We start from the raw sequence: 57671 nt of genomic DNA, 5'->3' as shown, positions 1-57671 counted from the left end.
ATTCTAAAAAGACAAATCAAATTTAATGTATAGAATGAATTAAAAATTATTAAGAGTATAAAACTAATTTAAAGATGATAATCAATGAGAGGATGATTTTATGTTTAGAGCATTAACTATAGCAGGTTCAGATACTTGTGGAGGTGCTGGAATTCAAGCAGATTTAAAGTCTTTTTCTGCAAATGGAGTTTATGGAATGAGTGTTATTACAGCTGTAACGGTTCAAAATACAATGGGAGTGTTTGGAATTCAAGACATAAATCCAGAAATAATTGAAGGTCAGATAGATGCTATTTTTGAAGATATTAGAGTTGATGCAGTTAAAATAGGAATGGTTTCTCAAATTCCATCAATTAAAGCAATATCAAAGGCTTTAAGAAAAGTTAAGAACCTTCCCAAAATAGTTCTAGATCCAGTTATGATTTCGAAAAGTGGATTTAATTTACTATCAAAGGATGCAAAAGATACATTAGTTAAAGAATTATTTCCCTTAGCAACATTAATCACTCCTAATTTACCTGAAGCAGAAGAAATCTTGGGAAATGAAATTAAAAATTTAGAAGATATGAAAGCAGCAGCCCTAAAACTTTTAGAACTTGGACCAAAGGCTGTTTTAGTTAAAGGCGGTCACTTAGATGGGGAAGCTACAGATTTATTGTACGATGGTAAGGAATTTATAGTGTTACCACAAGAAAGAATTAATACAACTCACACTCATGGAACAGGATGTACTTTATCATCAGCCATAGCAGCTAATCTTGCTAAAAATATGACTATGGAGGAAGCTGTGAGAGAAGGGAAAAGGTATATAACGATTGCTATTGAACATGGTTTTGATCTTGGAAAAGGGGTTGGACCTACTAATCATTTTTATGAGCTTTACAAGAAGGCTGGAATGGAAATTGATTAATAATTCATGAGTAAATGCAGAGGGATATAAAGAGTGCGAAATACAATAAGAAAATATATACCCATAGAAAAAGAATGGGGTAGCGCGGCTAGGAAATTTAATAAATATTAAGTTAAAAAATAAAATGTGGGGAGAGAGCAAAAAATGAATTATAAAACACAAATGGAAGCAGCTAAAAGAGGTATAGTTACTGAACAAATGAAGATAGTAGCTAAGAAAGAAAATATTTCAGAAGAAAAATTAATGAAGCTAGTAGCAGAAGGTAAGGTTGCTATTCCAGCTAATATTAATCATAAATCTCTTAGTCCAGAAGGGATTGGTGACGGATTAAAAACAAAGATAAATGTTAATTTAGGGATTTCAGGTGACTCTGTTGATTATTGCAGAGAAATGGAAAAAGTAAAAATGGCAATTGAATTTGGTGCTGAGGCTATAATGGATTTAAGTAATTATGGTAAAACTCAAGAATTCAGAGAAAAATTAATTGAATATTCACCAGCTATGATAGGAACAGTTCCTATGTATGATGCAATAGGATATCTTGAAAAAGATCTTTTAAATATAAAGGCAGAGGATTTCTTAGAGGTAGTTAGAGCTCATGCTAAAGCAGGTGTTGACTTTGTTACTATTCATGCTGGAATAAACAAGAGAACAATTTCAGTATTCAAAGAAGATAAAAGAAAGCTAAATATTGTATCTAGAGGAGGATCTCTATTATTTGCTTGGATGGAGATGACAGGTAATGAAAATCCATTTTATGAATATTATGATGAATTATTAGAAATCCTAAGAGAATATGATGTGACAATAAGTCTTGGAGATGCAATGAGGCCAGGCTGTATTGATGATGCAACAGATGCAGGTCAAATTACAGAACTTATAGAATTAGGATTACTTACAAAAAGAGCTTGGGAAAAAGATGTTCAAGTTATGATTGAAGGACCAGGACATATGGCTATGAACGAAATTGCAGCTAACATGCAGATTGAAAAAAGATTATGTCATGGTGCACCATTCTATGTACTAGGACCACTAGTTACTGATATTGCACCAGGATATGATCACATTACTTCAGCTATAGGTGGAGCAATTGCAGCAACTCATGGAGCAAACTTCCTTTGTTATGTAACACCTGCTGAACATTTAAGACTTCCAGATTTATCAGATGTTAAGGAAGGAATCATAGCATCAAAGATTGCAGCGCATGCAGCAGACATTGCTAATGGCCTTCCAGGTGCAAGAGATAGGGATAATGCTATGGCAGAGGCTCGTCAAAAGCTAGATTGGGAAGCAATGTTTAAGGTTGCTATTGATGGTAAGAAAGCTAGAGAATACTTTGAAAGTATACCACCAGAAGATCAACATAGCTGCTCTATGTGCGGAAAAATGTGCGCAGTAAGAACAACTAATAGAATTTTAAATGGTGAAAAAGTTGAATTATTGGAGCAAGAAGCTTAATACGGTTAATATTGAACGATGAATGGTGAATGATTAAGGAAGAAAAGTCTGTGGCTTTTTAAAAATAATTGAAAAATATTCGATTTTTAACCTTAATTATTCATTATTCACAATTCATCATTAACTAAATGTGTCATAGCCACTTTGGTCTAGATGTATGTGATTAAAAGAAAGGATGAATATAATTATGGAAAATGAAATGGTTATAAAAATAGGCAATTTATTAAATGAAGTTAGAAATAAAAAGCCACTTGTACATAATATAACTAATTATGTTACAGTTAATGATTGTGCAAATATATTACTTGCAATAGGGGCTTCACCAATCATGGCAGATGATATAAGGGAAGCAGCAGACATTACCAAGATTTCATCTGCACTTGTAATTAATATTGGAACTTTAAATGAAAGAACAATTGAATCTATGATAGCATCAGGTAAAAAGGCTAATGAGTTAAATATTCCAGTTATATTTGATCCAGTAGGCGCTGGGGCATCTGAATTTAGAAATGAAACTACAAAAAGAATATTGGATGAAGTTAAAGTAAGCGTATTGCGTGGAAATATGTCTGAAATTAAATTTATTAGTGGGTTAGAAGCTTCAACTAAAGGTGTTGATGCATCTGAAAGTGATCTTAAAAGCGGAAATACTGAAGGCATTAATGTAGCGAAAACTTTAGCTGAGAAGCTAAAGTGTACTGTTGCAATTACAGGTGCAACTGATATTGTATCTGACGGAAACAGGTTGGCTATACTTGAAAATGGAACTAAGCTGCTTGCAAATGTTACAGGAACAGGCTGTATGACAACTGCACTTGTAGGAGCATTTTGTGGTGCAGGAACAGATTATTTTATAGGAGCAGTTTCAGGAATCACTGCTATGGGTATTTCCGGGGAAATAGCACTCGAAAAAGCAGGGAAAATAGGAACAGGAAGTTTTCATATAGCAATTATAGATGCTATAAGTAATTTAAATTCTGAAATAATTGAAAATATGGCTAAGATCAAAGAAGTGTAATATAATTTTTATTAAGGCATATGGAAAATCATATCTGGTACAGGGGTATTTTCAGTATGCCTTGTAATATATGTGATTTGAGGAGGGAAATTCAATGAAGCCTAAAATAGATTATAGTATCTATCTAGTTACAGATAGAGATTTAATGAGTACAGAAACCTTAGAAGAAGCTGTAGAACAAGCAATAATTGGTGGCTGTACTTTAATACAATTAAGAGAAAAAGATTGCTCATCACTTGATTTTTACAATACAGCAGTAAAGGTGAAAGAAATAACTGATAAATATAATGTACCTTTATTAATAAATGATAGATTAGATATTGCACTTGCTGTTGATGCAGCAGGAGTTCATGTAGGCCAAAGTGATCTTCCTGTTTCAGTAGTTAGAAAAATCATTGGAGAAGAGAAGATCATTGGAATTTCAGCAGGAACTCTTGAAGAAGCAATTCAAGGGCAAAAGGATGGTGCTGATTATTTAGGAGTAGGGGCAATGTATGCAACTGGAACTAAAAAGGATGCAAATCCAACTTCAATGGAGGAATTAAAGAAAATAAGAGAAAATGTATCTTTACCTATAGTTGTAATAGGTGGAATTAATAAAGAAAGAGTTGAAGATTTTAAGGGTACTGGGATTGATGGACTTGCAATAGTATCTGCTATTATTGCTCAAAAGGATATTTCAGGAGCTGCAAGGGAATTAAAAAAAATATTTAAAGAAAATTATTAATATTTATGTCTAAAGCTATTGTATAGCTAAAAGTAAGTTATGCAGTAGCTTTCTTTGTTTATGCTAATATTTTTATTATTAGTAAGCTAATTATAGTGTTAACTATAATAGCGTAAAAATATTTGAATTATAATTTGTATTTTTTAAGCCTAAAAAGGAGTGTGCCTAACTAGATATAACATTACCACTAAAAGATATAAACATTCCAGCTGATTCAACATCAAGACAATCCTTTTTAAATGATCTTGGAATATATATTGAACACAGCGATGGAACAAAGGAATTTGTAAAGGGTGAAATAGTAGAATACGAAACTGGTGTTTATGGAATAAAATTCTCAATAAATAAATTCAGTAATTTTACAATAGTAAAATTAAATCAACAAACAGCAGGAAGTTGGCAAAATAGTGTACAAGGTTGGAAATACATTATTAATGGACAACCTGCTACTGGTTGGAAACAAATAAATGGAACTTGGTACTTAATGGACTCAACTGGAATTATGCAAACTGGTTGGAAGCAAGATAATGGTACTTGGTATCTATTAAGAGATAATGGATCAATGGCAACAGGATGGTTACAATCAAATGGGTTATGGTACTTCTTAGAAAATAGTGGTGCTATGAAAACAGGTTGGAAACAAGATGGTGGAAAATGGTACTATCTATATTCTAATGGATCTATGGCAAGTAACACTGTAATTGATGGGTATACTTTAGATGCAAGTGGAGCTTGGATTTAGTAAAGGACTGTAATAAAGAATATAAAATAAGGACGCCAAGTATTTTGAGAAAATGCTTAGCGTCCTTTATATTCATTTTGTTATTTAATATAAATGTATAAGAATGTTTGTTTGTATAATAATTATAATTAAGTCAATAATCTTAAAATAAGGTAAATATAATTGATAAAATTTATAAATGAGTATAATATAATTAGAAGAATATTATGCATAAAAAGCTTTAGTGAATATAAATTGAAGCTTTTTTATGCTTTATTTATAATTGATTGCTTATAAAAAATTAAGTAAAGTAAAACAGGAGGATGAAAAGAATTATGTGGAAATCATTTCTTTTATTGATATTTCAAGGTATTTCAGGTGGTGTCGCTGGATATATTACAAATAAATATGCTGTAAATATGCTTTTTAAAGAATATACTCCTTTAAAATTAGGTGGTGTAATTAAAAAGAAAAAGGAAAAATTTATAGATGAAATAAGTGATTTAGTTGAACGCGACATAATTAATTCAGAAACTTTAAAAGCTGAAATTGTTAATAAGAATTTTGATAATTATATTGAACAAATTGCTGAAAACTTTTTTGAAAAAGGTTTAGCAGAAAGCTTGGGAAAAACTAAATTAAAAGAAATAGCCGATTTTTCTATTAGTGCTGAAAAAAGTGAAAGTTTTGTAAAAGAAAATTTAAATACAGTTGTTCCAGAATTATTAGAAAGTATCTTTATAAATGTTAAATTAGAAGATATATTAACTGAAAATCAAATTTCTAAAATTGTAAATTCAGGCTATGATTTATTAGTTGAAGAACTTGAAAATGATAAATCATTAGATATGCTTCTTTTTAATTTTTATGAAGAAAATTCTAATATAACTCTTGCAGAAATTTTGTCAGAGGAAGTTAGAGAAAAGTTTATAAATAATATTACTGAACGTATAAGTGAAATAGTTAGAGAAGAAATTTTAGCAGATCAAGAAGGTTTAAGGATATTTTTAGATAAAATACTTTCAGTAATAAATGTAGATGTAACTCTTGTTAAATTACAAGGATTAATTGGAGATTATGAAATTAATCAATTCATTACAAGTTCAGAGAAGGAAGAATTTACTTTAAAGTTATTTGATAAAGTTAATGAGTTTATTAATTCTGAAAGAGGAAAAGAACTAGTAATAAAGCTTTCTGAAGAGATTTTATTGATTGGAAAGGATATTGATTTTACAATTTATGAAATTCTTCCACCAGAAATGGAAAAGTCACTTACTAATTTTATAGAAACAGTAATTCCTAAGGTTATGCCATATGTATCAGAATGGATTTCTGGAAATAAAGATAATTTTGATGAAATGATCGAAGCTTCTATTGATGAGGCTATTTCAGATATGGATGATAATATTAAAAAGCTTGTAATTTCTAAAGTTAGAAGTGCACTTATGGGGGATATTTCTTCCAAGAATAATGTTGTTAATAAGATTATTACATATATGAATGATAGTTTTGATGAAGATTCATATGCTAAGTTAGCTGATTCAATTATAGAATATTTAAAGAGTAAAAAAATAAAGGATATAATTGAATTACTTGAAAATAAGAATTTATTTAATTCAAATAAGTTAGCAGAATTAATTATTAAAGAATTTAGAGCGCATGGAAAAGAACTTTTAGCAACCATTTTAAAAATTCAATTTTCTAAAAAAATACATAAAGTGTTTGATTTTGATTTAGTTAAGTTATTTAATAATAAACTTAAGCCAATATTATATAATAAAATTTTTGATAATAAAGATAAAATGGAAGAAAGAATGAACTATCTTATTAAAGATTTTATTAGTTTAAAAGGTAAGGAAGTTTTCAATAATAAATTATCTGAGTTATTTGTAAAAGAACAAGTTCATAGCTTTTCTAATATGTTCGCAAAATTTGCTAATAAATTTTTAGCTTCAAATTCATCTTTATATAAACCTGCAATAAAGGAGCTTTTATCTAAGCAAATTAAAAGTATAAATTTATCAAATACTTTAGAAAAATATAAAGTGAATATTTCAGAGTATATTGTTAATAATTCTGTGATTGTTTTTAAAGATACTGTGGATAAATATAAAGAATATGAGGTAAAGGAAGTAGCTAGCACGCATATTACCAAGGACACTTTAGCAAAACTTCTTATAGATAAAGGATATCCTAAATTAGTAGAAAAACTTCCTAGTATTCTTGATGGAAATATTAAAAAATTTGCTAGAAATAATTTAAGAAAATATAATGAAGATGAAATTTGTGACATAGTTCAAGACTTTATGGGAGATCAACTAAAACCTCTTTCTGTTTTTGGGGCTATTCTTGGAGTAGTGGTTGGTGTAGGATATCAACTTATATATCCAAATTCTGTTGGTGCTTATGGATTTCCAGGTGGTTTGTTAGATACAATAATGTCTTGTGGAGTTATGGCTTTTATTGGTTATATAACAAATGTAGTAGCCTTATGGATGATTTTTCATCCATATAAGGAAAATAAGGTTGTAGCTAAAATACCATTTTTTAAGAAATTTGCATTAGGATATATTCCAGCTCATAAAAATCAATTTGCAAGTGGTATGGCTAAGTTAATTGATGATGAGTTATTAAATAAAGAAGAAATTAACAGAGTATTTAAAGTAAGAAATAACAATATGAAATCAGTTTTGATGATGTTAGTTACAAATAATGACTATCAGATATTAGTTGATCTTTTAAGAGATAAAAAACAAACAGCAGCAAAGTATGTCTATGAAAGAATTTTAAAATATTGTAATAAGGATTCTTATTTATCTAAAAGAATTTCAAATTCAATTTTAAATAACAAGTTTGATCAATTTATTAAAAAAGATAACTTTTTAAAGGTAGTGCAAAACTTAATAGGAAAAGTGAATAGCATTAAAAATAATTTGGTTGAGTATATAAATAAGAAGCTTTCAGATACTAATAAGGTTCATGATATTTTACCAGTAGGGGTATATGATGGAATTGAAAAATATATTGATATTCAAACTAGTACATTATTAGATGAAAAATATGAAAAAATAAAAAATATAGATTTTATAAGTAAAATTGTTAAAGAGTATTATGGAGAATATGATTTGATAATTAATAAATCAGCAAAAGAAATCTTTAGTGAAGAAACATTAACTGATACTAAAAATAACATTGAAATTAAGATTGAAGCATACTTTTCAAATAACTTAAAAACAGATATAAGTACATTTGTAAAACGATTTTTAGAAAGCGGATTAGATGAAAATAATACTATAGGCTCCATGTTTGATGGAAAAATAAAAAGAATCATAGATGAAAATTTATATTTGTTAACTACCAAGATTGCAAATAAACTGATTATTTATGTTCAACAAAATGAATATGAAATAGCCTTAAGCGTTCAGGAAGCAATTCAAAATGAACTTAATTTCTTTGAGAAAATAGCATATGGCGCATTTGGAGGAGATGAAATTGCAAGCAGAGCAGTATCAATCATGTTAAAGGAGAAATTGCCTGTAATGATTAAAGCTGAATCTGATAAACTTGTTCAAGTAGCGCAAAATACATTAAATAACAGCATTTATGAAATGAAAACTAGCACTTTAAAAATTAAAGCAGATGAAATTAATACAGCTATGTTATTTGATAATGCATTTGATAAATTTAGTGGCAATTCTTTAATAAGAGAACATATTAGCAAGGCAGGAGATTTTATTTTAACTTCTTTATTTGCAGTTCCAATTGTTGAATATCTTGAATTGTGTAATTTAAACAATTTAGAATTGGTGTATAAAAAATTCTATAATGAAATCAATATTATAAAAGAAGATATTTACAGTAATATTAAAGCAAATAAAGACAATTTAAGTGAAACTCTAAGTGGGTTTGTAAATGAAAAAATAACAAAAGCATTATTTGAATCATATAATTCAAAAATATTTGAAGGAATTACATCAGCAGATGTAGAGTATTCTTTAAATAATATTTCTAATATAATTAGTTCAAGTCAAGTTGTTGAAAATTATATAAGCATGTTTTTGGAAAAAGTATATGATAATAAACTTTCAAATATGGAATTTAAAGAAATTCTTGATGAAAATATCCTAATTAATGATTTTGAAAAAATAATTAAAGTATTATTTGAAAATGAGTCAATTAATGAGAAAAATATAATATTAATTGAAGGTATAATACAAAATTCTGTTGATAGAAATTTTGATTTCTTGGAACAAGATACAAAAGACTATTTAACAGATAAAACTATACAAGCAGGATTATATTCAATTAGTGATTATATTATCCCTATATTGCAAGAAGTCAACTTAAAGAACATTACTAATAAACAAATTGAATTGCTTAATCCAAAGGAAATTGATATATTATTTAAATCTTTTGCAGGAGATTTCTTCAAAAAGCTTGAGATTTATGGAGTGTGGGGATTTGTGTTTGGAATTAATGCAGGATTATCACTTGTTTTATGGGCTCTTGATTATAGGTATGGAAAGATTTCAGCGAAGAAAGAGTTAAGGGCATCAGAAGAAGTATAAAATAATAATTAAAATCAATTGTGAAGGTTATTGAATTAGAATGTGAATTTTTAAATTCACATTCTAATTACCATAGCTAATTGGCAGTAATAAGAATATTCCCATTGAAGATTAATTATGTTAGAATAGGGATAGCAAACAGGAAGTATAGCAAAATGTTTATACTTCTTTTATTTTGGCATGTTTCAAAAAATCGTATCAGATAAAAAAATTAACACAAAAGAGTGTTTAAGGAGGAAATATATAAATGAAGAAAATTTCAGATGATATCTTATTTAAGGTTGAGAAACCAAGTAGATATACTGGTGGGGAATTAAATGAAATAGTTAAGAACCCAAGTGAAGTTGACATAAGATTTGCATTTTGTTTTCCAGATGTTTATGAAGTTGGAATGTCTCATCTAGGAAGCAGAATACTTTACCATACTATAAATCAAAGAACAGATACATATTGTGAAAGATCCTTTGCTCCATGGCCAGACATGGAAGAACAGCTTAGAAAGAATAATATTCCATTATTTACATTAGAAACTAAAGATTCTTTAAAGGATTTTGATATTTTAGGTTTTACACTTCAATATGAAATGAGTTATACAAATATTTTAAATATGCTTGATATGGCTGGGATTACTATAAGAGCCTCAGAAAGAGGAGATGATGAACCGATAGTAATGGCTGGAGGACCTTGTGCATATAATCCAGAACCTTTATACGACATTGTTGATTTCTTTGAAATTGGTGAAGGCGAAGAAATGATGAATGATGTTTTAGATGTATATAAAAAATATAAAGGTAAGGGAAAAAAGAATGAATTTTTAAGAGAAATATCTAAAATTCAAGGTATTTATGTGCCTTCATTATATGATGTTGTTTATAATGAAGACAACACAATAAAAGAGTTTAAACCTAAGTATGAAGACGTACCTAAGACTGTAAGAAAGAGAATAATAAATAATTATACTAAGGTAGATTTTCCAACAGAAATAATAGTTCCTTATTCAGAAATAGTTCATGATAGAATTGTTTTAGAGTTATTTAGAGGATGTACAAATGGTTGTAGATTCTGTCAAGCAGGTATGATCTACAGACCTGTTAGAGAAAAGACAAAGGAAGATTTAAAAGATTTAGCTAGAAAATTAATTAAGAGCACTGGGTATGAAGAAATTTCTCTTTCATCATTAAGTACTTGTGATTATTCTGACATTAAAGGGCTAATTAATGATTTAATTACAGAACACGAAGAGGAAAGAGTTGGAATAGCACTTCCATCAATCAGAGTAGATGCTTTTTCGGTAGATTTACTTAAGGATATTCAAAAGGTTAGAAAAACTGGATTAACTTTTGCACCAGAAGCTGGTTCTCAAAGAATGAGAGATATAATTAATAAAGGTCTTACAGAAGAAAAAATTCTAGATGCAGCTACAAGTGCTTTTGAAGCAGGTTGGAAGACTTTAAAGCTTTACTTTATGGTAGGGCTTCCTTATGAAGAATTAGAGGACTGTCAAGGTATTGGTCAATTAGCAGAAAAAATAGTATATAGATATAAGCAAGTACCTAACAAGGTTAACAATAATAAGGGATTAAGACTTACAGTAAGTACTTCAATACTTGTACCTAAGCCATTTACACCATTCCAATGGTCACCAATGGCAAAATTTGACGATGTTACTGAAAAAATAAAAGCGGTTAAATCATCAATTAAATCTAAATGTATAGTTTACAATTATCATGAACAAAAAACTTCTGTAATGGAATCTGTTTTTGCAAGAGGAGACAGAAGATTATGTGATGTATTAATAAAAGCCTTTGAAAAAGGTGCAAGATTTGATGGATGGGATCAGCATTTTAAATTCGATGTATGGATGGAAGCTATGGAAGAGTGTAATTTACCTGTAGATTTCTATGCATATAGAGAAAGAAGCTATGATGAAATATTACCTTGGGATTTCATAGATATCGGAGTTAATAGAAAATATTTGGAAATAGAAAATGAAAAAGCTAAAAAAGCAGAATTAACACAAAACTGTAGAGAAGGTTGTACAGGATGTGGATTCGATATAAACTTTAAAGATGGGAAGTGTTTTGAAGGTGCGATACTTAACTAAATTTACTAAAGAAGAAAATATTAAGTTCATATCTCATTTAGATGTACTTAAAACAATTCAAAAAAATATTAGAAGAGCAGGGCTTCCAGTAGAGTTTTCACAAGGCTTTAATCCTCATATGAACACTTCAATAGCCCAGCCGTTATCAGTAGGAGTATATTCAAGTGGAGAATATATGGATATGGTATTAGTAACTGAGATGGATGAAAAAGAAATTGTGGATAAATTAAATGCAACTGCTCCAAGTGGAATAAAATATATAAGTGCAACAGCAATTCCTTATACTGAAGGAGAGAAAAAAGTTCCTCAGGCTATGGCGTTAATTGATGCAGCAAGATACACTATAAAGGTTAAATATTCAGATTTATCGGCTTTAGAAGATGAAATGAACAAACTTTTAGAGACAAAGGAATGGATAACTATAAAGAAAAGTAAAAAAGGTGAAAAAGAAGTTAATTTAAGAACTTTTATAAAAGATTTTAGTTTTTGGATTAAGGATGAATATTTAGTACTTAACGTATTAATAAGCACAGGAAGCAGGGAACATTTAAGTGCAGATTTATTAGTAAACTACATTCAAGAAAAGACTTCAAATTCAGTTTTAGATGCTTTTGTTAATATTAAAAGAGAAGAAATGTATTTCTATAAGGGCGATAAACTTGTACCACTATACTCAGTTAAGAGTTAAAGAAGAAAATTAAAGATACTCCAAAGGAAAAGTGAGGGTATAAAAAGTGAATGTTCAAATTTTATATTTGGAAACATGAACTTTCTCTTTAGAGCTTTTATATTTGGTTCCTCGAATTTCTCCTTTGAGCTATCATCTACAACTCTTAACTTTGAACTCTAAACTCCTAACTGGAAAGGGCGGTGTGATATGAAAGAGATTTTTATAGAAAGAAGAGAGAAACTTCTAAGAATTGCTGTAAAGCATAATAATGAATTAGTAGAAAGTATTGTTGAAGAACAAAAAAATGAACCTATAATAGGAGAAATTTATAAGGGAAAAGTTAAAAATATCATTCCTGGAATTAATTCTATATTTGTTGATTTAGGTTTAGATAAAGAAGGCTATGTGTATTACAGTGATGAGTTAAAAGAAAAAGGAATAAAAAAAGGAGACGAAATATTAGTTGAAGTCATAAAAGAACCTATCAATGATAAGGGAGCTAAATTATCAACTAAAGTTTCAATTCCTGGAAGATATGTAGTTTTAAATTGTTATGGCAAAGGCATAGAGTTTTCTAAGAGAATAGAGGATGAAACAAAGAAGAAGGATATTTTAGAAAATATCACCCTTTTAGAAGATGCATCTATAACTGTTAGAACAGAAGGTGCAGAAGTCACTTTAGAAGTACTTAAGAAAGAAATAGATAAGCTTTACGAAGAATTTAAAAATATTGATAAAAAAATGAAACATTCCTTAGGGTCTAAAAAGCTTTATGGAGAAGACTTAAGTTTAACTAAGCTGTTAATTAATTCAAGTAGTGATGAAGTAACAAAAATTTATGTAGATAATGAAGCGGATTTTCAAAAAGTATCAAATTACATCAAAGATGAGAAAAGTTTCAAAGTAGAAAAATATGAAGGTTATAGAAATCTTTTTGATTTTTATGGCTTAGAAAAAGAATTATTAAAACTTAGACATAATAAAGTTAAGCTTCCATGTGGAGGCTACATAGTAATTGATAAAACAGAAGCAATGTATGTTATTGATGTAAACAGCGGAAAAAATATAAAGGAAAACAGTTTTAATAAGACTATTTTAGAAACTAACTTAGAAGCTGCCAAAGAAATCGGAAAGCAAATAAGACTTAGAAATTTAAGTGGAATTGTTGTTATAGACTTTATAGACATGAGAGATAAGAGTCAAAAAGAAACAGTTATGAAAGCACTTAAAGAAAGTTTAAGACTAGATAAAGGAAATGTAAAGATATTTCCATTTACTCAACTGGATTTAGTACAAATTGCAAGAAAAAGACAAGGAAAAAGCATATATGAGTACATGGAGGAACAATGTGATTTATGTAAGGGCAGAGGTATAATTTTAAAACTTTCATATATTGAAGGTCTTATTAAAAATGAAATAATAAGAATGGGCGAAGAAAATTCAATAAAATGTTTCCATATACAAATTGATAGTGTCTATAAAGATAAAATCAAAGAAGATATTTTTAATTTTATAAAGGAAATAGATGGTTTAGATAAAGAAATTTATTTAAATTATGTTGATGGAATTGAAGGATATAAAATAGAACCACTTATATTTCAAGGACAAAAGGATAATTTAAAGGATTATAAGGTTACTGCCATAGAAAAAATTTAACTGAAGAAATTAAAACTCAAAATTATATTTGGATAATTCCATTTATAATTTTGAGTTTTGCTATTTATAGATAAATTTATTACATTTTTTTATTATAGTATTTGTATGCTATTACATAAGTTAATAAGAATATACAAACTATCAAAGAAAGAACATTGAATAATATTGGGTAGAATATTCCTCCAATTAGTCCGATAATATATAGTGAAGCAAGCATTACATAAGCAGCTAGATTGAGTGATTTACGAGAAATTTCTACAATTCTTTCATCAGTATTGTTTAAGCGGCTTTCTTTAAGCTTTTTTTCATTCTTAAGAAGAGATTTATTTTTTATCCATAAAACTAAACCAGCTGCAAAGAGGCTTGAACCAAGACCGGTATATATTCCTAATACTTTATCACTAACAGGTGTCTTTAAATAAAATTCTCCTAAAATACTAGCTAAAGCTGTTATAATACCAATAACCATAAGTATCACCATAATTTTCATACGATTTTTTATTATATTCTTATATTCTTCATTAGTTTTTGCTGTAGTTGTACAAAAAATATTTTTCATAGATTTTCCTCCTCTAAATCAAAAAGAAATACTTCTTCAATAGTTGTATTAAAGAACTGTGCAATTTTATGTGCTAATATCAAAGATGCATTATATTTCCCGTTTTCGAGAGAAATAATTGTCTGCCTTGTAACATCAACAGCATCTGCAAGTTCGCTTTGAGTTATTTTTTTTGCCTTACGCAAATCTTGAATTTTATTTTGCAAATTTTCACGACCTTTCAATAAGTACAGTTTGCTTTACATTTTTAGTATAGTACACTTTGCATTTGATGTCAAGCACACTATACATTTTTCGTTTCAAAATAAAAAATATATGATTTCACATTATTATTTGCAGCTGTTTTTCCAAAATAGAAGTGGATAGCATAAAATAAAAAAATAAGTTTTATTGCGGATAAATGAAGAATATGCTTTACAAACCATAAAAAATATGATAAACTGGCTTTTGTAAACCGCGCACGTAAGGTTTTCTAAAACAAAGTTAAATCTTTGTACCAAAAGTGGCGAGACCGTTATGAGGAGGTGTTTTAATGTACGCAGTATTAGCAACAGGTGGTAAACAATACAGAGTTCAAGAAGGAGACGTAATATACGTTGAAAAATTAAACGCTGATGTTGATTCAACAGTTGAATTAAATGAAGTTTTAGCTGTAGGAACTGAAGATGGTATCAAAGTTGGTACTCCAGTAGTTGAAGGAGCTAAAGTTGTAGCTAAGGTTGCAGCACAAGGTAAGGCAAAGAAAGTTGTAGTTTTCAAATATAAGTCTAAAAAAGACTATAGAAGAAAAAATGGACACAGACAACCTTACACTAAGCTAGTAATCGAAAAGATCGAAGCTTAATATTATGATTAAAGTAAAAATCAAACAACATAATGAAAATATTGTTGGATTTGTAATGAATGGTCATGCTATGGGTGGAGACAGGGATTTTTCAAATGAGCCTGCTTTAATAGGAGAAGCATTTGATTTAATCTGTAATTCTGTTTCGGTACTATCTCAAAGTGTAATCATTGGATTGGATGAAGTGTTAAAGCTTAATTCAACTTACGAAATCAATGATGGCTACTTAAAATTGGATCTTCAAGATTTTACTCAAGAGGAACTAAACCAAGCTCAGGTTTTATTAAGAACCTTTGAAAAGAGTTTGGAAAGTGTAATTTTAGGATTTGATCAATTAGTAGGGGAAAAGAAACGTAGAGAATATATAACTTTAATAAAAGAGGAGGTGTAGTCACATGCTAATTATGAACCTTCAATTATTCGCTCATAAAAAGGGAGTAGGTAGTTCTAAAAATGGTAGAGACTCTGAATCTAAGAGATTAGGAGCTAAATCTGCTGATGGAGAATTTGTTCTTGCAGGAAATATCCTTTATAGACAAAGAGGAACTAAGATTCACCCAGGTGAAAATGTTGGAAGAGGTAAAGATGATACTTTATATGCTAAGATCGATGGAATCGTAAGATTTGAAAGACTTGGTAGAGATAAGAAGAAAGCAAGTGTTTACCCAGTAGACGTTGAAGCAATAGCTGAATAATTTATTTTAGAAATTAAGCACTCTTAAACTAAGAGTGCTTTTTTTAAATGCCTATTAGAAAGAATGTTTTAGTTGAGATTAAACATTAAATGAAATATAATAAATTAAGCTTTTTAGGGAATAATAATTATAATATTGTAGCTGAAAATTTATTTAGCTATATTTTATAAGTTAAATTAATTAAGATGAATAGATAGTGTAATATAAATCAGCTAAGAAAATATAGAAGCATAATTTGTTTACATTATCAAATAAAATAAACAAGGAAAGGTGATTATATGTTTATAGATAAAGCGAAGATCTTCGTTAAGTCTGGAAATGGTGGAAATGGTGCTATCACTTTTAGAAGAGAAAAATATGTACCACTTGGCGGACCAGATGGTGGAGATGGTGGAAAAGGTGGAAGCATTATCTTTAAAGTTGATACAGGTATAACTACACTGTTAGATTTTAAATATAAAAAGAAATTTATTGCAGAACCTGGTGGTAACGGTAGTGGTGCTAAGTGTTATGGAAAAGATGGTGAAAGCCTTGTAATAAAAGTACCTATGGGAACAATTATAAGAGAAGCAGAAAGTAATAAGATAATTGCAGATTTATCGCATAAAGATCAAGAAATTGTATTACTAAAAGGCGGAAAAGGTGGAAAAGGTAACGTAAAATTTGCTACAGCTACAAAGCAAGCACCTCACTATGCAGAACCAGGAATGCCAGGAGATGAATTAAATTTAATACTAGAATTAAAGCTTCTTGCAGACGTTGGATTATTAGGTTTCCCTAATGTAGGAAAGTCAACATTACTTTCTATGACAACAAAAGCAAAGCCAAAGATTGCAAATTATCATTTCACTACTTTAAATCCTAATTTAGGAGTTGTTGCAGTTAATGGAATAGAACCATTTGTTATGGCGGATATTCCAGGAATAATAGAAGGTGCAGCAGAAGGTGTAGGACTTGGAATTCAATTCTTAAGACATATTGAAAGAACAAGACTTTTAATTCATATAGTAGATATTTCAGGTGTTGAAGGTAGAGAACCATTTGAAGATTTTGTTAAAATAAATGAAGAATTAAAGAAGTATTCAGTTAAGCTTTGGGATAGACCACAAATCGTAGTAGCTAACAAAACTGATATGCTTTATGATGATAGTATTTTTGAAGACTTCAAGAAAAAAGTTCAAGAAATGGGCTTTGATAAAGTATTTAAAATGTCAGCAGCTACTAATGAAGGTGTTGATGCTGTAATGAAAGAAGCAGCAAGAATGCTTAAGGAAATTCCTATTAAGGAATTAGAAATTTCAGAAGATGAAATGTATATACCAGAAGATAAGAAATTTACTTATGAAATCAGTGTTGAACATAATAAAGATGAAGAAGAAGAATATGATATTTACATTGTTGAAGGTTCGTTTGTTGATAGATTATTAAGTGCTGTTAACGTAAATGATGCCGATTCTTTAAGGTATTTCCATAAAGTTCTTAGAAACAAAGGTGTATTTGATGAGCTCAGAGAAATGGGAATAAAAGATGGAGACATGGTAAGATTAAATGACTTTGAATTTGAATACGTGCTATAATCAATTAACAGTTAACAATTAACAATGAAAAGTTGAGGAAAAACTCCATAGGAGTTTAAAATATGTTTTTAAGAAATTCTAAAGGGACTTCCTCAATAATTGTCAATTGTACATTGTTAATTGAAAAACCCCCAGGGATAAATAATACAACTAACTATATGTTGAAATTTTAGGAGGAAAATAAATGTTAACAGGAAAACAAAGAGCTTATTTAAGAGGTTTAGCAAATGATCTATCGCCAATATTCCAAATAGGGAAAAATGGTGTTGAAGAAAACTTTTTAATACAAGTATCACAAGCTTTAGAAGCTAGAGAATTAATAAAAATAAAAGTTTTAGAAAACAGCGGTTTAGAGTCAAGAGAAACTTCAGATATGATATGTAAGGCTCTAAAATGTGAAGGGATTCAAGCTATTGGGAATAAGATTGTATTATATAAACAATCAAGTAATCTTAAAAAGAGAAAAATAGAACTACCTAAAAAATAGAACTTTGAATTAGTTAATTACCCTGTAGAAGCAGACACGAAGATAAGTGTGTTAATCTCCAGGGTATTTTTATGTTCAAAATAATATGTGGTGTTGATTATTAAATTTAATTTATTTTAGTAAAAATTAAGATATTAAAAATAATATTTAATACTACTTCGTGATATAATAGTAAAATAACCTTTTTACTTTGGAGGAAAGCTTATGAAACGGTATGGTATAATAGGAGGGACATTTGATCCTATTCATTATGCGCATTTATATATAGCTTATGAAGCTAAAGAACAATTAAAGTTAGATGAAGTAATATTTATGCCAGCAGGAAAGCAGCCGCTTAAGGCGGATAAAATAGTTACAGATTCTAATCTTAGATATAATATGGTGAAGCTAGCAATACAAACATATGATGGTTTTTCTGTTTCAGATTATGAAATCGAAAAAGAAGGACTTAGTTTCACATATGAAACCTTAGAAGATTTTAAAAACAATACAAATGAAGAAATAGAACTATTTTTTATAACTGGTGCAGATTGTTTATTAACTTTAGAACAGTGGAAATCAGTTGAAAAGATTTTTTCTTTGGCATCTCTTGTAGTGTTCCCTAGAGTTGGAATTAGTAAAGAAGAAATGATAGAAAGAAAAGAGTTAATTGAAGAAAAATATAATGGAAAAATTATCATCTTAAATTTAAAAGAACTTGAAATATCTTCAACCTATATAAGGGAAAGAGTAAATAAAAATCAAAGAATTGATTTCTTTGTACCATCAAAAGTAGCAGAGATAATATACAAAAATAAATTATATATCAATAAATAGAATTATAAATTATTATAAAGTAAAGCTATATAGTTAAAGTTACAATGCAGTTAAACATAATCCTTAACTGTTAATTGTTAACTGATAATTGATTAACGGGGGTATTTATGTTATCTATAGAAGAAATGAACTTATATCTAAAAGAAAATTTATTAGAAAAGCGTTATATTCACGTAACTGGTGTTGTTGAAATGGCTAAAAAGTTAGCGCAGCTAAACAATGTTTCAGAAGAAAAAGCTGAAATTGCAGCCTTGGCTCATGATGTGGCTAAAAATTTAGCTAAAGATACAATGAAGAAAATAATAGCAGAGAATAATATTATTATTTCATCAGTGGAGGAAAATAATTCTAACTTATGGCATGGTATTATTGCGCCAATAGTGGCTAAAGATAAACTTGGAATTGAAGATGAAGAAATATTGGATTCTATTAGATGGCACACTACAGGAAAAGAAAATATGTCTGTTTTAGCTAAAATAATATATATTGCAGATATGATAGAGCCAAATAGAAATTTTAACGGTGTTGAGGAGATAAGGAAAATTACATATGAAAATTTAAATGCGGGTGTGTATGAAGGGTTAACTCAAAGTATACAATTTTTATTGAGCAAAAACCTGCTTATTGATGAAAATACTATTAAAGCTAGAAATTATTTTTTATTTGATTCTGAATTTAATAAATAATTCATATAGTCTCAAAATACAAGAGGTGAGTTATGGGGAGACGGTTTGAAAAGAAAAAAAAGAAAGCTATACTTTCAAAGATTTTTAGAAGAGATAATTCTACTTCAATACTTGAAAAGGTAATTATAGGGATAATAGCATTTGTGTTAACATTTATTGTGATTTCAACAATATTTGGAGTTTCAGCATTAATGAAAATTGGAAGTAAGTCAATGCCAAGCAGTATTGATGTATCTTCAAGGGATCCTGTAAATATATTAGTACTTGGAATGGATATTGGAGATCCAAAACAGGTGGACAATCAATCTATAAAAAGAACAGATACAATAATGGTTTTGAATTATAATCCAGCTAATGATAAGCTTACAGTTGTATCGATTCCAAGAGATACCTTGATAAATATTAATGATAGAAATGTTAAGATAAATGCTGCTTATGCAATTGGTGGGTACCCTAAAATAAAAGCGGAAGCTGAAAGTTTATTAAATATAAAAATTAATTATTTAGTAAAAATCGATTATAATGCATTTAGAGAAATTATTGATGCTCTAGGTGGAATTGAAATGAAGATTGAAAGAAATATGATTTATGATGATGAAGGACAAAATCTTCATATTAATTTTAAGGCTGGAGAGACAGTTAACTTAGATGGGAAAAAAGCTGAAGAGTTTTTTAGGTGGAGAAAAAATAATGATGGAAGTGGCTTTGCTAATGGCGATTTAGATAGGATTGAAAATCAACAAAAATTCATATCTAAGGTGGTAGATAAATTTACAAGTCCTTTTATAATATTTAGGATTCCAAGTATAATGTCAGCGTTAGGTGATAACATAGAAACAAATATGTCATCATTTAAAGTTATGAGTTATGGCTTAAAGTTTATGAATTTAAAAAAAGATAAGATGTCAATGGTAATAGCAGCAGGGACGCCTAAAACTATTCATGGAGAATCTTTTTTAATATTTGATAAGAACGGAAATAAAGATGTTATAGGTTCTTTAAGTTCAGCAGCGTCAGCTAAAAATTCATCAGTAAATATATCTAAAGATGATATTAAAATTAAAGTATTAAATGGAACTAAAATTAATGGACTAGCAGCTAAAGCAATGCAACAGCTTAAAAACGCAGGATATTCCAAAATTGATACAGGAAATACTGAGGTCACTGATAAAAGCGTAATAATGTCCAATGATAATGATAAATTAAAAATAGTTAATCAGGATTTAAACATCAAAAATGATGATAAAAAAGATACAAGAACAGAATATAAAGAGTATGATGTGATAATAATCTTAGGGAAGGATTATGCATCTTTGGTTGAATAGATTGTTGATAAAGTTGTAATATTTATAGAAAATTGTGCACATATAAAAAAAGCGCATAGCGCAATCAAGAACTTATCACATATAAAAAAGCGCATAGCGCAATTAAGAACTTATTAAGTGCAACCGAGAACTTAAATAATAATAATGAATTCGAATTAAAAACTGTGGGTAAAATTTTGCTCTGTATGTTTTCAAGTAAGTTATATGAGGAGTAGATTAATTACATGAGTATTTTAGAAAAAAAGGTTACAAATATAGAAGAGGGAACTAAAATTAGAGAATATCTTAAAACAGAGCTTGGATTATCAACAAGACTTATAAGAAGTGCCTCTATTAATAAAAAAATATTTGTCAACGATCAAGTTGTAAAAATGAATAGAGTATTAACTATTGGAGAAACAATAAAAATAGACTTAGAAAAAGATGAAAGTCAGGATATAGCACCAGAAAAAATGGATATAGATATAGTCTATGAAGATGAAGATATATTAGTAGTAAATAAAAAACCTTTTATGGTGGTGCATCCAACTAAAAGCTATCAAAGTGGAACTCTTGCTAATGGAGTAATAAATTACTTTATGGAAAGTAACCAAAATTGCATTGTGAGATTAGTTTCAAGACTGGATATGAATACTTCTGGACTTATTATAATTGCTAAAAATCAATTTTCGCATGGAATGTTATCAAAGGAAATGACTGAAAACAAGGTGGAGAAAAGATATTTAGCAATAGTTCATGGAATTATGAAGGAAAAGCAGGGCACAATCGATCAACCTATATACAAACCAGAAGGTATTGAAAATGGAACTAAGAGAATTGTTGATGAAAGAGGACAAAGAAGTATAACTCATTATAAAGTTGTAGAAGAATTTAATAATGCAAGTTTAGTAGAATGTAAATTAGAAACTGGTAGAACTCACCAAATAAGAGTTCACTTAAATCATTTAGGACATCCAATCTATGGCGACACCTTATATGGTTATGGAGAAGAGGAAGAGGATTTAATAAAGAGGCAGGCACTTCATGCTTATGGACTAAATTTTAAATCTCCAAGAACAGGAGAAGAACTTGCACTTAGAGCTGAACTTCCAGAGGATATGAAGGAATTGATTAATAAGATAAAATAGAAAATAATTAATTTCTTAAATTGTAAATCACATTGTTCAAAAATGAATGATGTGATTTTTTTTGAGGACACAAAGAGTACAGATTGTAATATTAGTATGGTTATGGGAGGGGAAGAAATTGAAATATAAAGTTTTATTAGTTGAAGATGAAGAAAGAATGCAGGAAATAATTAAGGATTATTTTCAAGTAAAAGAATGTGAGGTGATTTGTGCCAGCGATGGAATAGAAGCTTTGGAAATATTAGAAAGGGAAAATGTTGATTTAGTTCTATTAGATATTATGATGCCAAAACTTGATGGTTTTTCCGTTTGTGAAAAAATACGTAAAGGTAAAGTTGAAGGTTCTATGAATGGCAGTGATATGCCTATAATTTTTATTACGGCTAAAAGTGATGAGGAGGATAATCTTCATGGATATAGCTTAGGAGCAGATGATTATATAACAAAGCCTTTTTCACTTAAAGTATTATATGCTAAATGCATTTCTGTAATTAAAAGAGCAAGGGGAATCATAGTAGACGACAAGCTTTATGCACAAGAAATTTGTGTGGACTGTAAAACGCATAAAGTTTATATAAATGATAAAGAAATTTTTCTTCCTAAACTGGAATATGATTTACTTTATTATTTTATTGTAAATAAAAACAGGATTATAGAAAGAGAGCAACTATTAATTAAGTTTTGGGGATATGATTTTGATGGAAATGACAGGGTGCTTGATACTCATATTAAAAAGTTACGTAAGGCTTTGGGAGAAGGCGCTTATCATTTACATACAATTGTTAAGGTGGGATATAAATTTGAGGTGAGGAATGATGAAAGTTAAAATTACTTTTAAAAGCATATTTTTAAGGACAGGATCTATGTTTTTTACGTTTTATTTTATTGCTGCAATTGTATTTACAGGAATATACTATAAATCTAAAGTGGATGAGAATAATGCTAAGTTTGATAATATGGGGAGCGTTTTACAAGATAGAATAACTAAAAATATATATGATATTGAATATGAAAGATTATCAGACGATAGGACAGGGTTTTGGTTAAATGACCTAAATTCTTTGAATAAGGATATAAATTATTTAACAAGTTTAAATAGTGAAATTTCAACAGCATCTTTTGATAATGAAATGTTTTCCAAAACTTATTTATATGATGAAAATTTTAAGCTGTTAGCTAAATCTGGTAATATCCTATTGAGTGCTGAAGAAGAACCTGAAAAATCAAATATAGATCATTGCAATGTAAATAGATATATTGATTTAGATAAGTATTTATCAGAAGATGAAAAAATAGAATTTTTTAAGATCTTTAATCAAAAAAGTAAATCAAAAAAATATTTAATTAAAGGACAAGGGTTTGTTAATGGAAATGAAATAATACCAGAACTATTAGAAATTTATGAAAGTATAATAGATGAAGCAGTAAATCCAAATGAAGGTATAAAAAGTGGAGAAAAAATTAAAACATATAACTTTAATGCTGAAGGCATAGGGGGATTAAGAAAAATAGAAATATCTGATAATTTTTATCCTTATTGGGAGGTTAATTATAGGAAAGATATTTATAGGGAAAATAATAGCGATTATTTATATAAAAAAATCTTTCAAAGATATAACAGTTTTACGGAATACAATAAAGATGAACTAAGAAGTCTAATGGATAATAAGGGGCATAGTATAAATAAGCTTACTACAACTAAAAATTTTTGTAAAATTGATAATGAAATTTTTTATAAAGTTAATTATGAGTATATTAATACCTTATATATAAATGGCCATCAATATTATTTATGTTTAAAGGCAGATTATTATCCATGGGAGGAAATACTACCAAAGGCGATTCCGTTATATTTGCTTTCATTTATTATGGTCCTTGCAATGACAATGATTTTATCAAAGGGCTTATATAAAACCTATGAAAAGCAGGAGGATTTAGAAAAAAACAGAAGAGAACTTACAAGTGCTATAGCTCATGAACTAAAAACTCCGCTTGGAATTATTAGAACATATGGAGAAGGTCTTAAGGAGAAAATAGCTGAAGATAAAAGAGACAAGTATTTAGAGGTAATAATAGATGAAACCTATAAGATGGATAAAATGGTGCTTGAAATGTTAGATTTATCTAAACTTGAAGCAAAAGCTTATGAATTGAAAAAAGAAAACTTCTGCATAAATGATCTTATAGAAGGAATTATGAAGAAAAATGAGAAGGTGTTTAATGATAAGAGCATTAATGTTAATTATACAAGCGATAAAGAGTATTATATTGATGCTGATTATGTACGTATTGAGCAGGTGATAAACAATTTATTATCCAATGCCATATATCACACTGAAGAAAATAAATCTATAAATATAGGATTAAATAACGAGAAATTTATTATTGAAAATGAAGGAGAGCATATTTCAAAAGATAAAATAAGTTTAATATGGAATACATTTTATAGAGGAGATAGTTCAAGAGATAGAAGTGAAAGAAGAACGGGAATAGGACTCGCAATAGTTAAAAATGTTTTGCAGCTCCATAACTTTAAATTTGGTGTGGAGAATACAACGATTGGAGTTAGGTTTTGGTTCAAGTTTTAAATATAATTTTCATAGTTTGGTTAAATGAGGATATTTGAATGGGCTAAGGAGTTTTGTATTGATTTCCTTAGCCTTATTTTTGATTGGGTTCTATTTCCATGAAGATTCATTGCTTATTTTAAATATTCCATAAACTTTCTAGATAATTTAAGAAATTCTCTAAGTGCAGGAGAAATCCATTTATCCTTATGATAAAGCACTTGGGATATTATTTGGAAATCAGGACCAGCCCAATTTAAAGGAATAAGTTTCCCATTAATTATTTCATCTTCTACAGCAACTTTGGGAAGCAGTGTTATTCCGAGACCACTCATGGTAAATTGCTTAATAGCTTGGACGCTTCCGGTTTCTAAAGTTATATTTGGTTTAACATTACAGTTGGCTAAAATATTTTCAAGTGCAGCTCGGTAGCTGCAGCCCATTTCTGTTAATACAAGAGGTTCGGTTTCAATATCCTTTGGGAATATTGCTTTTTTATTTATGAGTGGATGACCAGGATAAGCCAAAAGAACCATAGGTTCAGGAATCTCTATATCTGATATAAATTCTTTTGAATCTATTTTAACGCCTAAGGAAAATGCTACATCAATAATATTATCATTTAAAAAATACCTAAAATCAGCACAGCTTCCAAATTTTAAAGAAACTTCTACTTCAGGATATAGTTTTTTATATTCCTTAAGTATTTCTGGCAATCTTAAAACACATAATGATTCAGCAGCTCCAATTGTTAAAGTTCCACTTGGAGTTTCCTGACTAAAGACTGTGCTTTTGATATCACTTGATAGCTTTATTATTTGTTTTGCATAAGGTAAAAGCTTCTTTCCTTCATGCGTTAAAGTAACATTTTTGCCTATTCTTTCAAAAAGCTTTACTTCAAGCTCACTCTCAAGTAGTTTAATTTGAGTTGTTACACTAGATTGAGCATAACCTAAAACTTCTGCAGCTTTGGTGAAGCTTTGAAGTTTGCTTATTGTCAAAAAAGCATTTAATTGTTTAAAATCCATAAAATCATCTCCATCAAAAAAATTGATTATAATAATAGAAATTATCAATTTTACTAATATATGTATAGATGATATCATATCTATAAGCAGTAGGCAAAATATATTTTAAGGGGGATATTTAAATGAATAGTAAATTAAAAGTAGGAATAATAGGGGCAACAGGTATGGTTGGGCAAAGATTTGCATGCCTTTTAGAAAATCATCCTTGGTTTGAGGTCACTGTTCTTGCTGCAAGTAAAAATTCAGCAGGTGTAACTTATGAAGAAGCTGTGGGTAATAGGTGGAAGATGACTACACCAATACCTGATAAATATAAGAATATGATAGTTAAGGATGCTTTTGAAGTAGAGGAAATCTGCAACATGGTTGATTTTATATTTTGTGCAATCTCATTAGATAAAGAGCAGACTAGATTACTTGAAGAAGATTATGCAAAGCATGAGACTCCAGTTATATCTAATAATTCGGCGAATAGAAACGTAGATGATGTACCAGTTTTAATTCCTGAAATAAATGGAGCTCATGCACAAATCATTGAAAGTCAAAGGAAGAGATTAGGAACTAAGAGAGGTTTTATAGCAGTAAAGCCTAATTGCTCAATTCAAAGTTATGTACCACCTATAAATGCTCTTATGGAATATGAACCAGAAACAATATTAGCGTGCACTTATCAAGCTATTTCTGGGTCTGGGAAGACTTTTAATGAGTGCCCAGAGATTCTTGATAATGTTATTCCATTTATAGAAGGAGAAGAAGAAAAGAGTGAAAATGAACCACTAAAGATATGGGGGGAAATAGAGGATGGTAAAATTGTAAATGCTAAGAATCCTATTATTACAACACAATGTATAAGAGTACCTGTAACAAATGGACATTTAGCAGCAGTTTATGTTAACTTCAAGAAAAAGCCTTCTAAGGAGGAAATAATAAATTTGTGGGAAAATTTTAAAGCACAAGAAATAGTTTTAAATTTACCAAGTGCACCAAAGAATTTCCTAAAATATTTTAATGAAGATAACAGACCACAAACTAATTTAGATAGAGATTATGAAAATGGAATGGGAATATCTATGGGAAGATTAAGAGAAGACAAAGTATTCCATTATAAGTTTGTATGCCTTTCACATAATACTTTAAGAGGGGCTGCAGGAGGCGGAGTTTTATCTGCTGAGTATTTGAAGGCTTGTGGATATTTAACTGCAAAATAGAGTGAATAATTTTATATATTAATCCTAAATTTTTAGGTGAATTTATAAAAGGAGGTAAAGAAGTTTGTATTTATTGCGGTATTTGTAAAGTGTCATGTCCGGTGGAAGCAATAAAAGATAATACTTTATTGGGAGTTGAATGTGGCAAATACCAAGATAAACGAGATACTGATAGTGGCATTGATGGAAGTTATATATTTAAATGCGAAGAATGTGTGCGTGCTTGCCCTATAGGAAGTTTTCTAGAAAAAACCAGTATATCTAGATAAAAAAATAGGCTATATTTCAAGGTATTATTGAAATATAGCCTAAAAAAATGAAAACTATTAATAAAACTTAAACATCTTTTTTAGTTCTACTTTTTATATATTTTCTTAAACCAAAGCCTCCAGCTAATAGTCCGACACCAGTAGCTCCTGCATAAATTGGAAGATTAGGAGTTTGTGATAAGGCTTTAACAGAAGCGATTGGAGACTGGTAATGCCTTGAGGTTCCAGATGCTAAATCAACAGTTAAATATTCTTTCCCGTTTACATAAAGAGTTCCTTTTAGAATGTTATCACCTTCTTCAAAAGATTTTTTACTTAAATCTTTATCTTCTACCTTAAGTTCAGATGAAACTGATTTTTCATTTCCAGTAGGAACAATATAATCTATATCTTTTTTTACTTTAAGTGGTATTGTAAGATCATCGTTTATCTTAAATTCTGAAACTTGGGTATCTTTTTTATAAATATGTACTAGAGAAAAGTTATTAAAACCATAGTTAAAAACAGTCTGCATATCACGGAAATTTTGATCTTTATCTAGTGCATTTAAAAATGCAGCTACAAGTATATGGCCGTCATGTTCAGCGGCGGCTACATAAGTATGGTTTGATTTTGTTGTATATCCATTTTTTCCACAAATAGCAAATGGATAATAATATTTAGAATTTTTATTAATCATATAATTTTTATTGTTAATTATAATAGTTTTTGAAGGATCACTCTTTAAAGTTATTGTATAAAAAGGAGTCTTTGAAATTTCCATATAATCCTTATTATTAACTGCTTCTCTTAAGAACAAAGCTAAATCATGTGCAGTTGTTGTGTGTTCAGGATCAGGTAGTCCACTTGGATTTTTGAAATTTGTGTGAAGAGCGCCAAGCTCTTTTGCCTTAGCATTCATAAGCTTGGCAAATTCAGTAGTATTTCCAGAAATATGGTCAGCTAAAGCGTTAGCACAATCGTTTCCAGATTCTAAAATAAGACCTAAAAGCAAGTCTTTTACTGTTAGCACATCACCTTTTAATAAACCAATAGCAGTTCCATCTATTTTTGTGAAATCTTCTTTAACAGTAACTTGGTCATCTAGTTTACATTTATCTAAGGCTACGAGTGCAGTTACAACTTTAGTTGTTGAAGCGGGCTCTAAAACTTTTTCTTCATTTTTTCCAAATAAAACTGTTCCTGTAGAGGCATCGATTAAAGCGCACCCCTCAGCATTGATTTGAGGTCCAGCAGAATCTGCTTGAGCATTAGTATATGTAAAGCAAAATAAAAACAAAAATACTATGTTAAATATTTTAAAAATTCTTTTCATAAAATTCTCCATAATTATATATTTTGAAATATAAATTTATCCTAAAATAAAAAAAGTTTAAATTTCTTTATTTATTTTTAGTCGTGCTTATAATCTATTTTACCAAAAAAAATAGGTTTATGCTATATTAAGTTTAGAATAATTCCAATAATAGTCTAAATTGCAATAAAAATGGTAATAATATACATAGAGCAAAATGTTAGTTTTTTGGGCTTAGTAAGGAGATAAGTTAATGATACAGGAATTATTAAAAGATAAGAAAAAAATAGGTATTGGAATAGTATTGTTTATAGTGGTAATTATTTCTGGAATCACATACGTTAAATCTGGATATAAGGAGTTAAAAAAAAATGATACTGAAAGTATATTTGTAGACAATTCAGATGAAAATGAACAATTGAATGAAAATAAGAGCAAATATAAAAATACTTCAAAAAAAGCTAATGGAGATATAAGTAATAAAGGGATAAGTATTCCTGCCAAAGAAAATACTATAATTGTTGAAATTAAAGGCGAAGTAAAGAAACCAGATGTATATACCTTAAATGAAAGTGCTATTGTAAAGGAACTTATTGAAGCTGCTGGAGGACTTACAGAAAATGCAGAATTAAGCAATATAAACAGAGCTAAAAAGCTACAAAATCATGAATTAATTTATATAGCCAATAAAAATGATGTAAACAAAGAAGTCAGTAATGAAAGTTCTGGTATAAAGAGTTCTGATAATAAAGTTCAAGGGGGGAATAATAAAAGAATTAATATAAATACTGGAACCTTAGAAGAGTTAAAGACTTTAAATGGAGTTGGAGATTCAAAGGCTAAAAGTATAATTGAGTATAGAGAGCAAAATGGAGGGTTTAAATCCATAGAAGATATAAAAAATGTAACAGGAATTGGGGAAAAGATGTTTGAAAGGATAAAGAATCAAATAGAATGTTAACTATAAAATTTACATTACAAAGCAAAAAAATGGTATTCTTTTAAAGATATACACTATAATGTTTGCACGTAAGTACAAAAAAATATATAATATACATGCATGTTAAATAAAATTAAGTATAAACGTATAAATTCAAACATATAAACTAAGTATTTGTTTGCAATAAATTTGCTTATTAGGGGATAAATTAATCTAAAATTATTATAATAAAGTTAATTTTGAATTAGATAATTTATTTATAAAAAAACAAAAGTATAATGTTGACACAAAGTTGTAATACAAAAGTGATAGTATTGTATTATTAATTTGCCTTGAGTGGTTAGTCATGAAAATTAATTGCCGTATGTAAGTTCTAGTGAAATTTATACATCTAATAGTTGTTATTAAGCAATTAATATTTTGTTATTATACTTTAAAATGTGCAATAAACAAATGTTTAAGGAGAAGAAGGAGGAGTATTTCTTGTCTAAGAAAATTATAAGTGTGATAATGAGCTTAATAGTGGTGACTTCATTAGTAGGATGTCAAAATTCAGTGGGAACAGAAGAGAAAAAAACTGAAAAAACAGCAACAACAGCTGTAGATAATTCAAGTGAAGAGGATGCTAATTTAGAAGGAACATGGGCTGAAAAATATACCTTAGAAGAAACACAAAAACTCTTTAAGGAAAAGTTAGCTAAAATGGAAAGTGTAACAAAAGAATTAGGTATAAAATATAGCAAAGACGAAAAAATAAAAAAAGAAAATAAAGTATCTGTAAATGATAATTCAATATATTACGACAATGCTAAGCCAGAAACCAATAAAATTGAAAGTATGTATTTTGGTATGAAGACATATGGAGAAAATTTAGAATCTGGTGATATATCTTTAAAACTAAGTTTGAATTTTGATGGCGAAGGTGCTATAAAAAATAACAATTTTGATTTAGGGAAAACCTCGTTCAAAAAGTACATAGAAGCATTTACAGGACAGGAAAACAGAGATTATTCAGATATAAATAAGCAAATAATTGAAAAACTAAAAAATGGAGAACAAGTTGTGATAAATAACACAATAGATGGCTTAAAAGAAGAAATACGAGCTACCAAAACGTGTATTATATATAAATTATCTACTAAAAAGTACAAATTTGCAGATGCAGAAATGAGTATGAAGTAGAATATAAGGGGGAAACTTTGTTGGAAAATAACAATATAAAAGAAAACGAAACAGTAAATGAAGCAGAAGAAAATGAAGTAAAAGTTTCAGAAGAAATAATGGAGGCTAATGTAAATACTGAACTTCATAATTTAGTAAATGAAGATGTGACGGTGAAAAATGAAAAATCATCAATTAAAAGCTTTTTAGCTAACATTCTTGACCAAACTTTATTAATAGCAGCTTCAGCAATATTAATAATTTTACTAGATCAAATAATAAGATTATTTGGATATATGTTTGTGAGAGAAACAGGCGGAATAATATTAGCGGCAGGAATTATTTATTTCATTTTAAATTGTATTTATGCACCAATAATGGAAAAGACTAGAGCAAAAGCTACTATTGCAAACAAGATATTAAATATAAACTAATTTTTGATTAAAACATTAAAAGAGGATAGAATATAAAAGAATTTTTATATCCATTCTCTTTCTTAATGTCTAGATAATTAAAATTAATCATATTAGAAAAAATAATAGATATAGGGAGTAAATAATGAGAAGAGGAAGCGATTTAAGCGTTAAGATAGAAAAGTTACAATTTCCATCAACAGGTATAGGTCAAGCAGAAGGCAAAACAATATATGTAAAAAATGCTTATCCAGGCCAAACAATAACAGGAAGAGTAAAAAAGAAAAGGGAAGAGTATGCAGAACTTAAATTATTAAGTGTGGATGAAAGAGCAGATTATGAAATTGAAGGACCATGCCCTCACTTTGGTGTTTGTGGAGGATGCTCATCTCAAAGTATACCTTATGAAAAACAATTACAATTTTTAAGTGAAGAAGTTAAAGCTTTATTTGAGGAAGCTAATGTACCTACAGGGGAATATCTAGGCATTCAAGGAAGCCCAAATCAATGGGAATATAGAAATAAAATGGAGTTTACTTTTGGTGATGAAGCTAAAGGTGCACCGCTTTCTGTAGGAATGCATATGAGAGGAAAATCATTTGGAATTGTAACTGTAGATAATTGTAAGATAGTTGATGAAGATTATAGAAAAATTATCAGATTAACTGCAGATTACTTTCAAGAACAAGATTTACCATACTACAGAGTAATGAAGGCAGAAGGTTACTTAAGACACTTAGTTATAAGAAAAGCCCAAAATACAGGTGAAATCTTAGTGAATTTAGTTACAACTACTCAAATAGATTTTGATTTAAGCGATTATGTTAAGCTTTTAAGAAACGAAAGCTATAAAGGAAATTTAGTCTCAATAATACATACAGAAAATGATTCAAGATCTGATGCTGTAATACCTGAGAAAATTAATATATTATTTGGTAAAGATTATATTAGAGAAACTCTACTAGGCTTGCAATTTAATATATCACCATTTTCTTTCTTCCAAACAAATACAAAGGGAGCAGAAAGCCTTTATACAATAGTTAAAGAATTTATGGGAGACAGCAATGATAAAGTTGTATTTGACCTATACTGCGGTACAGGAACAATAGGGCAAATAGTAGCAGGGAATGCAAAAAAAGTTGTGGGTATAGAGCTTATTGAAGAAGCAGTAGAAGCTGCAAAAGAAAATGCTAAATTAAATGGATTAAATAACTGTGAGTTCTTAGCAGGTGATGTAGCGGAAATTATAAAAACAGTTAAAGATAAACCAGAAATAATAATTTTAGATCCACCAAGAAGTGGGGTGCATCCTAAAGCTTTAGATTATGTGATTAAATTCAATGCACCAGAAATAATATATGTCTCTTGTAACCCTAAGACTTTAGTGGAAGATCTTAAGGTGCTTACAGAGAAAGGGTATGAGATTGTAAAGACTAAAGTGAAGGACATGTTTCCAAATACTCCTCATGCTGAAACTGTGGTTAAACTAATCAAGCGATAGATTCATTATTGATAGCAAAATTGATATAAAGTCTTCCGACATCCGATATTCTTCCGACCGAAGATTTAGGAGGTCGGAAGATTTATTTTTACGGATAAAAATAAAAAACTATATATTTAGATCTTGAGAAATATGGTACTATCTACAAATTAAAACAGATCTTACATTCAGATTTAAAATCAAATTATTAAATAAAAGTGTAACTTTTTCTATTTTAATGAAACTAATGTAATGTAGTGTAGTGTTATAAAGGAGGTGGAAAAGTGCAAGGAGATGAAGCTATTCAAGAATTTGATGTATTATATCAAAAATATCATGATGATATTTATAAATTTTTAATGAAATTAACTATATATAATTCCTATTTAGCTGAAGAACTTACGCAAGAAACCTTCTATAGAGTTTATTTAGGAATTGGTAGCTTTAAAGGCAAGTGCCATATTAAAACTTGGATATGCCAGATCGCAAAAAATAGTTATTATTTATATATAAGAAAAAATAGAAAAACAGAAAATTTTAATGTTTTCTCTTCTATATTTGATAAGGTAGATCCCAAATCTCATATTAGTAGCACGGAAAAAACTTATGAAAATAAGGAAATGATCAATATTATGATTAGAATTATTAATTCTTTTAAAGAAATAAATCAAAATGTAATGATTTATAGAATTTTTTTCAATATGCCTTATACTGAAATTTCTAAATTATTAGGAATAAGCGAAGCTTCGGCAAAGGTAATTTATCATAGAGGAAAAATTGTAATGCAGAATAAATTGAGAGAGGAGTATGGCTATGAAATATGATTGTGAAGTCATTAGAGATTTATTACCTATTTATAAGGATGGCATTGCTAACAAAAAAAGCAATGAAGTCATTGAAGAACATTTTAAAGAGTGCAAAGCATGTGAAGAATATTATAATGACCTTAATAAAGCTGAAATTGATTTACCAGAACCTATAGTAATTGAAAATCAAAATGTTGTTAATTATGGGAAGAGAGTTAGAAAGAAAATAAAAATAGCTTTTATTTTAGTGGCAAGTATTATAGCTTTTTTACTTTTTGTCATAACTTTTATGTGGATGTTTTTTACTGGTGGATTTCCTACTAAAACATCAAATATAAAGGACTATGGTTCTTTTAAAGATTTTAAGGGATATAGTAATCTTTATATTTTTCCAAAAGAAATACCAAAATCAGCGAAAGTAGATTCCTATTACTATTACCATAGGGATACTCTTTTTGATCCTACGTGTCAGATTTATTTAGAATATTCTCTTTCAAAAACAGATTTTGATGCGGAAGTATTAAGGCTTTCTAAGATTTGTGAAAGTTATGAAAATCAAAATTATAAAGACAAGGTAAACAACATTGTCTATGACACCAAAAATTTTATGTATCCAGCTTATGTAACAATATTTAATCGAAATCATTGCTATGAGTATGCACTACTTGATAATGAAGAACATAAGATTATTTATGTATTTACTCAATTTATCGAGCTTAAGAATGTAAATTTTGATAAAAAATATTTGCCAGTAGATTTTGGAAAGGAAAAAAGTAGTAAAGGTTATAATATGTATTATTCTGGAAATGATTTTGGATATTTTGAAAGGCATAAACGATGAAATAATTATTAGGATATTTTAATTGGATAAAGTATAGATTAAGAATCATAAATATGTTCACCTCACCGTAAATAGCACAAATGGTGAGGTGAATATTTTTTATGATGAAGCGCTTAGATTATAGACAATTATTGAAAAATGAAATTATATTAATATTAATTTTATATAAGGGTTTCAATCATAATTTTTGATACATAATTATGGGAATTTTTTTCGGCTATATCTGAAATTAGATATTCTTCAAAAGAATAATCTCCTAGAGGAATTTTATTTTTTTCAGCATATGATAGCATTTGGTCATACAGCTTATAGAATTCCTCATACTTACCTTTATAATACCCACATAAATATAGTCCGGGTTTACGTATTATAGTTTTTCCTTCAACATGATTATCAGATTTTATATATAAATAAGAATAATTTAAATATTGTTTACTATTTATATTATCTACAGAAACGATTGTTCCTACGGATTCATTAATAGTTATACCTAAACTTTTACAAAACTTAATATAGTCTTCCATAAATAAAGCAAAGTCTTTATCTGAAGTATTTTCAAGATTTTGTGATCTTAGAATAATAGTTTCTGGAAGTGACTCAAGGTGTATGTTATCATTACTTTTTAATGCTTCTGTGGTTATGTCTTTTAATGTTTTAATGGTTTTTTGAATATCTTGAAGCCATTTTATTTTTTCTGAGATTTCTGTATTCTTTTCTTCTAGCAAATCTAAAAACATACTTGGGTCTCGATTTTCAAGATATTCTTTTATATCCTTCAAAGACATTCCTAAATTTTTTAAATTTAATATGACATATAAAGTGAAATACTGTTCATAAGAGTAATAACGATATCCGTTTTCTTTTATTAATTCAGGTTGAAATAGACCAATTTCATCATAATGAAATAAAACATGTTTATCTATATTACACATCTTTGCGAATTTTCCTGTAGTAAAATACTTTTTGTGCATTTATATTATCTCCTCTTGACTATAAGGTAACATTATAGTTTATCATATAACCTATTGATACTTAAATCAAGTTGATTTTAAGGAAATATTTGTTCAAAGAGGTGTTTAGAATGAGATTGATTTTACAGCATTTAAAAAAATACAAAAGATATGTATTTTTTAACATCCTAGGGGTTTTGGCTTTTGCTGTAGCAGAACTTGGGATTCCAACAATTGTATCTAAGATTATAGATAGAGGGATAGTATTAAATGATAAATACTACATATATAAATTAGGAATTGTGATTTTAATTGTAGCCATTATTGGCGGAATAGGTAATATTCTTATTGCTTATTGTAGTTCAAAGGTTAGTACTTCTATTACTAGAGATATTAGAAATGACATTTTCAAGAAGTCACAGGAATTTTCACATACAGAGTATAACAAATTTGGAGTTTCAAGCATGATAACAAGAACTACTAATGATGCATTTATTTTAATGCAGTTTATTAATGTATTATTTAGAACAGCACTACTAACTCCAGTAATGATATTTATAAGTATATTCATGGTAATAAAGACTAATATAACATTATCAATGGTAATAGCTGCGCTTATTCCAATTATTTGTGTTGCAGTATACGTTATCGCTAGAATTAGTGAACCAATAAGTTCAAACCAGCAAAATGGAATGGATAATATTAATAGAATATTAAGAGAAAATTTAACTGGAGTAAGAGTGATTCGTGCCTTTAGAAAAGATAAATACGAGATTCAGAGGTTTTCACAAGTGAATGGAGATTATTCATATAATTCTAAAAAGTTATTTAAGCTTATGGCAATTTCGCAGCCAGCATTTTTTATGCTTCTAAATATAGGACTTGTGGCTATATTTATTTTATCTAGTAAAATGATTGATAATGGTGTGCTCCAAATCGGAAGTTTAGTGGCATTTCAAGAGTATATGTTTCATGCTATGTTTTCAATTATGTTATTTTGTATTGTATTTGTAATGTATCCACGTGCTGCAATAAGTGCCAGACGTATTCAAGAATTATTAGATGAAGACCCCAATATTAAAAACCCAGAAAATCCTATAATCAATAGTGATGAAAGTGGAACCTTAGAGTTTGAAGAAGTATCTTTTAAATATACTGACAGCGAAGCTTCTGTTTTACAGGATATTAGTTTTAAAGCAAAAAGGGGAGAAGTAGTTGCTTTTATTGGAAGTACTGGTAGTGGTAAAAGCACATTAATTAATTTGATTCCAAGATTATATGATGTAAGTGGAGGAAGTATTAAAGTAGATGGAATAGACGTAAGAAAATATGATTTAAAATCCTTGAGAGAGAAAATAGGATTTATTCCACAGAAATCTATGCTTTTTTCAGGAAGTATAAATGAAAATATAAAATATGGGAAACATGATGCTATTAAAAAGGAAATAGAAGAAAGTGCTAAAATTGCTCAAGCATATGATTTTATAAAAGAGAAACCAAATCAATTTGAAGAAATGATTGAAGAAGGTGGAAGTAATTTATCGGGTGGACAAAAACAAAGATTGAGTATTTCAAGAGCAATTGTAAGAAAACCAGAGATTTATATATTTGATGATTCCTTTTCTGCCCTAGATTTAAAAACTGATGCTAAGTTAAGAAAGAATCTAAAAAAAGAAATTAAAGAAGCAATTACTTTAATTGTAGCACAAAGAGTATCTTCAATAATGGAAGCTGATAAAATTATAGTTTTAAACGAAGGAGAAATTGTTGGAATAGGAACTCATAAGCAGCTATTAAAGGATTGTCGCATTTATTATGAAATAGCTGCAAGTCAAATGTCAAAGGAGGAATTAGAACGATGAAGAGAAAAGATAATGGCATTAAATGTTTAATTCCATATTTAAAAAAATATAGAATAAAAATAATATTAGCAATTTTATTAATTGTTATAGCTGCTTCTTTAGCTGCATTTAGTCCAATTTTAGAAGGTGCCATCACTACCCAGTTATTTTCTGATTTTACTAATGGAAGATCAGTGAATTTTACGAAGATAGGGCAGATTATTATTACTTTAAGTCTTGTTTATTTACTAGGAACTATTAGCAGTTATGTTTATCAACTTTTTTTGACAGATGCAATACAAAATGCAATGGAGGACTTAAGAAAAGATGTTCAAAACAAAATCTCAAAGCTTCCAATATCATATTTTGATAAAAACTCTTTAGGGGATACTTTGAGCAGAGTTTCAAATGATGTGGAGACTATTTCTAATGCACTACAACAAAGCTTTGCACAAATTTTAAATGCAATATTAGGATTGAGCTTGGCAATATTTATGATGTTTAAGATTCAAAGTGTTTTGGCTGTTTCTTCAATAATAATTATAATTTTTTCAGTTATAATAGCTAAGGTTATTACAAAGAAGTCTCAGCCTATTTTTCAAAAGCAACAAGATGCATTAGGAAAACTCAATGGTATTGTGCAGGAGAAATATACAGGATTTAATGAAATCAAATTGTTTGGAAAGCAAGAAGCTTCCATGGAGGAATTTACTGAGATTAATGAAAAGTTGTGTAAAGAAGGTTTTAAAGCACAGTTCTTAAGTGGTTTGATGAATCCTCTTGTAGCTTTAGTCACATATATTGGAGTTGGAGCTGTAGCCATATTAGGTTCGTTTTATGTTATTTCTGGTACTATTGCTGTTGGTCAGCTACAAGCCTTTATTCGTTATATATGGCAGGTGAATCAGCCTATGTCGCAAATTACTCAGCTTGCTGGAGCAATTCAGTCTTCTATAGCAGCAATTCATAGAGTCTTTGAATTTTTAAATGAAGCTGAAGAAATAGATGATACTTTATTAGAAAAGCAAAATAATAAAAATTATGGAAATGTATCTTTTGAAAATGTAGCTTTTTCTTATACAAAGGATAAAGCGTTGCTTAACAATGTAAGTTTTCATGTAAAAAGTGGACAAATGGTTGCAATAGTAGGTCCAACAGGAGCAGGAAAGACTACATTAATCAATTTATTAATGAGATTTTATGATGTTACAGGAGGCTCTATAAAAATAGATGGAGTTGATATTCGCCATATGAAAAGAGAGAACTTAAGAGAAAACTTTGGAATGGTTTTGCAAGATACTTGGCTTTTTAAAGGGACTATTAGTGAAAATATAGGTTATGGAAAGGAAAATGCAAGTAAGGAAGAAATCATTTCAGCAGCAAAGGTGGCAAATGTGCATCATTTTATTACAACACTTCCTGAAGGCTATAATATGATATTAAATGAAGAAGCTAGCAATATTTCACAAGGAGAAAAACAGCTTTTGACAATAGCTAGAACTGTCTTATGCGATCCTCCTATTCTTATTTTAGATGAAGCAACTAGTTCTGTAGACACAAGATTAGAACAAAAGTTACAGTCTGCTATGAGAAATATAATGAAAGAAAGAACTTCTTTTGTAATTGCTCATAGACTTTCAACAATAAAAAATGCAGATTTAATATTGGTAATGAATGATGGAAGAATTGTAGAAACAGGAACACATGAAGAGCTTTTACAAAGAAAAGGATATTATGAACAATTATATAAGGCTCAATTTGGAGAAGCTGATGTGGTGTGATATTTTAAAGTTCATGATTTTAAATAGAATTCGATCATTTCATGTATACATTTTATCGAAAAAGATAATAAATTAATAAGATATTTATAATTAGAAATGGGCAATTAGTAGAAAACAAATTCTATCGATTGCTTGTTTTTTACATTCAAAAAAATATATAATAATTATCAGAAAAGGATGAAGCTAATTGTAGTTATATATTTTAATTAACAAATGAATCCTGACAATGTTTTAGTATTATTAATGAAGAGTATTTTTATAACTAAATAGGAGGCTAAAATGATTAAAATTAATTTAGAAGTTGATCAAGGCATTCCTCAATATGGTTGTAGTTCTTGTTGGAATTGCCAAAGTGATTTTGGAAAGAGTTTATGTTCGGTAAAAAATAGAGGATGTTGTTGGTATTTCCCTAAGTTTTCAATGTATGAAATTCATAAGATGGTAAAAACAGAAGAAGGCTTAGAAACCTTAAAGAAGATTATTAATCTTCCTAAAACTAAAATTCATAATTATTATATTCATGCAAAAGGATATTTTGATGAAGCAGGATATAACGAGTATATAAAAAATGAGTATAAATGCGGTACTACGGTTAAGGATAAAACTATATTTTTTAGGGCGTGTCCATTTGTAGAAGCAGGAAAAGGCTGTACATTACCTAAGAGGTATAGAAGCTTTGTATGTAATTTTTTTATATGTGATGATATATTAAATAAAGCAGAAAAATATGATGAATTCAAAAATTATATTAATGAACGTAATAGTTATGCTAGATGGATTGAATGGGAAAATGTTTCATTAGAAGCTTTATTTATGGAACAAAAATTAAATTTGGTAAATAACTATGATAAAATTATAAATATTCTTAAAGATATGCCACTGAGAGAATATGAATTTTTGAATTTAGTTCCAATAGAAATTTTAGATGAAGGAGAATACAAATGAAAGTTACTTATATAGAACATAGTTGTTTTTCAGTGGAACTCCAAAAAGTAATTTTATTATTTGATTATTTTAAAGGAGAACTTCCTGAATTTGATGAAAATAAAACAATATATGTATTTTCAAGCCATAATCACCATGACCATTTTGATATATCCATTTTTCAGCTTTTAAAAAGATATCAAAATGTTAAATATATATTTTCAAAAGATATTAAACGTAAATTTGGAAGAAAATTTTTTAATACGAATGGTGTTGAGGACGAGGTTTATGAGAATATTGAATTTATTAATATCAATCAAACTCTTCAAATATCAGATTTGACAATAGAAACATTAAGATCAACAGATGAAGGTGTAGCATTTATTATAACGGCTGAAGATAAGACAATTTATCATGCAGGAGATTTAAATCTATGGTGGTGGAATGGCAGAGATAAAAGTGATAATGAAAGAGCTAGAGAAAATTATGAAAAAGAAATAAATAAAATTAAGAAAAGACATTTTGATATTGCTTTTGTTGTTTTAGATCCAAGGCAGGGAGAAGAGTTTTATTTAGGGTTTGATTATTTTATGAAAAATACGGATACAGATAAAGTATATCCTATACATTGCTGGAATGATATTTCTGTAAGTGAAAGATTGAAGGGCATGGATTGTTCGGAAAAATATCGTGATAAAATATGTTCTTATCAATTTAATTAATACATTAAGTATCTTAAAGTAAGTTTATAATTATAAGGTCATCCTATAAAGTCAGAATAATTATAGGATGATCTTAAATCCATTAATATGAAATACAAGTAAATAGCATAAAATATTATCTGTTATTTAATTAAATAGTTTATTTCATTTTCTTTAATTTAGTGTTGTATAATATTATACAAGTGATGAAAGCACCTATGACTTTAACAATAAGGTCAGTAGCAGTGTCTTCAAGTCCTCCGTTAACCATATCTGTATTCAAGAAATAATCACACAAAAACTCAACTATTTCCCATAGAGTACCTATTGTAATTGAAAAGCAAAAAGCAAATATTGAAGAAAAGACAGCAAATCTACCTGTGCTTATACCCTTTTCTTTCTGTATAACTCCTCTAATTAAGTGGAGGGCAATGATAACGCCATAACAGCCAAAAGAACCATGTAGAAACAAGTCCCACCACCAAAACTTAGAATAAAATTTAAGATATTCCCCAAAATACAAGGCAAGTAAAACGAAAATTACTGATATAGTTTGAAAAGTTGAGGGTAAAATTAATTTAAGCTTATTTGAAACATATGTAATTATAAATGGGAATAAGATACATATCATAGCTTCAAATAACAAGGATATATTATCTTTTTGATTAGACATAAGTTTGAAAATAGCATTACCCAATAATATTATTTCAAATAATATGGTAATTGAGACAGCAATTTTAAGTTGTTTATTGAACATAAAAATCGACTCCTTATTTTTGAGTTATTATGAAAATACTAATTATATGTTTTCCATAATTACTTAAAAATATTGGTATAAATTCAAAATATGTGACATAAATATATGGTTTATAAATTTATATTTATTTGAAAAGAACATAAAAGTATGTTAAGAGAAAATCTTTAGAGTCATAATAATACTTTGTATAAAAAATAAGCTGATAGTAATGAAAAAATAAATTTTCTACTATCAACTATTTTTACTAAAAATCATTTTATTGTAGTATAAACCATGACTTTTATATAATTATGAAAAGTTTAGGTGAAATATATTAAACAGCTTTGATTTTCCAAGTAGTACTTTGATAATCTCCTTGAAGGTCAGGGATAGTAATGCCGCCATACATAAGCTCGTCCCCACCGAATATCATTCCAGAGGTTCCTTCGCCTTCAACTGAATAGTTTTTATCTGGATCTAACCCGCGTAAATATAATCTTTTTATTGGTTCATTTGGAGTGGTTAGAATCTTAAAATAGCTTACAAAAGCTTCTGCTTTATCTTCTGCTACAACCATAAAAGAAGCTTCGCTTTTTTCAAATGGATTAATAAGTCTGTACATATCTCCAAATTGAACTAATTCTCTAAGTTCTTTATAAGCTTTAACTTGTTCTTGTACAGTTTCTTTTTCTTCATCACTAAACTTAGTGAGATCAAGTTCATATCCAAAGTTACCGAGCATTGCTACATCACCTCTCATTTTTAGAGAAGTATTTCTGTGAACCTGATGATTCGGTACAGCAGATACGTGAGCTCCCATAGTACTGATTGGATAAACTATACTTGTTCCATATTGAATCTTCAATCTTTCTACAGAATCAGTATCATCACTAGTCCAAATTTGAGGCATATAGTAAAGAGTCCCTGGATCAAATCTTCCACCACCTCCAGAGCAGCCTTCAAATAATACATTTGGAAAAGCAGTCACAAGCTTTTCGTAAACTTTGTATAAACCTAACATATATCTATGTGCTGTTTCTCTTTGTCTTTCAGGAGGAAGAAGAGGAGATCCTATTTCGGTCATATTTCTGTTATAATCCCATTTTACATAGCTTATATTAACAGAGCTTAAAATAGAAGATAAAGAATCTACTATATAATCACATACATCTTCTCTTGAAAGGTCTAATACTAATTGATTTCTTCCTTGTGTACGATATCTGCCAGGTACATGAAGACACCAGTCAGGGTGAGCTCTATATAAATCGCTGTCAGGAGATACCATTTCAGGTTCAAACCATAAGCCAAATTGTAAGCCTAAATTGTTTATGCGGTTGCCTAAGTCATCTAGTCCATTAGGAAGTTTATTTCTATCAACAAACCAATCTCCTAGGGAAGAATTATCATTATCTCTTTTTCCAAACCAGCCATCATCAAGTACAAAAAGTTCTATTCCAAGTTCTTTTGCAGCTTTACCGATATTTTCGATTTTATCAGCATTAAAATCAAAATAGGTTGCTTCCCAGTTGTTTACCAAAATTGGTCTTGTTTTATCTCTATAAATACCCCTGCATAATCTTTTTCTATAAAGTCTATGATAGGTTCTTGACATCTCACCAAGACCATTTGAAGAATAAACCATTACAACTTCAGGAGTTTGAAAAGTTTCATTTGGTTTAAGGAGCCAAGAAAAATCAAATGGATTTATACCAAGAGATACTCTTGTTGTTTTGTATTGATCTACTTCAGCTTGAGCAAGGAAGCTGCCGCTATATACTAAGCTAAAACCATATACCTCGCCATTTTCTTCAGTAGCATCTTTACTAAGTAAAGCAATAAAAGGATTTTGATTATGGCTGCTTGAACCACGTCTGCTTTCTACTGATTGAGTACCAATTAATAAAGGAGTTTTTTCAATATGTCTCTCTCTTGTCCATGCACCGTGTAAATGTAGGAAATCATAGTCGGAATTATTGAAATCTATATTCATACTTAAAGCTCTTAATAATTTTAAATCTTCGCTGCCGCAATTTATAAATCTTACGCTTCTAGTTATGGCATCATAATTTTCATAAGCAGTGTAAGATAAAATAACTTTAAGTCCTATTAGTTCATCAAACATGGTTATTTCTAAAGTTTGAGCTTCGTCATCATTTTCAACATAAGTTGCAGGAAGACCTTCTAATTTAGGCTTTCCATTTATAATTTTGTGAGATTCATATCTTAAATCGGTTATAGTAGATCCGTTTTCAAGCTGAACTGAATAGGCAGGTGTACGAAAATCACTAGTTCCATAAGATGGATATTCTTGAGGAAGAGTATCAAGAGTTAGCATTCTATTATTTTGATTAGGACTTGGGGAAAAAGAACATCTTTCTCTAAGTGCTAATAAATTATTGCAGTTAAAATTTCTTAATTTTCTTCCAAAATAAATATGTGATAAATATCCATCTTCGTGAATTTGCAATATATAGCTAGTATTATTAGCTGTTAAATGAAAAGATTTTGTATTGTTATCATATATAATGCTCATATTAATTCCTCCACGTAATTTAAAATTTATTGATTAAGAATAATTCTGCTAATACAGAGTAAAAATAAATTTATTCTATTAAGACTTAGAAACTCTCTAAAAGGATCACAAGGGTTTCATTAAATATAAGTATAATGTTATTGGCGGAAAATGAAATGGAATAATATAAGATTATTATGGTATAATCTAAGAAAAATAATTTTGTTATATTTGAAAAAGAGGATTTTAAAATGAATAAAGATGTTGAAATGGCATTTTTTTCGCCAATTATTAAAGAAGGATTTCATATTACTGTATATCAATGTGGTATGGAAAAATGTAAGAAATCATATTCCTATGGTCCAGCGGTTAGAGATCATTATTTAATACACTTTATCCTTAAAGGAACAGGCACATTTTATGTGAATGGAAAGTCGTATAAGTTAAAAGAAAATCAGGGATTTTTAATTTGTCCAGATATTGTTACATATTATGAAGCAGATGAAGAAGATCCATGGATATATACTTGGATTGGATTTAAAGGAATAAAAGCAGAACTATATTTAAAATTAGCAAACTTGGATCAAGAAAATCCTATTTTTGAATGTAAAGAAGTAGAGTTTGTAAAGAAGTGTTTTGAAGATATGAGAAAAGCTGCTGAACTAAAATTTGCTAGGGAATTAAGATTACAAGGATTACTCAGTATGTTTTTATCTGAGCTTATTGAGGAGGCTGGAAAAAATTACACTATAAATAGTAATTATAAAGAATTATATATAAAAAAGAGCCTTCATTATGTTGAAACTAATTATGCTAGCAAGTTAACTATTGCTGAAATGGCTAAAAGTGTAGGGCTTAATAAAAATTATTTTAGTACATTTTTTAGAGAAAACATAGGTATGACTCCGCAGCAATACATAATAAAATTTAGAATTAATAAGGCTTGTGAACTTATGGAAAACAAAGGTTTAACAATTGGAGATATTTCTCGCTCAGTAGTATATGAAGATACCTTAGGTTTTTCTAAAATATTTAAAAAAGAAAAGGGCATGTCACCACAACAATATAGAAAAGGGGTCTGACCCTTGGGAAATATTGTAAATGCTCCTTTGAAGGAGCATTTAATAAGCTGGCTATTTTATCAGCTTTATTATTATTTTTTTGAATGGGATTTTCTTTTTTGAGGATTATTAGAAGCCATGTTATTCATATTTGAAGTGCCTTGATTTCCCATAAACATGTTTAAGAGTGAATTAATGTCGCCCATGTTAGGATTAAAACCATTCATGTTAGAACCAGCACCATTCATATTGTTAAAACCATTCATACTAGAATTATTGTTATTAAATGAAGCTCTATTATTGCCCATTCCACCCATAAGCAGGTTCATCAAAGGATTTCCATTCATGCCAGAATTCATATTTCCACCCATAGCGCCCATAAGCATATTTAATAGAGCATTACCATTTAGCATATTATTCATATTAGGCATACCATTCATTTGAGCTTGGCCATTCCCACGATTTGGGTTAGGCATAGAATTCATCATATTATTTCCTAAGCCCCCACCCATGCCAGATAAAAGTGAACTTAATATCATGTTTATTAATGGATTCATTTTACCACCTTTTTAATTAATTGCTTTAATATAATCTATTGCAATTAGCAATAAAAGGGTACAGATAAATTGTTTAAAATATGGATGTGAATAAATTATTTAAAATAATATACGAATTTTCATGATAGATGTGAATAAAAGAACTTTAAAAATGATGTATATAAACCTTAGAAATAAGGAAAAACAAAAATATAATATATTTTTTATAGTCTAGGAGAAATTTATGAGAATTGGAGACGTTGAAGTAGCTATAATTGACATAATAACTTTCATAGGGATAATAATTACTTTCTTAACAGGAGTATTTAACTTATTTCAAAATAAAAAAGGTTTATATATTAATAATATCACGCGCTTTAGGGTTATTTGGATTACTACACTTAGAGGACATATTGCAACCTTAAAAGAATTAAGTAATATAACTAACTTATATATAATAGCTAAAGATGGAACAAATAAAATAAGTTATAGGAGAGAGTTAGAGAAAAATGTTTCTTTAATAAAAATGTATCTCAACTTTAGTTCAAGATTAGATAAGGATTTAATATGCAAAATAGAAGATTTTAAAGCTGCTATAAATAGTTATTTATTAATGTTCTTTTGCAAAAATTCAATTAAAGATGTAGAAAATGAACATGAACTTGTGACTAAATTTCATGAAGCTGTGGATATAATAAATGAAAAGAAAGTTTTAAAGGAATTATTGAATGTAATACAAGATAATAAAAATAAGGATAAGATTGTTAAAATGGAAAATATAAATTTATTAGAGTTAAGAAGAAAAGTTAAAGAAGTATGTGGAGCAGATTCAAAACATATAAGAGAAATTCTTAAGCAAAGTGACCGCATAATAAATAAGTTTGAAAATGAAATTGAAGTTTTAAATAATGACATAGATTATATTGTTCAAATATATTTAAAAGCAGAGTGGCTAAAGTGCAAAATAGAAACAAGAATGTGGCCATTTTGCATATATAATGAAGATAAAGTTATAAGAAAGCTAGAAGAAGAATATGAGAAGAGCAAGTAAAAAATCAGTTCTTTAATCTCTAAATTATGGTAGATATATTTATTATATCTCTTACTGCTTAAGGAATTTAAGCTAAACTTATTGAATTAGAAAACTTATAATGATATTATTTTAGAGCTAATAAAAAATATAATTTATAAAAACTCATATCATTTAATGATATGAGTTTTTTGATAAAAGTGCTAAAATGATAGTAAAGCATAAAAGATGAATAGATTACATGTCTATAGGCAAAAAATAATTAGTATAATAATCACAGTAATTGTTAGGAGAGATATAGAGATGAGCGATTTAAGCAATTTAAAGGAATTGACAAAAGCTAAAGAAGAACAGGAAATGACGGAATTAAAAAATAAGATAATTGAAAGATTAAGCTCTATAAAAAGAGATGGAATAGATGAATTAATAAAATATCTAGAAGAAAGAACAGATTACTTTACAGCACCAGCTTCAACAAAGTTTCATTCTAACTTTGATGGAGGACTTGCATACCATTCAGATAATGTTGTTGAATTATTAATTCAGAAAAATAAACAATTTAAACTTGGTTTAAGTAATGAGACAATTTATTTAACAGGATACCTGCATGATTTGTGTAAATGTAATTTATATGAAAAGACAATGAGATTAAAAAAAGATGAAATGACAGGTAAATGGATAGGATATGCATCTTATGAATTTGATGAAAAAATTCCTTTAGGTCATGGTGAAAAAAGTGTAATTTTACTTCAGCAATTTGTAAAATTGACTTTAGAAGAATGTTTAATGATAAGATGGCATATGGGAGCATACGTACCAAAAGATGAATACAGGGATTATAATAAAGCCATAGAAATGTATAAATCTGTATTAGCATTTAGTAATGCAGATGCGGAAGCAGCTCATTTCTTAGAGGAAGTAAGAGAACCAGAACTTTATTCAATAGAAGAATATAACCAATTTGTGAAAGATAAGGCTATGAAGAAGAATAATTAACTCTAATTAAATTTTATATTAATGAGAAATTGGTAGTATTTAATAAGAAAGTTAAGCATAAGTGACGTTAAATAAATTTAACCAAGTATATCAAAGAAATATTGTCATAAATAGTAGCAATTTTAAAGATAATATAGTAAAATGTCAATGTTGTATGATAAAAGTGCTTCAAAAAAGGTGTATTATTAAAGAAATAGCAAGCCAATGATGTTGTGCATAATATGCGACTAGAACTTAATTTAACTAGAAAGGTTGTGATGTTAGGGTTGGAAAACAAGCTGAAGTTATACGGCTTTAACAACCTCACAAAAACACTTAGCTTTAACATCTATGATGTATGCTATGCAAAAAGTGAGCGAGAACAAAAGGACTATATTGCTTACATTGATGAGCAGTACAATTCAGAAAGACTTACAAGAATTCTGTGTGATGTAACAGAAAGTATTGGCGCACATGTACTTAATATTTCAAAACAAGATTATGATCCCCAAGGGGCAAGTGTTACTATTTTAATATCAGAAAAAAATTTAGGGGTACAAAAAATAGATGAATCTTGTAACAGAGGCGAAATAGAAATTATGAAAACGAGAGAAACTGTTGTGGGACATTTAGATAAGAGTCATGTAACCGTGCATACTTATCCTGAATATCATCCAGATAATTCAATTGCTACTTTTCGTGTGGATATTGACGTAGCCACTTGTGGAGAAGTTTCTCCATTAAATGCATTAAACTATCTTATAGGAAGTTTTGATTCAGACATCATAACGATAGATTATCGTGTTAGAGGTTTTACTCGAGATGTTGATGGTAAGAAATTGTTTATAGATCACAATATAACATCAATACAAGAATATATTGATGAAAATACTTTAAAGAAATACGATGCGATGGATATAAATGTATATCAATCAAATATATTTCACACTAAGATGTTGATAAAAGAAATGGAACTTCAAAATTATCTCTTTAATAGGGACGTTTATGAAATTAGGCCTAAGGAAAGGCTTGAAATTGAAAGCAACCTTCGTAAAGAAATGATTGAGATTTTCAGTGGAACTAATATATATTAATGGGGGGATTAAGAAATGAAGAATAAAGATATAAAATCCCACTCAAGAGCACCTATTTATGAAGCATTAATGGAATATAAAAAGGCTAGAGTGGTTCCTTTCGACGTACCAGGACATAAGCAAGGACGAGGAAATGCTATGCTTAGGGAATTTTTAGGCGAGCAGTGTTTATCAGTTGATGTAAATTCAATGAAGCCTCTTGATAATCTTTGCCATCCTGTATCAGTAATAAAAGAAGCAGAAGAACTTGCAGCGGATGCATTTGGCGCAAAACATGCATTTTTTATGATAAATGGAACGAGTTCAGCAGTGCAAGCTATGGTTATGAGTGTATGTAAAAAAGGTGAAAAGATTATCATGCCTCGTAATGTTCATAGAAGTGCTATTAATGCTTTGATAATAAGTGGAGCTATTCCTGTATATATAAATCCAGGAACAAATAAAAAACTTGGAATTCCTCTTGGAATGTCCGTTGAAGATATAAAAAAAGCAATTAAAGAAAATCCAGATGCAAAAGCTGTACTTGTAAATAACCCAACTTACTATGGAATTTGTTCTAATTTAAAAGAAATCACTAAAATTGCACATGAAAATGGTATGTATGTTTTAGTTGATGAAGCACATGGAACACATTTTTATTTTGGAGAAAACATGCCAATATCAGCAATGGAAGCAGGTGCAGATATGGCAGCAATCAGTATGCATAAAACTGGTGGTTCTTTAACTCAAAGTTCATTTTTACTTTTAAATTGCGATTTAAAAGTTGGATATGTAAGACAAATAATAAATTTAACTCAAACTACAAGTGCATCATATCTGCTAATGTCTTCTCTTGATTTAGCAAGAAGAGATTTAGTGCTTCATGGTAAAGAGATTTTTCCTAAGGTTGTACAAATAGCAGAATATGCAAGAAGTGAAATAAATAAGATAGATGGTTATTATGCATTTTCAAAGGAATTAATTGATGGTGATGCAGTTTATGATTTTGATGTGACTAAGTTGTCTGTTTTTACAAGAGATATAGGGCTTGCAGGAATAGAAGTGTATGATATTCTAAGAGATGAGTATGGTATTCAAATCGAATTTGGTGATATTGGTAATATATTAGCAATTATTTCAGTTGGAGATCGTAATCTTGCAATAGAAAGATTAATATCATCTCTGTCAGAAATTAAAAGACTATATTCAAAAGATAAAGCAGGAATGTTTGATCATGAGTATATAAATCCAGAAGTTGTACTTACACCGCAAGAAGCATTTTACTCACCAAAGGTTTCAATGCCCATGAGTGAAAGCAATAATGAGATATGTGCTGAATTTGTAATGTGTTATCCACCTGGAATACCAATTCTTGCTCCGGGAGAAAGAATAACTAAAGAAATTTTAGACTATATAAGTTATGCAAAAGAAAAAGGATGTTTTTTAACAGGAACAGAAGATCCTAAAATTGAAAATATCAATATAGTTGCTAACGGTGAAAGTGAGGTATAATTATGGAATTATGGTATACAGAACAACATACTGAAAATGTAAGATTTTCTATTAAAGTTGAAAAGGAAATCCATACGGAACAAACTGAAATTCAAAGAATAGATGTTTTGGAAGCAAAGGAATTTGGTAGATTTTTCACTTTAGATGGATTAATGATGATAACAGAAAAAGATGAATTTATTTATCATGATATGATAGTTCATGTACCAATGGCAACTAATCCTAATATTAAAAAGGTTTTAGTTATTGGTGCCGGAGATGGCGGAACTATAAGAGAACTTACAAGGTATGATTCTATTGAGCAAATAGATATGGTTGAAATAGATAAAAGAGTTGTAGATATTTGTAGAGAATACTTTCCTATAACAGCTTGTAAGCTTGATGATGAGAGAGTTAACAAATTCTATGAAGATGGCTTAAAATTTGTTCGTGGTAAAGAAAATGAATATGATTTAATAATAGTTGATTCAACAGATCCATTTGGACCAGGAGAAGGCTTATTTACTAAGGAGTTTTATGGAAATTGCTACAAAGCATTAAAGGAAGATGGAATATTGGTTAATCAACATGAAAGTCCATATTACGATGGTGATGCAGCAGCAATGAAGGAAGCACATGAAAAAGTAGTGAATTACTTTCCTATCATTAGAGTATATCAAGCACATATCCCAACTTATCCATCAGGGCATTGGTTATTTGGATTTGCTTCAAAGAAGTATCATCCAATAAAAGATTTAAATGCAGATGCTTGGAATAAGTTAGGCATAAAAACAAAATACTATAATACAGATCTTCATGTAGGAAGTTTTGCATTGCCTAATTATGTAAAGGAAATGTTGCCAGGTCTTACAGATTAAAAATTAAAATACATGTTTTTTTATCTTATTTAAGGTCTATTTTAGATTTTAAAAATTTATAAATCAATTGGAGGAATAAAAAATGGGAAGAGCGTTAATTATTGGTGCTGGCGGAGTTGCTAGCGTTGCTATTCATAAATGTTGTCAAAACTCAGAAGTATTCGAAGAGATCTGCATTGCAAGTAGAACATTATCTAAATGTGATGCAATAAAAGCTTCATTAGAAGGAAAAACTAAGACTAAGATACAAACAGCACAAGTAGATGCTGATAATGTACCAGAATTAGTAGAACTTATCAATAAATTTAAACCAGAAGTTGTAATAAATTTAGCACTTCCATATCAAGATTTAACAATCATGGACGCTTGTTTAGAAACTAAGGTTCACTATGTAGATACAGCTAATTATGAACCACTTGATACAGCTAAATTCGAATATAAATGGCAATGGGCTTACAGAGAAAAATTCGAAAAAGCAGGACTTACAGCATTACTTGGAAGCGGATTTGATCCAGGTGTTACAGGAGTATTCAGTGCTTATGCTCAAAAGCATTATTTTGATGAAATAAACTATATCGATATATTAGATGCAAATGCTGGAGATCATGGATATCCATTTGCAACTAACTTTAATCCAGAAATCAACATTCGTGAAATCACTGCTCCAGGAAGCTACTGGGAAGAGGGAAAATGGATAGAAACAGAACCACTAGAAATAAAGAGAGTTTATGATTTCCCAGAAATAGGGCCAAAAGATATGTACTTACTTCACCATGAAGAATTAGAATCTTTAGGTTTAAACATTAAAGGAATTAAGAGAATAAGATTCTGGATGACATTCTCACAAAAATATATAACACATTTAAATGTACTTGAAAATGTTGGAATGACTTCAATTGAACCAATTGAATTTGAAGGAAAGCAAATAGTTCCATTACAATTCTTAAAGGCAGTTTTACCAGATCCAGCATCACTTGGACCAAGAACAAAAGGTAAGACTAACATAGGATGTATCTTCCAAGGTAAAAAAGATGGAAAAGATAAGACTTACTATGTTTACAATGTATGTGATCATGAAGAATGTTATAAGGAAGTTGGCTCACAAGCAATTTCATATACAACTGGAGTTCCAGCTATGATAGGTGCAAGCTTAGTTATGAAGGGATTATGGAAGAAACCAGGAGTATATAATGTTGAAGAATTCGATCCAGATCCATTTATGGAAGAATTAAATAAATGGGGACTACCATGGAAAGAAAGCTTTGAACCAACACTTGTTGATTAATTAACTGATAATTAGCAGTTAACAGTTGAGGCGGAAAAGCCTTAGGGCTTTTATTAAATTGGATTTATTAAGAACTACGTTTGTTTTTACTGTTAATTTTATATTGATCACAAAGTACCCATAAGGGGCACTAAATATACAATAAAAGAGTGGCTTGGCCACTTTTTTATTTTTATAACTTTCTCGAAGTATCTTGTTAGGGTGTTAAATTTTTATCCGATAGCTAGCATCCATAACACTCTCACTCAATTAAATGGGAGTTAACGGCTGCACGCTCCTGGACGAGGTGCCCCTTGAGGGTATAAGTTCAACTAAGATTCAGATGGGGATCAAACCCCACCTGAATCAAGTTTCACTTTATAAAAAAGGAGAATTAAAATGGAAGATTTAAAAGATATAGATATAAGTAAATTGCCATCACCTTGCTATTTGGTAGATGAAAGACTTATTAAAAAGAATTTGGAAACTTTAAAATATGTTCAGGATGCAACAGGTTGTAATATTATTCTTGCAACTAAGGCATTTTCTATGTATTCAACTTTTCCTTTAATCGGAAAGTACTTAAAAGGGGTTACTTCAAGCTCTTTACATGAAGCTAGACTAGGATATGAAGAAATGGGAAAAGAAGTACATATATATGCTCCAGCGTATAGAGAAGATGAGTTTGATGAAATAATGAAATACTCAGACCATATAGTATTTAATTCTTTTGGCCAATGGAAAAAATTTAGAGATAAAGTAAAGGCTAATGATAAAAATATTGAATGTGCTATTCGTATTAATCCTGAATATTCTGAAATAGAAACAGATATTTATAATCCATGCTTTATAAATTCAAGAATGGGAGTTACTTTAGATAACTTTGAAGAAGATGAGCTAGAAGGAATAGACGGCCTACACTTCCATACTATGTGTGAACAAAATTCTGATACTTTAGAGCGTACAATAAAGGTTGTAGATGAAAAGTTTGGAAAATACATTAAGAAGATGAAGTGGATTAATTTTGGTGGAGGACATCATATTACAAGAGAAGATTATGATTTAGATACACTAATAAAATCTATTAATTTTATCAAAGATAAATATGGAGTACAAGTATATCTAGAACCAGGTGAAGCTATTGCCTTAAATACAGGTTTCCTAATATCAACAGTTTTAGATACTACTAAAAATGGAATGGATATTGCAATCCTAGATACTTCAGCGGAATGTCATATGCCTGATGTACTTGCAATGCCATATAGACCTAATATTATAGGCTCAGGGAAACCAAATGAATTTGAATTTACTTATAGATTTGGTGGGCCAACTTGCCTTGCAGGTGATATAATAGGAGATTATTCATTCAAGGAACCATTAGAGCCAGGAGATAGGCTTGTATTTTGCGATATGGCTATTTATTCAATGGTTAAAAATAATACCTTTAATGGTGTGAATCTTCCTGCAATTGTTAAATATAGTGAAGAAAAAGGTGTAGAAATAATAAAGCAATTTGGATATGAAGACTTTAAAGGTAGATTATCTTAGGAAAATAATATAAAAAGTTTATTAATAATTATAGAAGAGTATGTGATATTAAATATATCATATGCTCTTTTTTATACATATATGGAATTTTTTAAATAAAATTAAATATATTTGAAGAATAAAAATATTGGTATTTTCTGATTATTTATTGGTTATTTTGTTAGGGATATTTAGGGAATAAATAGAAGAAGTTTAATTAAATTTTAAAAGCTTAAATGAGATATGATTGCTAAATATTAAATTTTACAATTCACAATCGTAAAAGTCAATACAATTATCGTAAAATGTTATAAATCAATAGTAAAACGATGAAAAATTAGTAGAATGGCAGTAAAAATTTATTTACGATTGAATTTGTACATTTTACGATAAGGGCGTTTATTTATTTAAAGTATTATGCAAGAATTTTATAGGACATTTTATTAAAAGGATGTTGAAATAAATAATATTATGAAAATAAGCTTATGTTATTAAAAAATAAATTTATTGTATACAAGGGGGATTCAAAAGTGGATGTAATAGCGCAAACCAACAGAACCATATTATTTGAGGAAATCAATCCAGAAAAATTAGATTTAATCACTGTTGTAGGGGATACAAAAGGATTAAATAGTTTAAATGACGATAAGATAAAAGAAATTAATGAACTTCTTTTAGTAAATAGCTTTGACGAATTTTTAGATAAATTCGCGCCAGTTGTATATTCCTTTTATAATGCAAATAATCAAAAAGTAATGTACACATTAAAAAAACCAGAAAATTTTCCACCTGAATTAATAACTGAAATTCCAATTAATCAATCTAATGATTTCTTAAAAATGTTATTTACTTTAATTGACACAAAACGTGCACAAGGAATAGCTAATGTTGACTTTAAATTTGAAAATTTATTAGATATGATATCGCCTAAAAAAGTAATGGACGATATAAGACAAACTAGAAAAGAAATTCAGTATACATATAGCAAGTATGACGTTTTAGATGATGAAGATCCAAGTAAATTAGATTTAGGGGACAAGCTTAATGTTATGTTTGAAGAAGCAAGTTCAAATTATAACAACATAATGGCAATGCTGCCTCTTGCAATTGAAGATATAAAAACTAGATTATTACTTGGCGGAGATGATAATGGAAAGTCAAATGAACCTCTTAAGCTTGGTGTTTTAAGTATGGGCGAAAATGGAGAATTAAAGGTTATAGAAGCTCCAAAGACAGAAGAAACTTCGCTTATTGCAATAGATGATAAGGCCAATACTGGATTAATTCAAGCTTTTGAAGATGATTATGATGAAGTCAATGAAGTTAAATCTGATTATGTAAAAAGCTTAGTGGTAAGAACCTTCTGTCCACTTGCATCAACAATGGAAAGTTCTGTTGATTTAGATGTAGAAATAAGCAATTACAATACTTATTTAGAATTTTACAAAAGTTCAAAAGATGACTTTATAAAAACAGTTAAGCCGCTCATAGAAAAAATCATGGGTGTAAAAATGTTTTTTGATCAATATCAAACAAAAAACAAGGGAATGAAGCCAAGTCTTTTAGTTACAAATACAAAGCTTAGTAGACTAGTAAATTCTCAAAACCTTCCAAGGTTAAATACTTTCTTAAGTTCTGTAAATGATAAAAATGATTTTGATAATACTATTTGGTTTGGAATAGTTCCATCAATAGAACTTGAGGCACAAACTAAGAAGCAAGTTAGAGAAAGATTTAAAGCTAATAAGCAAGTTGAAAAGACAGATTCAAATTCTATGGAAGATTTAGCAATGCTTTTAGATACAGTTCAAAAATATCGTCTGCAAATATTCTTTAGTTTTGAACCAAGAGAAGATACAACCTTTAATCATATAGCTACAGCAGGAGTTGAAAAATTTATAGATAAATGTGAGCCATTATTACGTAAGACTTACAGTGAATTTGCAATTCCATGCATACCAAACTTTACTGTTATTCCAAAAGAAAAATCAGGAGTTGTCTTGGATAAGAGAATGATACTTGCAGAAAATGGAGTAGCAGAATTATCTAAAGAAAAAGAAGATATATTAAAGCTTTGGATAGAAGGGGTTTATATTGGAAGTTCATATATAGCAGCAGGAATTGTAGCTGCATATCAATGTCCAGAATATTTAAGAGAAAAGTTTAAAGATGTATATAGTGAATATCCAGGTGTTAGATTTGATATTGAATCAGGATCAAATGCTTTGATGATTACAACTACATTAGCTAAAGAAATATCTGGTTTTACAAATGAAATCAAAAATATGATAAATAGGAAAAACTTTGGGTTTGTATTTTCATCAGAAAATGCAAAACTTCAAGGTAAAGATATAAAACAAATCACTGTGTACAAAGCAAGAAGCTTACAGGCTACTGAAAATGATTTTGAATCAATATATAAGACATTAGTTACAACATATATAGAAAGAATCTTAAGATTCTATACTAATGATTTCAAAGAAGATAATATTATTAAATTCTTTAGTAACAATCCAACAAGTGTTAAGAGTAAGTGGATGGCACATAAAGGACATAGTAATGCCATTATTAAAGATGGAGATGATATTAACTTTGTAATAAATGAAAGAACTGGAACTTGTAATATCGACTTAGTGTTTAACGGAAATGTTAAGAACTTAGAAGTTGAAATAACTCGTAATGATGCACATGGTGAAGTTAGTTAATTATAATAGATGTTAAATTTAATATCTATTTTAATTATAAATAAAAATTAAAGGGAGGATAAAAAATGGGATTTAGAGTAAAGGTTGAGGGTGCTGAAAGTATTGATTTAAACATTGAAAGTATCGAAACTGTAGAGTTTAAAACAGATACTCCAGATGATTCAAATGCACGTTCAACAGATTTAGGAACTTCATTAATGATTACTGGTAAAATTTTAACACCAGTAAATGGGGAAGCAGCAGACACTACAATTAAATTAGCTCAATGGTCGCTTGTACCAGCAGAGAAGGCTGATTGTTATAGAAATGTAAAAGTAGATGTTATTTCTGCTTCCCAAGTAGTAAGACAATTTACACTACCTAATGCTTTTGTAGTAGACTACGAAGAAGATTATGGACATGTAGAAGGTGTAGGTACATTTAAATTGTACGTTAAACAAAAGAAGGATAAAACTGCAGGTGTTAAATTTGAAGGCGGTTTTGCTGAATAAAATTATAATTAAGGAGGAAGCTTAAAATGGGATTTAGAGTGAAAATTGAAGGTGCAGAAACAATTGATTTAAGCATAGAAAGTGTTGAAACTGTAAAACTTACAACAGATACACCAAAAGATTCAAATGCAAGATCAAAAGATGTTGGAAGCACAATGGTTATTTCTGGTAAGATCTTAACAGCTGTTGATGGTGATCCATTTGATAGCACAAGAAAAATGGGAACTTGGTCATTAGTTCCAGCTGAAAAAGCAGACTGTTATAGAAAAGTAACTGTTGAGGTAATTTCAGCAGACCAAATTATAAGAAAAATAACTTATCCAAATGCTTTTGTAGTAGATTACAAAGAAACTTTTGGAGACACTGAAGGTATAGGTACTTTTGAACTTGTTGTAAGACAAAAGAAAGACAAGCTAAGTACAGTTACAATAGAAGGCGGATATAGCGCTTAATATAGTGGTATCAAGCCCAAATAAGTAACATATTATGTTACGGTTTCTTTAAATTTTGATGGATGGTTCTAAGACCAGAAGTTGCACTCAAAAGGCTTGCTTCAATAGATGAAACTCGACCCACATGCGTTCGCTGAGTAAGTTCGAGGGGCTAAATATAAGATTTGGACTCTCACTTAAGTCTTTTGGAACAACTTCTGGTCAAGAATCATAACCATCAAAATATCAATGAAACGCTCCACATAATATGTTACTTATTTCTAGTATAGATACAAGCAAACCAAAGGGAAGAAATATCTACATCCATATTCTAAATGCAACACTGCACAAAAGAGCGTATTCCCTTTCTGGTATTATATGTATTTAATGATATTTTTCTAATTAACAATGTACATTTTACAATGAATGCTGAAAAGCCTATGGGCTTTATAAAAATAATATTAAAAGATATTCCAAAGGAATATCATCCTAAATTGTTAACTGTAAACTGATTTAAGTGGGTGTAAAGTGAAAGATTATTATAAAATATTAGGCATACCTATGACTGCAACTGGTGCTGAAATAAAAAAGGCGTTTAGAAGTTTAGCTAAAAAGTATCATCCAGATAGAAACCCAGATGATAAGGAAGCCTTGAGAAAATTTCAAGAAGTAAATGAAGCTTATGAAGTTTTAAGCAACGAAGATTCAAGAAACAAATACAACAATGAAAGATCTAATAATAAAGAGAATAACAGTAATAAAGAAACAAAGAGTAGAAATAATAAATCAGATAATAACAAAAAATATCA

At 29.0% G+C, this 57671-nt stretch carries 54 protein-coding genes (2 of these 54 cut by a window edge); 46 read left to right on the top strand and 8 right to left on the bottom strand.

Annotated features, from left to right (window positions below; all coding sequences use genetic code 11):
- From thiW to GXK56_RS04880, 10 genes are all read left to right on the top strand, one after another.
- Positions 1-26, top strand: partial view of an energy coupling factor transporter S component ThiW gene (gene thiW, locus GXK56_RS04925; RefSeq protein ID WP_160685739.1) — the end only. It extends 514 nt beyond the left edge of the window; 26 of the gene's 540 nt are visible here — the last part of the coding sequence; its start codon lies off the left edge, out of view; its stop codon occupies positions 24-26.
- A gap of 74 nt (positions 27-100) precedes the next feature.
- On the top strand, positions 101-910 hold the full coding sequence (thiD, locus tag GXK56_RS04920) for a bifunctional hydroxymethylpyrimidine kinase/phosphomethylpyrimidine kinase (RefSeq protein WP_160685737.1): 810 nt from the start codon (positions 101-103) through the stop codon (positions 908-910).
- A 144-nt stretch (positions 911-1054) separates the two neighbouring features.
- Positions 1055-2368 carry a phosphomethylpyrimidine synthase ThiC gene (thiC, locus tag GXK56_RS04915; protein ID WP_160685735.1) on the top strand — a complete coding sequence of 438 codons (1314 nt, stop codon included), beginning with the start codon at positions 1055-1057 and terminating at the stop codon, positions 2366-2368.
- Positions 2369-2555: 187 nt separating this feature from the next.
- Positions 2556-3386 (top strand): hydroxyethylthiazole kinase, encoded by an 831-nt coding sequence (gene thiM, locus GXK56_RS04910; protein ID WP_160685733.1) that lies wholly within the window; start codon positions 2556-2558, stop codon positions 3384-3386.
- Positions 3387-3480: 94 nt separating this feature from the next.
- Complete coding sequence (gene thiE / locus GXK56_RS04905; protein WP_160685731.1) at positions 3481-4113, top strand: thiamine phosphate synthase; 633 nt, start codon at positions 3481-3483, stop codon at positions 4111-4113.
- A gap of 175 nt (positions 4114-4288) precedes the next feature.
- Positions 4289-4855, top strand: a complete 567-nt coding sequence (locus GXK56_RS28705; RefSeq protein ID WP_347707942.1) for a hypothetical protein — start codon at positions 4289-4291, stop codon at positions 4853-4855.
- A gap of 314 nt (positions 4856-5169) precedes the next feature.
- On the top strand, positions 5170-9402 hold the full coding sequence (locus GXK56_RS04895) for a DUF445 family protein (protein WP_160685727.1): 4233 nt from the start codon (positions 5170-5172) through the stop codon (positions 9400-9402).
- Between the two features lie 247 nt (positions 9403-9649).
- The gene (locus GXK56_RS04890) at positions 9650-11506 is read left to right on the top strand and encodes a TIGR03960 family B12-binding radical SAM protein (RefSeq protein WP_160685725.1); all 1857 of its coding nucleotides are present in this window, start codon (positions 9650-9652) and stop codon (positions 11504-11506) included.
- Entirely contained in the window at positions 11490-12194 is a 705-nt protein-coding gene (locus GXK56_RS04885) for a TIGR03936 family radical SAM-associated protein (protein WP_160685723.1), read from the top strand. Before GXK56_RS04890 ends, GXK56_RS04885 begins: the two co-directional genes overlap by 17 nt.
- A gap of 189 nt (positions 12195-12383) precedes the next feature.
- A complete protein-coding gene (locus GXK56_RS04880; RefSeq protein WP_160685721.1) occupies positions 12384-13832 on the top strand; it encodes an Rne/Rng family ribonuclease in 1449 nt (482 codons plus the stop codon).
- A gap of 79 nt (positions 13833-13911) precedes the next feature.
- Here the strand turns inward: GXK56_RS04880 and GXK56_RS04875 are convergent, their stop codons facing one another.
- Entirely contained in the window at positions 13912-14391 is a 480-nt protein-coding gene (locus GXK56_RS04875) for a hypothetical protein (RefSeq protein ID WP_160685719.1), read from the bottom strand.
- Positions 14388-14597 (bottom strand): helix-turn-helix transcriptional regulator, encoded by a 210-nt coding sequence (locus GXK56_RS04870; RefSeq protein ID WP_160685717.1) that lies wholly within the window; start codon positions 14595-14597, stop codon positions 14388-14390. The genes GXK56_RS04875 and GXK56_RS04870 overlap by 4 nt, the downstream gene beginning before the upstream one ends.
- A gap of 326 nt (positions 14598-14923) precedes the next feature.
- On the opposite strand from GXK56_RS04870, the gene rplU reads away from it, so the two are divergent.
- The 11 genes from rplU to GXK56_RS04815 all read left to right on the top strand — a co-directional run bounded on the left by rplU (position 14924) and on the right by GXK56_RS04815 (position 24536).
- The gene (gene rplU, locus GXK56_RS04865; protein ID WP_160685715.1) at positions 14924-15235 is read left to right on the top strand and encodes a 50S ribosomal protein L21; all 312 of its coding nucleotides are present in this window, start codon (positions 14924-14926) and stop codon (positions 15233-15235) included.
- 4 nt (positions 15236-15239) lie between these two features.
- Positions 15240-15626, top strand: a complete 387-nt coding sequence (locus tag GXK56_RS04860; protein ID WP_160685713.1) for a ribosomal-processing cysteine protease Prp — start codon at positions 15240-15242, stop codon at positions 15624-15626.
- Between the two features lie 4 nt (positions 15627-15630).
- Entirely contained in the window at positions 15631-15930 is a 300-nt protein-coding gene (gene rpmA / locus GXK56_RS04855) for a 50S ribosomal protein L27 (RefSeq protein ID WP_160685711.1), read from the top strand.
- A 278-nt stretch (positions 15931-16208) separates the two neighbouring features.
- Complete coding sequence (gene obgE / locus GXK56_RS04850) at positions 16209-17507, top strand: GTPase ObgE (RefSeq protein ID WP_160685709.1); 1299 nt, start codon at positions 16209-16211, stop codon at positions 17505-17507.
- 184 nt (positions 17508-17691) lie between these two features.
- Positions 17692-17994 (top strand): ribosome assembly RNA-binding protein YhbY, encoded by a 303-nt coding sequence (gene yhbY / locus GXK56_RS04845; RefSeq protein WP_160685707.1) that lies wholly within the window; start codon positions 17692-17694, stop codon positions 17992-17994.
- A 204-nt stretch (positions 17995-18198) separates the two neighbouring features.
- On the top strand, positions 18199-18810 hold the full coding sequence (nadD, locus tag GXK56_RS04840) for a nicotinate-nucleotide adenylyltransferase (RefSeq protein ID WP_160685706.1): 612 nt from the start codon (positions 18199-18201) through the stop codon (positions 18808-18810).
- 107 nt (positions 18811-18917) lie between these two features.
- Positions 18918-19496 (top strand): bis(5'-nucleosyl)-tetraphosphatase (symmetrical) YqeK, encoded by a 579-nt coding sequence (yqeK, locus tag GXK56_RS04835; protein ID WP_160685704.1) that lies wholly within the window; start codon positions 18918-18920, stop codon positions 19494-19496.
- A gap of 32 nt (positions 19497-19528) precedes the next feature.
- Complete coding sequence (locus tag GXK56_RS04830) at positions 19529-20821, top strand: LCP family protein (protein WP_160685702.1); 1293 nt, start codon at positions 19529-19531, stop codon at positions 20819-20821.
- Positions 20822-21045: 224 nt separating this feature from the next.
- On the top strand, positions 21046-21948 hold the full coding sequence (locus GXK56_RS04825) for an RluA family pseudouridine synthase (RefSeq protein ID WP_160685700.1): 903 nt from the start codon (positions 21046-21048) through the stop codon (positions 21946-21948).
- Positions 21949-22066: 118 nt separating this feature from the next.
- Positions 22067-22774 (top strand): response regulator transcription factor, encoded by a 708-nt coding sequence (locus GXK56_RS04820; protein WP_160685698.1) that lies wholly within the window; start codon positions 22067-22069, stop codon positions 22772-22774.
- The gene (locus GXK56_RS04815) at positions 22761-24536 is read left to right on the top strand and encodes a HAMP domain-containing sensor histidine kinase (protein ID WP_243156018.1); all 1776 of its coding nucleotides are present in this window, start codon (positions 22761-22763) and stop codon (positions 24534-24536) included. Before GXK56_RS04820 ends, GXK56_RS04815 begins: the two co-directional genes overlap by 14 nt.
- 113 nt (positions 24537-24649) lie before the next feature.
- On the opposite strand, the gene GXK56_RS04810 is transcribed toward GXK56_RS04815, so the two are convergent.
- Positions 24650-25543, bottom strand: a complete 894-nt coding sequence (locus GXK56_RS04810; protein WP_160685696.1) for a LysR family transcriptional regulator — start codon at positions 25541-25543, stop codon at positions 24650-24652.
- A gap of 122 nt (positions 25544-25665) precedes the next feature.
- Here GXK56_RS04810 and asd point away from each other — a divergent pair, with 122 nt between their 5' ends.
- The gene (gene asd, locus GXK56_RS04805) at positions 25666-26751 is read left to right on the top strand and encodes an aspartate-semialdehyde dehydrogenase (protein WP_160685694.1); all 1086 of its coding nucleotides are present in this window, start codon (positions 25666-25668) and stop codon (positions 26749-26751) included.
- Positions 26752-26756: 5 nt separating this feature from the next.
- The gene (locus GXK56_RS04800) at positions 26757-27020 is read left to right on the top strand and encodes a 4Fe-4S binding protein (RefSeq protein ID WP_160686030.1); all 264 of its coding nucleotides are present in this window, start codon (positions 26757-26759) and stop codon (positions 27018-27020) included.
- A 67-nt stretch (positions 27021-27087) separates the two neighbouring features.
- Here GXK56_RS04800 and GXK56_RS04795 read toward each other — a convergent pair whose 3' ends face one another.
- Positions 27088-28335: a D-alanyl-D-alanine carboxypeptidase family protein gene (locus GXK56_RS04795; RefSeq protein ID WP_160685692.1), complete on the bottom strand. Its 1248-nt coding sequence runs from the start codon at positions 28333-28335 to the stop codon at positions 27088-27090.
- 232 nt (positions 28336-28567) lie between these two features.
- On the opposite strand from GXK56_RS04795, the gene GXK56_RS04790 reads away from it, so the two are divergent.
- The 6 genes from GXK56_RS04790 (at position 28568) to GXK56_RS04765 (ending at position 33955) form a co-directional block, all read left to right on the top strand.
- Entirely contained in the window at positions 28568-29275 is a 708-nt protein-coding gene (locus GXK56_RS04790) for a helix-hairpin-helix domain-containing protein (RefSeq protein ID WP_160685690.1), read from the top strand.
- Positions 29276-29737: 462 nt separating this feature from the next.
- Positions 29738-30436, top strand: a complete 699-nt coding sequence (locus GXK56_RS04785) for a hypothetical protein (RefSeq protein WP_160685688.1) — start codon at positions 29738-29740, stop codon at positions 30434-30436.
- Positions 30437-30456: 20 nt separating this feature from the next.
- On the top strand, positions 30457-30849 hold the full coding sequence (locus GXK56_RS04780; protein WP_160685686.1) for an RDD family protein: 393 nt from the start codon (positions 30457-30459) through the stop codon (positions 30847-30849).
- Positions 30850-30973: 124 nt separating this feature from the next.
- Positions 30974-32329: a 23S rRNA (uracil(1939)-C(5))-methyltransferase RlmD gene (gene rlmD / locus GXK56_RS04775; protein WP_160685684.1), complete on the top strand. Its 1356-nt coding sequence runs from the start codon at positions 30974-30976 to the stop codon at positions 32327-32329.
- Positions 32330-32592: 263 nt separating this feature from the next.
- Positions 32593-33132 carry a sigma-70 family RNA polymerase sigma factor gene (locus tag GXK56_RS04770; RefSeq protein ID WP_160685682.1) on the top strand — a complete coding sequence of 180 codons (540 nt, stop codon included), beginning with the start codon at positions 32593-32595 and terminating at the stop codon, positions 33130-33132.
- Positions 33122-33955 (top strand): zf-HC2 domain-containing protein, encoded by an 834-nt coding sequence (locus GXK56_RS04765; RefSeq protein WP_160685680.1) that lies wholly within the window; start codon positions 33122-33124, stop codon positions 33953-33955. Before GXK56_RS04770 ends, GXK56_RS04765 begins: the two co-directional genes overlap by 11 nt.
- A gap of 161 nt (positions 33956-34116) precedes the next feature.
- On the opposite strand, the gene GXK56_RS04760 is transcribed toward GXK56_RS04765, so the two are convergent.
- Positions 34117-34926, bottom strand: a complete 810-nt coding sequence (locus GXK56_RS04760; RefSeq protein WP_160685678.1) for a MerR family transcriptional regulator — start codon at positions 34924-34926, stop codon at positions 34117-34119.
- A gap of 110 nt (positions 34927-35036) precedes the next feature.
- Between GXK56_RS04760 and GXK56_RS04755 the strand changes: the two genes are divergently transcribed.
- The 4 genes from GXK56_RS04755 (at position 35037) to GXK56_RS04740 (ending at position 40173) form a co-directional block, all read left to right on the top strand.
- Positions 35037-36767 carry an ABC transporter ATP-binding protein gene (locus GXK56_RS04755; RefSeq protein WP_160685676.1) on the top strand — a complete coding sequence of 577 codons (1731 nt, stop codon included), beginning with the start codon at positions 35037-35039 and terminating at the stop codon, positions 36765-36767.
- On the top strand, positions 36764-38527 hold the full coding sequence (locus GXK56_RS04750; protein WP_160685674.1) for an ABC transporter ATP-binding protein: 1764 nt from the start codon (positions 36764-36766) through the stop codon (positions 38525-38527). The genes GXK56_RS04755 and GXK56_RS04750 overlap by 4 nt, the downstream gene beginning before the upstream one ends.
- A 279-nt stretch (positions 38528-38806) precedes the next feature.
- The gene (locus tag GXK56_RS04745) at positions 38807-39472 is read left to right on the top strand and encodes a hypothetical protein (protein WP_160685672.1); all 666 of its coding nucleotides are present in this window, start codon (positions 38807-38809) and stop codon (positions 39470-39472) included.
- On the top strand, positions 39469-40173 hold the full coding sequence (locus GXK56_RS04740; protein WP_160685670.1) for an MBL fold metallo-hydrolase: 705 nt from the start codon (positions 39469-39471) through the stop codon (positions 40171-40173). Before GXK56_RS04745 ends, GXK56_RS04740 begins: the two co-directional genes overlap by 4 nt.
- A gap of 139 nt (positions 40174-40312) precedes the next feature.
- Here the strand turns inward: GXK56_RS04740 and GXK56_RS04735 are convergent, their stop codons facing one another.
- Both GXK56_RS04735 and GXK56_RS04730 read right to left on the bottom strand, forming a co-directional pair.
- Complete coding sequence (locus tag GXK56_RS04735) at positions 40313-40909, bottom strand: hypothetical protein (protein WP_160685668.1); 597 nt, start codon at positions 40907-40909, stop codon at positions 40313-40315.
- Between the two features lie 313 nt (positions 40910-41222).
- Positions 41223-43421, bottom strand: a complete 2199-nt coding sequence (locus GXK56_RS04730; RefSeq protein WP_160685666.1) for an alpha-galactosidase — start codon at positions 43419-43421, stop codon at positions 41223-41225.
- Positions 43422-43651: 230 nt separating this feature from the next.
- On the opposite strand from GXK56_RS04730, the gene GXK56_RS04725 reads away from it, so the two are divergent.
- Positions 43652-44482 carry an AraC family transcriptional regulator gene (locus tag GXK56_RS04725; protein WP_160685664.1) on the top strand — a complete coding sequence of 277 codons (831 nt, stop codon included), beginning with the start codon at positions 43652-43654 and terminating at the stop codon, positions 44480-44482.
- 71 nt (positions 44483-44553) lie between these two features.
- Here the strand turns inward: GXK56_RS04725 and GXK56_RS04720 are convergent, their stop codons facing one another.
- Positions 44554-45018: an RNA-binding protein gene (locus GXK56_RS04720; RefSeq protein WP_160685662.1), complete on the bottom strand. Its 465-nt coding sequence runs from the start codon at positions 45016-45018 to the stop codon at positions 44554-44556.
- Positions 45019-45241: 223 nt separating this feature from the next.
- Between GXK56_RS04720 and GXK56_RS04715 the strand changes: the two genes are divergently transcribed.
- The 12 genes from GXK56_RS04715 to GXK56_RS04665 all read left to right on the top strand — a co-directional run.
- Positions 45242-46048, top strand: coding sequence for a hypothetical protein (locus GXK56_RS04715; RefSeq protein ID WP_160685660.1), 807 nt, complete (start codon positions 45242-45244; stop codon positions 46046-46048).
- 282 nt (positions 46049-46330) lie between these two features.
- Positions 46331-47023 carry a hypothetical protein gene (locus GXK56_RS04710; RefSeq protein WP_160685658.1) on the top strand — a complete coding sequence of 231 codons (693 nt, stop codon included), beginning with the start codon at positions 46331-46333 and terminating at the stop codon, positions 47021-47023.
- Positions 47024-47277: 254 nt separating this feature from the next.
- Positions 47278-48096 carry an adenosylmethionine decarboxylase gene (speD, locus tag GXK56_RS04705; RefSeq protein ID WP_202127830.1) on the top strand — a complete coding sequence of 273 codons (819 nt, stop codon included), beginning with the start codon at positions 47278-47280 and terminating at the stop codon, positions 48094-48096.
- 15 nt (positions 48097-48111) lie between these two features.
- Complete coding sequence (locus tag GXK56_RS04700) at positions 48112-49587, top strand: aminotransferase class I/II-fold pyridoxal phosphate-dependent enzyme (RefSeq protein ID WP_160685656.1); 1476 nt, start codon at positions 48112-48114, stop codon at positions 49585-49587.
- 2 nt (positions 49588-49589) lie between these two features.
- Positions 49590-50444 (top strand): polyamine aminopropyltransferase, encoded by an 855-nt coding sequence (gene speE, locus GXK56_RS04695; RefSeq protein ID WP_160685654.1) that lies wholly within the window; start codon positions 49590-49592, stop codon positions 50442-50444.
- 82 nt (positions 50445-50526) lie between these two features.
- Positions 50527-51729: a saccharopine dehydrogenase family protein gene (locus tag GXK56_RS04690; protein WP_160685652.1), complete on the top strand. Its 1203-nt coding sequence runs from the start codon at positions 50527-50529 to the stop codon at positions 51727-51729.
- Between the two features lie 378 nt (positions 51730-52107).
- On the top strand, positions 52108-53256 hold the full coding sequence (gene nspC / locus GXK56_RS04685; RefSeq protein WP_160685650.1) for a carboxynorspermidine decarboxylase: 1149 nt from the start codon (positions 52108-52110) through the stop codon (positions 53254-53256).
- A gap of 509 nt (positions 53257-53765) precedes the next feature.
- Positions 53766-55940, top strand: coding sequence for a transcriptional regulator (locus GXK56_RS04680; protein ID WP_160685648.1), 2175 nt, complete (start codon positions 53766-53768; stop codon positions 55938-55940).
- A 65-nt stretch (positions 55941-56005) separates the two neighbouring features.
- Entirely contained in the window at positions 56006-56431 is a 426-nt protein-coding gene (locus GXK56_RS04675) for a membrane-associated protease 1 (protein WP_160685646.1), read from the top strand.
- 26 nt (positions 56432-56457) lie between these two features.
- Entirely contained in the window at positions 56458-56883 is a 426-nt protein-coding gene (locus GXK56_RS04670; RefSeq protein WP_160685644.1) for a membrane-associated protease 1, read from the top strand.
- 314 nt (positions 56884-57197) lie between these two features.
- Positions 57198-57374, top strand: coding sequence for a hypothetical protein (locus GXK56_RS27955; RefSeq protein WP_207710257.1), 177 nt, complete (start codon positions 57198-57200; stop codon positions 57372-57374).
- A 16-nt stretch (positions 57375-57390) separates the two neighbouring features.
- Positions 57391-57671, top strand: partial view of a DnaJ domain-containing protein gene (locus GXK56_RS04665; RefSeq protein ID WP_160685642.1) — the 5' portion only. The gene runs 163 nt beyond the window's last position; the window shows 281 of its 444 coding nt (coding positions 1-281); it begins with the start codon at positions 57391-57393; the stop codon falls past the right edge of the window.

It is taken from the genome of Clostridium sp. C2-6-12, assembly GCF_009928485.1.
Classification (GTDB): Bacteria; Bacillota; Clostridia; order Clostridiales; family Clostridiaceae; genus Clostridium.
Note: the sequence above shows the minus strand (reverse complement) of the source record. Positions and strands in the feature narration are given on the sequence as shown.

What these genes read in the sequence shown, in the direction of transcription:
- thiD (WP_160685737.1), top strand. Translation starts at nt 101, where the DNA reads ATGTTTAGAGCATTAACTATAGCAGGTTCAGATACTTGTGGAGGTGCT.
- thiC (WP_160685735.1), top strand. Translation starts at nt 1,055, where the DNA reads ATGAATTATAAAACACAAATGGAAGCAGCTAAAAGAGGTATAGTTACT.
- thiM (WP_160685733.1), top strand. Translation starts at nt 2,556, where the DNA reads ATGGAAAATGAAATGGTTATAAAAATAGGCAATTTATTAAATGAAGTT.
- thiE (WP_160685731.1), top strand. Translation starts at nt 3,481, where the DNA reads ATGAAGCCTAAAATAGATTATAGTATCTATCTAGTTACAGATAGAGAT.
- GXK56_RS04895 (WP_160685727.1), top strand. Translation starts at nt 5,170, where the DNA reads ATGTGGAAATCATTTCTTTTATTGATATTTCAAGGTATTTCAGGTGGT.
- GXK56_RS04890 (WP_160685725.1), top strand. Translation starts at nt 9,650, where the DNA reads ATGAAGAAAATTTCAGATGATATCTTATTTAAGGTTGAGAAACCAAGT.
- GXK56_RS04880 (WP_160685721.1), top strand. Translation starts at nt 12,384, where the DNA reads ATGAAAGAGATTTTTATAGAAAGAAGAGAGAAACTTCTAAGAATTGCT.
- GXK56_RS04875 (WP_160685719.1), bottom strand. Translation starts at nt 14,391, where the DNA reads ATGAAAAATATTTTTTGTACAACTACAGCAAAAACTAATGAAGAATAT.
- rplU (WP_160685715.1), top strand. Translation starts at nt 14,924, where the DNA reads ATGTACGCAGTATTAGCAACAGGTGGTAAACAATACAGAGTTCAAGAA.
- GXK56_RS04860 (WP_160685713.1), top strand. Translation starts at nt 15,240, where the DNA reads ATGATTAAAGTAAAAATCAAACAACATAATGAAAATATTGTTGGATTT.
- rpmA (WP_160685711.1), top strand. Translation starts at nt 15,631, where the DNA reads ATGCTAATTATGAACCTTCAATTATTCGCTCATAAAAAGGGAGTAGGT.
- obgE (WP_160685709.1), top strand. Translation starts at nt 16,209, where the DNA reads ATGTTTATAGATAAAGCGAAGATCTTCGTTAAGTCTGGAAATGGTGGA.
- yhbY (WP_160685707.1), top strand. Translation starts at nt 17,692, where the DNA reads ATGTTAACAGGAAAACAAAGAGCTTATTTAAGAGGTTTAGCAAATGAT.
- nadD (WP_160685706.1), top strand. Translation starts at nt 18,199, where the DNA reads ATGAAACGGTATGGTATAATAGGAGGGACATTTGATCCTATTCATTAT.
- yqeK (WP_160685704.1), top strand. Translation starts at nt 18,918, where the DNA reads ATGTTATCTATAGAAGAAATGAACTTATATCTAAAAGAAAATTTATTA.
- GXK56_RS04830 (WP_160685702.1), top strand. Translation starts at nt 19,529, where the DNA reads ATGGGGAGACGGTTTGAAAAGAAAAAAAAGAAAGCTATACTTTCAAAG.
- GXK56_RS04825 (WP_160685700.1), top strand. Translation starts at nt 21,046, where the DNA reads ATGAGTATTTTAGAAAAAAAGGTTACAAATATAGAAGAGGGAACTAAA.
- GXK56_RS04815 (WP_243156018.1), top strand. Translation starts at nt 22,761, where the DNA reads ATGATGAAAGTTAAAATTACTTTTAAAAGCATATTTTTAAGGACAGGA.
- GXK56_RS04810 (WP_160685696.1), bottom strand. Translation starts at nt 25,543, where the DNA reads ATGGATTTTAAACAATTAAATGCTTTTTTGACAATAAGCAAACTTCAA.
- asd (WP_160685694.1), top strand. Translation starts at nt 25,666, where the DNA reads ATGAATAGTAAATTAAAAGTAGGAATAATAGGGGCAACAGGTATGGTT.
- GXK56_RS04795 (WP_160685692.1), bottom strand. Translation starts at nt 28,335, where the DNA reads ATGAAAAGAATTTTTAAAATATTTAACATAGTATTTTTGTTTTTATTT.
- GXK56_RS04790 (WP_160685690.1), top strand. Translation starts at nt 28,568, where the DNA reads ATGATACAGGAATTATTAAAAGATAAGAAAAAAATAGGTATTGGAATA.
- rlmD (WP_160685684.1), top strand. Translation starts at nt 30,974, where the DNA reads ATGAGAAGAGGAAGCGATTTAAGCGTTAAGATAGAAAAGTTACAATTT.
- GXK56_RS04765 (WP_160685680.1), top strand. Translation starts at nt 33,122, where the DNA reads ATGAAATATGATTGTGAAGTCATTAGAGATTTATTACCTATTTATAAG.
- GXK56_RS04760 (WP_160685678.1), bottom strand. Translation starts at nt 34,926, where the DNA reads ATGCACAAAAAGTATTTTACTACAGGAAAATTCGCAAAGATGTGTAAT.
- GXK56_RS04755 (WP_160685676.1), top strand. Translation starts at nt 35,037, where the DNA reads ATGAGATTGATTTTACAGCATTTAAAAAAATACAAAAGATATGTATTT.
- GXK56_RS04750 (WP_160685674.1), top strand. Translation starts at nt 36,764, where the DNA reads ATGAAGAGAAAAGATAATGGCATTAAATGTTTAATTCCATATTTAAAA.
- GXK56_RS04745 (WP_160685672.1), top strand. Translation starts at nt 38,807, where the DNA reads ATGATTAAAATTAATTTAGAAGTTGATCAAGGCATTCCTCAATATGGT.
- GXK56_RS04740 (WP_160685670.1), top strand. Translation starts at nt 39,469, where the DNA reads ATGAAAGTTACTTATATAGAACATAGTTGTTTTTCAGTGGAACTCCAA.
- GXK56_RS04735 (WP_160685668.1), bottom strand. Translation starts at nt 40,909, where the DNA reads ATGTTCAATAAACAACTTAAAATTGCTGTCTCAATTACCATATTATTT.
- GXK56_RS04730 (WP_160685666.1), bottom strand. Translation starts at nt 43,421, where the DNA reads ATGAGCATTATATATGATAACAATACAAAATCTTTTCATTTAACAGCT.
- GXK56_RS04725 (WP_160685664.1), top strand. Translation starts at nt 43,652, where the DNA reads ATGAATAAAGATGTTGAAATGGCATTTTTTTCGCCAATTATTAAAGAA.
- GXK56_RS04720 (WP_160685662.1), bottom strand. Translation starts at nt 45,018, where the DNA reads ATGAATCCATTAATAAACATGATATTAAGTTCACTTTTATCTGGCATG.
- GXK56_RS04715 (WP_160685660.1), top strand. Translation starts at nt 45,242, where the DNA reads ATGAGAATTGGAGACGTTGAAGTAGCTATAATTGACATAATAACTTTC.
- GXK56_RS04710 (WP_160685658.1), top strand. Translation starts at nt 46,331, where the DNA reads ATGAGCGATTTAAGCAATTTAAAGGAATTGACAAAAGCTAAAGAAGAA.
- GXK56_RS04700 (WP_160685656.1), top strand. Translation starts at nt 48,112, where the DNA reads ATGAAGAATAAAGATATAAAATCCCACTCAAGAGCACCTATTTATGAA.
- speE (WP_160685654.1), top strand. Translation starts at nt 49,590, where the DNA reads ATGGAATTATGGTATACAGAACAACATACTGAAAATGTAAGATTTTCT.
- GXK56_RS04690 (WP_160685652.1), top strand. Translation starts at nt 50,527, where the DNA reads ATGGGAAGAGCGTTAATTATTGGTGCTGGCGGAGTTGCTAGCGTTGCT.
- nspC (WP_160685650.1), top strand. Translation starts at nt 52,108, where the DNA reads ATGGAAGATTTAAAAGATATAGATATAAGTAAATTGCCATCACCTTGC.
- GXK56_RS04675 (WP_160685646.1), top strand. Translation starts at nt 56,006, where the DNA reads ATGGGATTTAGAGTAAAGGTTGAGGGTGCTGAAAGTATTGATTTAAAC.
- GXK56_RS04670 (WP_160685644.1), top strand. Translation starts at nt 56,458, where the DNA reads ATGGGATTTAGAGTGAAAATTGAAGGTGCAGAAACAATTGATTTAAGC.
- GXK56_RS27955 (WP_207710257.1), top strand. Translation starts at nt 57,198, where the DNA reads ATGCAACACTGCACAAAAGAGCGTATTCCCTTTCTGGTATTATATGTA.